Here is a 43,953-nt window from a genome sequence, read left to right on the forward strand (position 1 = left end):
ACCTCGTAAATCAGCGGGCTATTGCCGGCAGCACCCGTAAATCTGCCACCGATAATATAGCCGATCTCATCTCGCAAATGCGCGAACAGCTCGATTTGCTAGACGACATGCTCGAAGCCTTCGTAACCGATCAGGAATTTCTGAGTGTTTACAGCAACCTCCGAAAGATCGTTGACCGCACCGGAAGGGGCGGGCAGCAACCGAAGGTAGCCGTGAATTAGAAGGATTAATTCTAAATATGTAGTTCGTGTTGCCGGTGCATTTATATGCACCGGCTTTTTTGCTTACCGGCGTTTGATTTATGAGAGGTTTTTGATATCATTGTAGCGTAGAAAAGGAAGGTATTTTAATATTGATTACAGATCGTATATTGTCATTATAAGCCTATGAAATTTAATAGGAGATCGATAGAAATACTTGATATTATCGCTTGTTTAGTAACACCAATTATTATGTATTTCGAGGTATGTGTCGATCAAAATCATCCGTTATTAATTGTTTTATACTTCTCGATAGCATCCTATGGACTGGCAAAATCTATTGAGATGTTTAAAAATAGGGATTTCCTCCCCCTGAACGATATCGTGTTTTTGTAAGATTTTTTTATAAAGCTTAGTATCACTGCTTTTGCCGGTGGAGTTTGGATCTTCAAGTGGACTAACTGGTCGGAGATCTCAATCGGAATAATAATTGCAAAAACATTGTTCTTTATCATGTTATTCCTTATTCCAATAGCCTATATGTCTAGCTTATGGATGTCCCCCAATAAGGAAGAACCGGGTGGGGAGGATTGAAATGTTTTTTGTGTTCTGGAAAAAGAAAGCCTGGTCCTGTAAATGCCGGGATAGCTTTAATTACAGGAATTGCATCCTTATCCATAAGTAATATATTGATAGCCATGTTCAAAAGGAAGAATATTCCTGTAATGCTACTTTTTCTTATAAGTATTTTCTTATTCGCACTTGGTTATGGTAAGGCATACATACGGCGGGATACTTTCAAAAATGGAATTGAATTAAGGAGCGCTGTATTGGATGTAGATTGTAGTACCGGGACGTCCAATAGTATGATCGTTATTAATCACAACAACGGTAATCATATCGTAAATATGAGCTATCGGTCTTGCGCTACTTTAAAAATAGAAGATACTGTAAATATCAAATTCAGCCCGAAGCACGAATGGTATTTCTACGAATTCGATGGACGGGATGAGTCGTCAGCAGAAGATGTCATTGGGAGCGCGTTGTTCTTTGGTGCCGTACTTATCTATTGGATCTGGATTTCGTTTCGTACGAAGGGTGGTTGATTCGGGCATTTTTACATAAGTTTATCAGACTGTAGGTATTTCGATAAAAATATAAACCCGTTAGTGTCTTTGTGTCCGCAGTTAGGCGTTGCCCCGTTCCCGCACATTGTGCTCAACCAACGGATGCCAGGTTCTATTGTGTGCCCGCGTTAGCGGGCATCACTCTGTTCGTCATTGCGAGGCACGAAGCAATCCTCGTGTGTAGTCTTCGCATCAGTAAAGCCGTGCAAGCAAGTGTTTATTCGTAGGTACACTGCATCCAAAAATATGTCAGACATAGGAAACCGGCTATGCAGGAAAGGCCTTAATGTGGCTGTTCTCACAAGCTGCTGAGTGGCTACGAAGGCTTCCCCATACTTATTAAGTGACTACTTACCATAGCTAATAGCCCACATCACTACGCCCGCAAACGTGAACACGATTAGAATTGGAGCCAGTACATTGCTTATTTTCATCAAACGCACGGTGGATCTACTTTCATATTCCTGGTAGGATTTTGACCATCTGAAGGTAAAAATCGCAATCAGGAATGCCGGACTGTCCGGATGGTGCGGACGTAAAGCGTTCAGAACTTCTTCTTTACCGATGGCTTCGTAAATGATAAAGTTGATGACCAGGTGGACAACGAACATGATCAGCCAGGTAATTCCTAATATTGCCAGCAAAGACTATGTATTGGTGATGAGGAAGAAAAGTACAATTTTTTTCAAAAAATTTATTAAACTCGTGCTGTTATATTACCAATGGAAATAAAAAGTTCGTTCAGGTATGAAATAAACTGCTGACGTACATGGTGAAAAAGCGCTTCCCGGCAATACGCCGTTCAAAAGAAATGACTTTCCAATCTTCCGTGAGGCGATGGCTTAAAATATTCGTATGGGTGCTGGCTGGCATAGTTGCTTATAGCACGGGGAAAGAAACGTTCATAAATTACCAGCTGGCGAAGTATGGGAAGATAGTGACAGGATATGTTACTTCGAAAAAGCGGGTCGGCGGTAAAGGCGCTGTCTAGAGAAGCTACGACCACAATGTAGGTGGCGTTGCCTATTCCGGAAAAACTTTAAATGAAGGAGGTTATGCACCAGGAGATACCCTTCTGATTATCTATAACGAAGACGATCCGGGAGTTAGCAGGTCTTCACGTTTCTTAAATCTACTTATAATGTACGGGCAATCGATAACCTTGGCCGCTAATAAGATTAAATTCGATTAATAATGATGCCTGTTTTAAATAAAATTCTTATTCTCCTGCTGTTTGCCGGTCCCGTCTTTTCCCAAGAAGAGCGAGATACTTCGCGCAAAGGAAGCCCCGTTTTTATTGAAGGACATTCATCTGAAGAAACGAAGGCTGATCAGATGGTTGACCGTTATGCAGATTCTACTAATAACATCCGGAATGGATCAGTACCCGGCTTTTTGTTTAATCCTTGTTTTGATGCGCCTTTTCCTCGATTGATAGCGTTTCATAGCACCGATAGGAGGTGGGACGTTATCAGAAAGATTAATAACAAGCGTATTTTGCAAAAACTGGTGAAACGAGATGATAAACGAATGAGGCTTGTTTGTAGCGAAAGGGCAAGCCGGGAAACGGATATCTACAGTAAGATGTCGGTTTATGATATGTTGTTGAAGCGATTGAAAGAGTTGGAACCTTTGTAGTGCCAGTCTAAATCCGGCTTCCAGGATTTTTCATGTAAAAGAGGAGAAGTAAAAAAGCAATTGCATGTATTTTAATATCTACTACAGGTTGTTTGTCCTTATCCGTGATTACGGTGATAATTCCGAGCCCCGGTATGGTGCAGTTCTGCTATTTTCAATATTGCAAATGCTTAACTTCCCTACTTTGTTAGGAGTATTAGGTATTTTACTGAAACGAATAGTAATAGTTGATCAGCCTTACGTATCAGGTGCTATTGGGATTTTAATTGTGGCTGCCAACTTGATCGCTGTTTTCGGGAAGAAAAGATATATTAAAATAGAAAATAAATTCGGGAGTGAAGATGAAAATGGTAGGAAAAGGGGGCGAATTATTTTAGCAACGTATGTGCTGTTAACTTTGGGTACACTTGCAGCCGTTATTATTTATCTGAATTACAATCCGATTACACATACAGGGATAGGGGATAGCTGGAATTGATAGCCTGCTGCTATTTATGCAGGCATGTCGGTGTTGAGTCTGGTATTAGCCTATTTAAGTTTATAAATGTATCATGAATAATAGAACAGTGAAAAGCTTTAACGAACCGGGAAATGTGGCCGTTTTTACAACACGGTATGTTATTCGTCAGGGGCACCCGATATTGAACATCTTTCATCATGAGGATGATGGCGCGTGGGTATTTGTCGGTGATGATGTTTGCCACGATGATAGCGATTACCTGCTTTTGGCACTTGAAGAAATCATCGAACATGATCCTTCGGTGCTCGATGTGGCCGATTTGCCGTTAGGATGGTGTGCAATACGGGATAAGCCTGGCCGGCCCTGGCTCATCCAGAAGATGTGACATATTATAATTAAATGAAAACAACACTCATTAGCATCCCCGATCATAACCGCAGCTTTCTCACGCGCTTCTGGCGCGAAGTCAGATGGTTCGTACTCTTATTCATCGCGATCGGGCTTTATGAACTAATCACTTATGGCATGGGAATTGAAGTGTCTATCGTGTCAGCTTTCTTCTCGTTGTTTATCATATCATTGGGGCTCGCCCGCTCAGTACAAGTTCTCTATAGAATCGTTGATGATGGCAACGGTAACCTCGAAATACAAATACTACATTTAAACCAGGTTAAAACAACTGTATAGCCCAGGGAACATGTTAAGGTAAATGTTATACTTGATTTCTGGGCGAGGGGCTTCAAAGATATGATACGCATCGACGTTAACAGTAAAACTTATTTTACGCAGCGCGCCGGTGCTGTTTGGACACATCAACTAATTGCGGAAGTGAAGGAGAAAGTAGCAGCTAAATTGTTCATCCATGAGAAAAAATAGCAAACGCATCTCATTTTTCTTCAGCCTCCTATACGTACTCCTCGGCACCCTGGTGGTACTGGTATCCATTCCACGATACGAGCTATTAGGCTTTGATCACAATCATCCGTTATGGCTGCCGGCCCTGATCATTACGCTACCGGCCAACCTGCCGTTATTTATGTTGGCATGGGTTGGGCTCTCATGGCTATCGATTCTGATATTGCAAAACGTCGTGTTCCTGGCAATATGGTGGGTGTGTTACGCCGCGCTTAGCTCAGTCTGGCCAGTTACCACGCAAAAAAAAGGCAGCCGGAGCCGCCTCTAAATCATTTTACGCCAACACATCCCCCCACTCCGGCATCTTCTTAAACATCGCATTCGCAAACGGACATAACGGCAACACCTTAATATTATGCTCCCGAACATACTTCACTAATTCTGTCTGCAGTTTTTTACCCACTCCCTGTCCGCCTAAACTATCATCTACCTCGGTGTGTTCGATGATCAGTTTGTGTTCACCGGCCATTACGTAAGCCATCTCGCCCAGCTTTACTCCATCTACTAAAAAGTCGAATGAACCGCGTTTGCCGTGTTCTCCCTGGATGATCTTGTGTTTGATCTCTGTATTAGCCATTGTTTATTTTTTTAGAAATTTACTGTCTTCGGGTAATGGAATAAAACCGGTTTCGCCGGGTACTTTGTCGAACGATTGTTCGCGCCACTTTGTTTTCGCAGCTTCTATGAGTTCGCGGCTGGTGGCTACGAAGTTCCAGTCGATGAAACGCTGTTCGGGAAATGGTTCGCCGCCTACGATATAAATAGTGGTGTTGGGATGCATTTTGAAAGAGCAGAATACTTCAGGTTTGGCGACCAGTAATTGTTTGGTGCCGAATGTGTTGCCTTCGCTTTCTATGCTGCCCTGCAAAATGTACATGCCCCATTCGCCGTACAGGTGTTCGCCGATGTTTACTACCTGTTCTGTTTCGCTTTTCAGTTCCAGGAAAAACAAATTGCTGTAAACAGGTACAGGCGATTTTTTGCCAAAGGCTTCCCCGGCTATTAATTTGATAGCAATGCCGTCCTGCTCCCAATGCGGTAGTTCGTGTTCTTCCACATGCGCGAAACTGGGGTCAATTTGTTCCAGTTCCTTCGGAAGGGCTACCCATATCTGCAGGCCGTGCATATGTTTGTCGCTGTGGCGGAGATAGTCGGGCGTACGTTCAGAATGAACAATGCCTTTGCCGGCCGTCATCCAGTTTACCTGGCCGGGTTTAATTTCCATTTCCGTACCCAGACTGTCTTTGTGCATAATATTGCCTTCGAACAGGTAGGTGAGGGTAGAAAGGCCGATGTGAGGGTGCGGACCGATATCCACGTTCTGGTGGTCGTTCATGTTAACGGGGCCCATGTGATCGATGAACACGAAAGGGCCTACCATTTTCTTTTCCCGGAAAGGAAGCAGCCTGCCCACCATGAAGTTGCCGATGTCACGCGCTCTTTCCTCTATGATTAATTGAATGTTCGACATTGTTGTATGGTTTCAGTGCCGAATATACAATATTTGCCCTTTTTGGTTAAGCGCGGGTGGGGGTATGAACATGTAAAAGCGGAGAATCGACCATTAGCTGGCCAGTATGGCATCGGATAATTCCTGCTCGAGTGCAGTGAACGAAGCAGGTATCCTGTTTTTATCGGTAATGCGGAAAACGCCTTCTTTATTGAGCTGCATATGAAAACGCAGTTTCTTTTCGCCATGAGTGGCATAAACCTGGTAAAGCTCGCGGATGCGGATGTTCATAGGGAGAAAGTCGAACTGTACCGCCGCTTCGCCGACCATGAAAGTTTTACTGAATTTTACAATGTTGATGATGTTACCCATAAGTTGCGCTGTGTCCTGTCTGCAAAAAATTCAAGCGCAAAAGTGGTGAAAAAAAGCGGGCATTCGTACATTTAAATAAAAAACATGGAAACCATTACCCCGGAAGTTTGGCAAAGAGGCCCGGTAGCAGGCGTTCCCGCGTTACTACAACCCGTAGCGCACGCTTTACTGCAGGCCAGGGAGGAAATAGAAAGACTGATGGCTGATTTTCATGACGCCTGGCTCTGGGAGCGCCCCGCAGGAGTGGCATCCCCGGCCTTCCACCTCCAGCACCTCTGTGGGGTACTCGACCGCCTCTTCACTTACGCCCGTGCCGAAGCCTTATCTGCAGAGCAACTCGAATACCTGGAAATGGAAGCCATCGTACACAAAGACCTCACCGGCGCCATTCTGCTGGAGCGCTTCTCCTGGCAGGTAGATCGTTGCCTGGAACAGCTAAAAGCCACGGAAGAGGCCCGTCTTACCGAAATACGCGGCGTTGGCCGCAAACAGGTGCCCTCCACGGTTATCGGACTGCTGTTTCATGCGGCAGAACACACAATGCGGCACACCGGACAGTTGCTGGTAACGGTGAGCGTGCTTAAAGCCAAAGAATAGCGCTACCTTTGCGGTTCAATTTTTTTTATTCGTAATATGACTTTTGAAGATTTAAACCTGAACAAACCCCTGTTAAACGCTTTAACAGACCTGGGTTACACCACGCCTACCACCATCCAGCAGAAAGTGTTTTCGGTGGTAATGTCGGGGCAGGATGTGTGCGGCATTGCGCAGACGGGTACCGGTAAAACGCTGGCTTACCTGCTGCCTGCACTGCGGCAACTGGAGTTTTCGAAGGAAAAGCTCCCAAGGGTGCTGATAATTGTGCCTACCAGGGAACTGGTGGCGCAGGTGGTGGAAGAGATCAAAAAGCTCAGCACTTACATGAGCGTTGAAACCCTCGGTATTTACGGCGGTACCAATATGAACCCGCAAATGGCGGCCGCCCAGCAAAAACAGGATATCATCGTAGCCACCCCGGGCCGACTGGTAGATGTAGCCCTCAGCGGTGCGCTGAAACTGAAATCGATCAAAAAACTCATTATTGATGAAGTGGACGAAATGCTGAACCTCGGCTTCCGTACACAGCTCAAAAATATATTCGACTTACTGCCGGCGAAACGGCAGAACCTGATGTTCTCGGCCACTATTACCGACGAGGTACAGGCGCTGATCAACAGCTACTTCAATCATCCTGTAACGGTAGAAGCTGCCCCGGCAGGTACGCCGCTGAAAAACATCGCACAACGTGGTTACGAAGTGCCTAACTTCAACACCAAAGTAAACCTGCTCGAACTGCTCATCACCAGCGACCCCGACATGACGAAGGTGCTGGTGTTCGTGGCCACCAAACAACTGGCAGACCAGTTGTACGAACAGGTGGAAACGAGGTTTCCCGGACAGGTGGGCGTTATCCACTCCAACAAAGAACAAAACCACCGTTTTAATACCGTTAAGCAGTTTAAAAACGGCACTTACCGCTTCATCATTGCTACCGATATCATCGCCCGCGGCCTGGATATTGCGGAAGTGAGCCACGTAATCAACTTCGATACGCCTGAAGAACGCGAAAGTTATATTCACCGCATTGGCCGTACCGGCCGCGCGGATAAGGAAGGTATCGCCATCCTGCTCGTTACGCCCCGCGAAAAAGAACAGCAGGACCAGATCGAAGCATTGATGAATTACCAGATACCCATGCTCCCGCTGCCCGAAAACCTGGTGATTTCTGATGTACTTACCGAGGATGAAATGCCAAAGGTAATTGTGAAAGAAATCAAACTGAAGCCGGTTAAACGCGAAGGCGCCGGTGCCGCTTTCCACGCGAAAGCAGCGCATAACCAGAAGACGAACAAGAAGGTGAGTCACGCCGACAAAATGATGAAGAAGTACGGTAAACCTAAAACAAGGGGTGCCAAAAAGAAGAAATAATAATATTACATGATAGTAAAAACGCCTGTGCCGGATTTTGGTGCAGGCGTTTTTCTTTTTTAAACCACTATGAGAAAATCTGGATTTTAATTATATTTAGTAACCATTACCCCCTTTATTGAAAACTTCCGTCATCCTGAATTAACTGTTATGAAAAACACACAACTTTCGGCACAGCAAACCTCGACTGTCAGGAGAACAACCGCATTATACAACATGGTGCCCAATCTAAGCTGGACTATTCTCCACCTGGCCCCCGCTACTTTTTTTTCTTTTAATAAGATGTTGCCGCTATGGGTGTACATCCTGTTGGGTGCAAGCCTGCTGGCTGCGTTGCTTCCAGCGTCGTTTTACAAACGAATACAGTTGGGCGGCGGCGTTCAGGTATACAAACGTATCGGCATTCTCTGGATCCGGCGTTTCAGCCAGGATGGCGACGTGATTAACCGCCTTTTACGCAAACGTTTCCCGGGTTATAAGGTCATCAGCGAACCTTCGGGCGTACGCCATTACATCCTGCGCGCCAATATGAACGAACGGTTTCACTGCGGCCTGTTTGTATATATGCTGGGCGCGATGGTGTACGCTATCATACAGGAACAGTACATGTGGGCCATTATTATGGCGGTCAACAATGTATTGTATAATTTGTACCCGATGTTCCTGCAGCAGTATAACCGCATTCGCCTGCAGCAGATCAGCAACAGGAGAGCGGGTTTTGATTTTTTTGCGAAGAAGGGAAGGGTAGGTGTGTACTAGCAGTTATCTTTAATCCCACAGTTTTCCATTCGGATTAATATTCCGGTGATATTTCTGCGCCGCCCCGAAACTTGAGAAGTCCTGTTTTTCTCCCAGTTCTATTTCCTGGAATGCACAATACATTTGCCGCGCAGCAATGATCGGGTCCATTTTTCCAACACCCGTACAAAGCCCTGGTATGGCTACGCTATGAACGTCCTGGTGCTGCCTTGCCTGTATGAGTATTGCTTTCATGGCGAGGTAGGCGTTTACCGAAGTATCGATATTAAAATTAGTAGGTACCCGCATGGTAGGCGCGGAAATAAGGAAGGGAATGGAATCATCGCCCGTTTCTAATATCATGGCGGTGCCAATCAGTAATTCACCTTCGGGAAGCGCTTTAATGCGCCGCTGCAATTCCTTCTCCATATCCCATCCCAGGCGCTCGGAAATGCTGTAATCAAGCCCGCCGTCCATAAAACCGAACGAGTTGGCAGGACTCACGATCGCATCGCAGGTAATGCGGGTAATATCACCATTCACGATTTTCACATTCTTCTCATTCTGGAAATAACTGTGCCAGGCATTTGTCATTTCCGGCTTGGTATCAATCAGGATGTATTGCATGGGCTATAGTAATGAAATGATGTAGGAAGATACTGCAAAAATACGACAGCTAAAACTGTTGTTTCAATTCATACAGGGCCAGTTCTTCATCATCAGGTGGCGTGATCATTTTTAAAAACCGGAACCCACTCCGCTCCAGCAGTTTTACCGAACGGTTATTATGAGTCAGCGTGATAGCCAGCAGGCTGTTGAAGGCGAGCGTTTTCCTTGCATAATCAAGGCAGGCCGTTACTGCTTCCAGTCCATACCCTTGCCCTTCATGTGCAGCTAAAAAGGCAAAACCCAAATCAGGCCGGTCGAGGTACGCACGTTTAAATAATCCGCACATGCCCACCGGTTGAAAGTTGCTCTTCAACATCACTACCCATGCCCCGAAACCATTCTCTTCGTAACTGCGTAGCGGCCCGGTTTTAATATACTGCCGGGCATCCGGTACGGTCTTAATATTGCGGTCGCCGATATACTTTATCCACGATGGCATGTTCAATAATTTCAAAATGAACAGGTCATCATCTAAAGTGATCTTCCGAATGATCAGGCGTTGTGTGATAAGCGGTTTTTCCATATGGCGTATTGGCTATTCCCAGCTTAAATTAATAATTGTTTCCGAAAAATCCTTCTTTGATAAACGTCTAAAATACATTTCTTATCAAGCTCTTTTTTTAGAGAATTATCATCGTAAGATCATTTTTAATAAAAAATATTTGACAGAATGCTGTAACAATCGATTGTTTTTATATAAATTTGTTACATCACGTATAAACCAAAATCCCACGTCCAAAAATCCACGTATGGTCATTTTCATCACCTTAAAAAACAATTTTTCACGTAGCTGCATGCAAACGTTTGCATCGATTAAGATGGCGTTCGCATAAATGCCAATTGCACTGGCCCGGATAATTATTGCTTTCGCTGAATTGGCGCTGAATGAGTACTGATCGTTTACAACGGTCCTGGCAGTGTAATGTCTTGTATTTAATGTATTGCTTGTAAAACGGGCCGTCCGAAATACGGCCCCGGCCACATATTGCCTTTCACTCAAATTTTACGTTATGTCTAAACATTTACCGCGGTCTTTCGCACCTCGCTGGCTAAATGCCCGGCGACTTTTATTCCCCTCACTTGTGCTAACTGCCCTTTCTGCTAATGTAATGGCAGCACCGGTGGCAATTCTTTACCAGGATCAGCAATCACAGACAGACGACACGAAAGTGATTGCAGGCAAGGTAACAGATGAAACTAATCAGCCTTTACCAGGCGTTACAGTAAGCGTAAAAGGCGTAAACGCCGGCACGGTTACGGACGCAAAAGGCGCGTTCACACTTCGTACGCGTTTACAGGACGTTACACTGGTGTTCACTTTTATGGGATATCTTACCCAGGAAGTAAAGTACGCCGGCCAGTCGTCTTTAAGTATCACACTTAAGTCCGACCAAAAAGCATTGGGAGAAGTGATAGTGGTTGGATATGGTACGCAGAAGAAAGTGAACATGGTGGGCGCTGTGTCGGCCATCAACGTCGATCAGAAAATGACCAGCCGTTCGCTGCCAAACGCCTCTTCGGCTTTGTCCGGAATGGTGCCTGGTTTGGCCGTAACACAATCCAGCGGTATGGCCGGCAGAAACTCTGCCAGCCTGCTGATCCGCGGTATGGGTACGGTAAACAATGCAAACCCGCTGGTGGTGGTAGATGGTATGCCCGACGTAGACATCAACCGCCTCGACATGAATGATATCGAAAGTATTTCGGTATTAAAGGACGCAACCTCCGCATCTATTTATGGATCACGCGCGGCCAATGGCGTTATCCTTATCACGACCAAATCTGGTAAGGGCCAGAAGAAAACGGCGCTGAACTTTACAGGCAACTACGCGGTGGAATCGCCGGTAAAGTCGTACGACTTTATGAACGATTACGCCCGTGCGCTCACCGTGCATCAGCGTGCGGCAATGAGCAATACGGCCCGTGCGCAGCTGTTGTTTAAAAATGGCACGATCGACCAGTGGATGGCGCTGTCGATGATCGATCCGTTACGGTATCCGTCTACCGACTGGTGGGATGTGATTATCCGCGACGGCACGATGCAGAACTACAACCTGTCTGCTTCCGGCGGCAGTGATAACTCGAACTTCTTTTTCTCCATCGGTACCATGGACCAGAAGGGGATTCAGATCAATAACGACTTCCAACGTTACAATGCACGTTTCAACTTTGACTATAAACTGAAAAAGAATGTCAATACCGGCGTACGTTTCTTCGGTAACTGGTCCAAATTCGTATACGCTTTGGAAGACGGTTTTACCGATGACGATGCTACGAACACCGCTGGTTTCGATATGCAGTACGCTGTTGCGGGTATTACTCCTTACGACCCTGTATCGGGTTACTATGGCGGTGTAATGGCTTATAACGAAGATCCGCAGGCATATAATCCTTATACGGTTTACCAGAATACGCTGAACAGGCAAAACCGTCAGGAAGCCAATACCACTGCTTACATCGACTGGACGCCGATTAAAGGCCTCACCGCCCGTATGGACTACACCTTAAACTATTATAACCAATTCCGGTACCGTGCCGATCAGCCTAACCGCTCGTTCAACTTCCAGCAGAACATTTTCGGCAGCCGTGTATATGTGGGTGATAACGCGGGCGTGCAGAATTTTACCAACACTGGTTATAAAACGATGTTTAACGGCAGGATAAATTATAATACCACGATCGCGAAAAACCACGAAGTGTCAGGCCTGTTCGTATACAGCGAGGAATATTGGTACGATCGCTGGCAGAACGGTTCACGTAACGACCGGTTGTATCCCAGTTTGCATGAACTCGATGCTGCTTTGCCTGATATCCAGTCGGCTACCGGTAACACGGCCACAGAGGGCCTGCGCTCTTATATTGGTCGCGTTACTTACACCGGTTACGAAAAGTATTTGTTTGAAGCTAACTTCCGCGTAGATGGTTCTTCGCGCTTCCTGCCCGGCAGCCAGTATGGCCTGTTTTCTTCAGTAGCTGCCGGCTGGCGCTTCTCGCAGGAAAATTTCATGAAAGATCAGACGTTTTTAAGCAACGGTAAGTTACGTGTGTCGTACGGCGGACTGGGTAACAACAGTGGTGTGGGCCGCTTCGAGCAGTTAAATACGCTTAATCCCAGTTCTTACATGATTAACGGTACCAGCGTAAAAGGTTTTGTGAATACCAAAATGGTGAACAGAGATCTTACCTGGGAATCAACAGAAGTGCTGAACCTTGGTCTGGACCTCGGCTTTTTCAACCAACGACTGACTACGGAACTTGATTACTACGATCGTTTAACGAAAGGTATGAACCGTCCTTCGGATTTTTCCATTCACCTTTCAGGCGCTTACAATCCGGCCCCGCGTAAAAACATCGGTAACCTCCGTAACCGCGGCGTGGAAGCAAACATTACCTGGAACGATAAGGCCGGCGATTTTAACTACATGCTCAATTTCAACACGTCTTATAACTGGACTAAACTGGAAACCTGGAACGAGTTCCTGAACAGGGGGTATACTTTCCTGGACATGCCTTACCACTTCCTGTATGTTTACGAAGATCAGGGTATTGCGCAAACCTGGCAGGACGTGTACGACGCCACGCCACAGGGCGCGCAGCCGGGCGATGTGATCAGGAAAGATCTGAACGGCGATGGTAAGATAGATGGCAACGACCAGAAAGCGTACCCTAAATACCAGCGCGATCGTCCAACTACCTACCTGTCGTTCCGCAGTGCGTTGGGTTGGAAAGGTATCGACCTGTCGTTCCTCATTACCGGGGCTATGGGTAGAAAAGACTTTGTGACCAATAACTACAACAATACCAATCCGGGTACACAACGTTATGCCTCGCAGTGGGCGCATTTCTACGACACCTGGAACCTCGATAACAGGGATGCTAACTGGCCACGCCTGGGCGGTTCCGGTAACAACCGTGCTGATACACAGTTCTGGCTCGATAATATGAACTTCGTTCGCCTCAAGAACATCCAGTTGGGTTACACCATGCCGTCGAAATGGACGCAGCGTTTAAGGATCAACAGTTTCAGGGTATTCGGTTCTACCGAAAACCTGGCTACCATTACATCTTATCGCGGCCTCGATCCGGAAATGCTGGGTAACAGGAGTAATGCTTATCCGCTTACCAAATCTTATTCTTTTGGCGTAAACCTGGGGCTCTAAACTGCAACAATCATGAAAAGACTTAACACATTTATACGGTCTATGGCGGTGCTTACGGCACTGACCACCTTTGCGGCGGGCTGCCGTAAAGACCTGCTCAACCAGGTGCCTACGGGCGCGCTGGATGCGGGCGCCTTCTGGAAAACAGAGGCCGATGCCACAATTGCCCTGCAGGGTGCTTATGCAGATATCCGCCCTGTATTTGATCGTGATTATTATTACGATGGTATGGGCGATTTTATAAGAACCCGCGGTACCAGCGCTACTGCCGGTAACCTTCAGAAAGGGGATGCTTACCAGGGCGCCACGTATTCGCCTGTAGGCAGTGCATCCGGACAAACGTTCGATAAAATGTACCGTTACCTGTACGGCGGCGTTAACCGCGCCAACTACGTGATCGATAACGTAAACCGCATGCTGCTCACTGCAGCACCTGCCTCTGTACCTGGTTTGGAAAGGGTAGTGGGAGAAGCGCGGCTGCTCCGTGGTATGTTATACTTCCGCCTGATCACGCTTTGGGGTGATGTGCCTTACATCGGCCATACCGTGTTCTCTGATGCGGAAGTAAGTACGCTGTCCCGGCTTCCTATTGCGCAGGTGAAAGACTCCATCCTGGCAGACTTTACCTACGCGTTCGAGAAATTGCCGGTAAAGGCAACGGAGTTTGGGCGTGCGAGCAAACCTGCAGCATTGGCCTTCAGGGGTAAATTACAGCTGTTCTGGGCTTCCTGGAACAACTATGGCTGGCCTGAGTTGCAGGGTTTTACTGCCAGTCCGGCCGCCGCTACAGCTGCCTACACAGCAGCAGCAGAAGACTTTAAAAAAGTGATCAACGACTATGGGCTTACGCTCTGGCGCAATGGCGATCCGGGCGAATGTGATCCGCCGGGCAAAGCGGAGAAATTGCCTAACTATTATTACCTGTTTACGCCTATTGCCAACCAGGGTAATACAGAAATGATCATGGTGTTTACACACGGCGGTACGGGCACTAATCAGGGTGAAGAACTGATGCGTGATGTGTCTGGCCGTTCGCACGAAGGCTCGCAGTGCTGGGTGTCACCCAGGTACGAGATTGCCGACAGGTACCAGCTGATTTCCACTGGCGACTTTGCCCCTAAACTGGTGCCTACCGATCCTGGTGTGGCGGGGGCGCGTACTGCGCCTAATTCGGCCATCAACCCGCAGAGTTATGCAGGCCGCGATTACAGGATGAAGTCTTCTATTATGTGGGATTACGAAATGAGCATTGGTTTCAACTCTCTTAAATCTACCGGCTGGGTACCTTTCCTGTATAAAACATGGACACAACCTATCACTATTGATGGCGTTGTATACAATCCTTATAATACCGATGGTACTAACTCCGGTTACGTACTGCGTAAATTCCTGCGTAACACCGCGGGTCAGGGCCGTAGTGATGGCGATTATGCATACCCGGTAATGCGCCTGGCAGATGTGTTCCTGATGTACGCGGAAGCTACCAACGCCGTTTCGGGTCCGCAGGCCGATGCAATAAACCTGCTGAACAGTATTCGCAGGCGCGGTAACCTGCCGGCTTTATCTGGCGCCAGAACTGCCAACAAAGAAGTGTTTTTCGATGCTATTGAGCAGGAACGTATTGTTGAACTGTTTGCAGAAGGTCATCGTTACTTTGATATCAAACGCTGGAGAAAGCTCACCGCTATCTGGGGGCAGCCAAATTCACTGGGCGTTTGGATGAAGGATACACACAACGGGGACGTACAACAGTTTTACCAAAACACGCCGGAAAGAGCTTACCAGCAGTTTTACATCTGGCGTATTCCACCCGGCGAACGTGACCGTAACCCTAACCTCACGCAAAACCCGGCCTGGCTGTAAACACTAATCAGGAACTTAAATTATTGAATGATGAAAAAGATTTTATCAATATCCACGCTGCTTATTATCGCTGTGTTTGCGTTTAACAGCTGTAAAAAGGAATATCCGGTAGACGAAGACGGTTTGCTGATTACCAGGCGTACCGAATGTTTTGTAACCGACTTCGACCTGCTTTCGTCCGACCAGCAAACGGTGAGGGTAGGCAATACCATAGTAGATACCGCCGCCCGTATCGTAAACATCCAGGTATTGTTCGGTACTGATCTTAAAAACGTGTACCCTGTATTTAGCCTGGCTTCCGATTGTAAGCTGGACCCTAAGATAGTGGGCAAAACCGACTTTTCGGATCTGACTAATCCACGTAAATACACCGTGGTATCGGGTAACCGTAAAGTGCGCAATACCTACACGATTAACGTTACGGTAAAGCAATAGAGAACCTTTTAAATTTTGAAACATGTTAAACAGAACATCCAGATATATAGCCATCGCATGTTCGTTAATGCTGGTTTTCGAAGGTTGTAAGGAAGACGATTATGCCTTACCTACACCCAAGGACGCACTGCAGAACGATGTGATAAAACGGTCGATGGGGCCAAACATCGTTGGAACGAACATTGAATTTACCTATGCCATGGCATTGCCGGCAGCAAAAGGTAAACTGAGTTCCGCACAGGTAGAAGCCACCATTCCGGGCGCAGCGGCCACTTACCTTGAGTACAGGTCGTTTTACACCAATGGCAGCGGTGTAGACGTGGGGGTGCCTGTTGGTAACCCTTCTGTAAATACAGGTAGTGTTACTAAAGTAGATTTTACAAAAGATACATCCGCATCTACCCTCCGTTACTTTTATACTGTGCCCGAAGATGCACGCGGTAAACCGGTGAGCTTCACTTTCAGCGCGTTAAGCAGCGATGGTAGTAAAGTGACGTACAAAATGGGGCCGTACAACGTATCTAAAATGGATATGAAATTAGACCTGGTGGTAACAGATGCCAACAGGTGTTTCATTTCGATTGCAGATATGGCTGTTTATACCGCCGCCGAAGCTGGCCCTAAAGCCACCAATATCGACCTGGTATATATTTACAGGGTCTTAACCAATGCCACGTACAACCACTCGCTGGTGGCGCCTGTAACAGAAGCGCAATACCTGCAGGGGGCCGTAATTCCTGCCGGTATCACCAATAACAGTAAACTGGTAAAAGCCTGGAACCTCCGTGACTTCCAGCTTTCCCGCGCTGCGTACAATGTGTATGTAGATGATGTCGACTTCCAGAAAAAGGATTTTAAGGATGCGCCAAACTTCGCTATCAATATGAAAGCGGAAGCTGGCCTGTGGGTGGAAACGGCAGACGGTAAATACAGGGCTTATATCTACATAAATAAGGTGGATAATGCAGCAAAAAGCGCGACGATCAGCATTAAGCGCTATGCAATGTAAATGAGTGAAAGGATGCATGAACAGGGGCTGTTTTATAATAGCTCCTGTTATTTTTTATATTTAGACACATCATGGGTGCCTGTTAAGTGAAACGAAAACCATTTTGATGCCATAAAATAAGCAGGATGAAACGACTTTTTATATTGATATGTTTAACTGCAGCCATGCAGGCGCACGCACAGGAAACCTTTTTATTGCAACGGAACGTATTGCAGGAAAGTAAAAGGAAACTGGCTGCCAACGATGCCGCCGCAAAAAAAGCACTTGCGCAACTGGTAACAGAAAGCGATACGCTGCTCACCCGTGGCCCTTATTCGGTGACGTACAAAAGCAAAACGCCGCCCAGTGGAAGTAAACACGATTACATGAGTGTGGGCCCTTACTGGTGGCCCGACTCTACTAAGCCCAACGGTCTGCCTTATAAACGTAAGGACGGGCAGGTAAACCCGGAACGTTACTCCATCCGTGATGCCGATTACCAGAACGCGCTGAACCACGATGTATACACCCTCGCCATTACCTGGTACTTTACAGGCAACGAGGCCTATGCCCGCCATGCCGTTAAACTGCTCCGTACCTGGTACATCGATACCGCCACCCGTATGAACCCGAACCTGAATTATGGTCAGGCCATACCGGGAATTACTGATGGCAGGGGTATTGGATTGATAGATACGCGCAACCTGGATAAACTGATCGATGGCATGCAGTTGCTGAAAGCTTCGAAATCGTTCCCTGAAAGGGATTATGCGGCTATACAGGATTGGTTTAAAGCCTATCTGAACTGGATGCGTACAAGCCCCATTGGTCTCGACGAGGCTGATGAGCATAACAACCACGGCACGTGGTACGATGTGCAAACGGTATCTATTGCATTGTTTACCGGGCAAAAACAACTGGCGAAACAGATAATCGAGGAACAAACAAAAGCGCGTATCGAGAGCCAGTTAAAGGAAGATGGGAGTCAGCCGCACGAACTGGCCCGCACGCTTTCCTGGAACTATTCGCAAATGAACCTGAAGGCCTTTTTCGAACTGGCGCTGCTGGCAGAGCAGGTGAAAACGGATCTCTGGAAGTATAAAACCAGTTCTGGTAAATCGATTGAGAAAGCTTTTACCTGGTTGCTGCCTTTCGCCACAGGGAAGGAAGAATGGAAGCACGAACAGATTAAACATATGGACAGTAACGGTTACCTGGAACTGGCCATGATGGCGAAAAGGAAGTATCCGCAGCTGGACCTGTCGCCGCTCTGGAACAAGTACAATGATTTCTATAATCCGATGCTGGAACTGGTGGGCTGGGTGTATTAGCATTTGATGAACGGGGTAAATGAATCACGGGATACGGATATATTTGTCCGGATCTATTAAAAGCAGATTATGCGCAGTTTTTTATTATTGATAGGGTTTATTGTATGCGGAGTGGCCGCATCTGCCCAACAAAATTTATTGAGTGGCAGGTACTCCGAAGCAGCTTTGGGGAAACTACTGGTGCCACAAGCCCAATGGACGCCCTTTCCCCATACTGCAGATAAAGCAGGTTGGGCAAAGGCCGATGCAGCTACCAAAGCCGCCATCATTAAAAAGGCGGAGAGCTTCCTGAACTTCACCTGGCCTGGCATACCAGCCACGAAGTCGCTGCTGATCGTACGTAATGGTAACCGCACCGAATACCAGGACATTGCCAACATTAAACGCGAAGCGCTGGGTTACCTGCTGATGGCCGAAGTGTTCGAAGATAAAGGACGTTTTACGGACGATATCATCAACGGCGTTTGGGCTATTTGCGAGGAATCGTTCTGGGGCGCTTCTGCACATCTTTCCCGCAACAAACCTTACTCGGGTTTACCGGATGTGGCGCAGCCGTTCGTAGAACTGTTTTCCGCCGAAACGGCCACGCTGCTCGCCTGGACCGACTACTTCGTGGGCGATAAGCTCGATGCTGTTTCGCTACAGGTGCGCAAACGTATTTACCATGAAGTAAACACACGCATCTTTCAACCGGTGATGACCAAACCCCAGGGCTGGATGGCCGCTAACGCACAGGGTCGCCCGCCCAATAACTGGAACCCCTGGATTTGTTCCAACTGGCTGAACGCGGTGCTGTTACTGGAAAAGGATGATGCAAAACGTACGGCTTCTGTATACAAACTCCTGCAAACGCTGGATAACTTCCTGAATCCTTATCCGCAGGATGGTGGTTGCGATGAAGGCCCGAGTTACTGGGGCGCTGCCGCCGCTTCGCTGTATGATAACATCGCTATGTTAAACCTGGCTTCGAATAATGCGTTTAATTACGTTTTTGAAGATGAAAAGGTGAAAAACATGGGCCGGTTTATTTACCGCGCACAAATCAGTCAGCGGTACTTCCTGAACTTTGCCGATGCCGATCCGCAACCAGGTATGGCGGCCAGTATGATTTACCGTTATGGTAAGGATATTAAGGATGCAGATATGATGCGTTTCGGCGCTTTTTATCTCGATAAAAAAGATAATGGTAAGCTAAGCCGCTACCACTTTTTCCGCAACCTGTTCGAAATGTTTATGCAGGATGAGTTTAACAAAGCTGCCAAAGGCCTGCCCTTACCAGCCGACACCTGGCTGCCGGACTTACAGGTAATGGCGGCGCGCGATAAAGCGGGTACTACCGACGGCTATTTTGTAGCCGCTAAGGGTGGGCACAACGATGAAAGTCATAACCACAACGATATAGGCAGCTACGTCGTATACTACAACGGCCTGCCCTTACTGATCGACGTGGGCCGTGGTACCTACACCGCCAAAACCTTTTCCGACAAACGTTACGATATCTGGTATAATCGCTCGGACTATCACAACCTGCCAACCGTAAACGGTGTTACACAATCACCGGGCGCGAAGTTTAAGGCCGGCAACGTGACTTATAACAAAGGAAATGGTTACAGCCAGCTATCGCTGGACATTAGCGCCGCTTATCCCACTGCCGCCAATATTGAAAAATGGCAACGTACCGTACGTTTTAATAAAGGCAAAAATGTACAGGTAACCGATGATGTGCAATTGAAAAGCGGCGGCGCTGTAATTGAACACCTGATGACCTGTTACCCGGCCGTGCTGGTATCGCCGGGCAAAGTGCTGATCAAATGGAAGTCTGATAAAGGGGAGGAGAAAAACTTCTATGTGCATTACGCTGAAAAACAATTCGGCGCCAATGTGGAGAAGATAGCTTTAACTGCTATGGAAGACGAAGGTATTAAGCAGAAATGGGGCGACAATATCTACCGAATCAACTTCACTGCTATCAATCCAAATACGAAAGCGAAGTTCAACTTCGTGATCAGCGATAAATAGTACAACGTTTATGAGCATATCCCGTTGCGGTTAGCCGTAGCGGGATATGCTTTTTTATGTACATTCGGTTTTCAATTAAAACACAATACATGCCGGTAGATTTAGTTTCGGAAAAGAGAATAGCCGCCGAGGCCGCGGTAAAACTGGTGAAAGACGGTGATGTCGTTGGACTGGGTACCGGTTCTACGGCGGAATTTGCGGTAAAAGCCATTGCGGCGCTGGTGAAGCAGGGGCTGGCTGTTAAAGGTATTCCTACTTCGGACAGTACAGCTGCGATGGCGGAGGAGCTGGGCATCCCGCTGATTGATATTAATTCCGTTGACCAGATAGATGTTACGATCGACGGGGCAGATGAGTTTACGGAGCAGCTGTACCTGATCAAAGGTGGTGGCGGCGCGTTGCTGAAGGAAAAGATCGTAGCGTCTAAAACGATCACACAGATCATTATTGCAGATTCGTCCAAAAAGGTGGAGTTCCTGGGTAAGTTTAAATTACCGGTAGAAGTTATTCCCTTCGCTTCGCGTTATGTGATGAGCGAAATAGCCAAACTCAATGGCGCCGGGGCGATCCGCCAAATGAACGGCACACCTTTTATTACAGACGAAGGTAACCTGATCATTGATGTGGATTTTAAGAAGATAGAAGATCCTGTTGCTTTATCCAACGCCCTTAACGGCATTGTAGGGGTGGTGGAGCATGGTTTGTTCATCGGTCTGGCTCACCAGGTAATCGTGGGTATTGGCACGGAAGTAAAAGTGTTCGGCTAAACATTTACGGACAGCCATTGTACCGAAAGCGGACAATTGAAGGAAAAATCAAGCCGTAACTCGTTAATTATCAGTGACAGGTAATACGGCATTGCCTTTGGTGCCTGAGGGAAGATATTATTTAAAATACCTTTCTGTATGCTGCGGAATTACATAAAGATCGCCTGGAGAAACATTCTTAAAAGCCGTTTTTATTCCCTGTTGAACGTGCTGGGCTTATCGTCCGGACTCGCCTTTACGATGCTGATTATGGCATATGTATGGAACGAGTTGCAGGTCAACAACCGGCTCAATAATGCCAGCCAGCAATACATACTGCACAGCAAATGGAAAGATCCGAATATGGGGTATGAATTTGCCACAGTAGGTAATCTTGCCAAAGCTTTGAAAGATAATTATCCAACACTGGTAAAGAACTACTATCGTTGGGATGGAGTGAGTACCAACGTGTCCAAAGGTGAAAAGAGTTTCCGCGAGAGCCTGCAGATTGGCGATAGCACGTTTCTTAATATGTACGGTTTTAAACTGTTGCATGGTAATGCCGCCACCGCGCTGAACGAACCTTTTACCATCGTGATTACGGAAGATGTAGCGAATAAATACTTCGGTAAAACCGATGTGACCGGCCAAACCTTAAATCTCGAAAACTTCGCCGGACAGCATTACGATTACATGATCACCGGCGTAATGCGTAGTCCCGATGAAAATACGATCACGCACCTGAACGGACTTAAACATACCGGGCTTTATCTACCTGCTTCTTCCATCCCCATTTTCGGGAGGGCGTTCGAAACCTGGAACAGTCCTTACATAGCCAGTTTTATAGAACTGCAACCCGGCGTTACCGCAGCCAGCCTGGAAAACCCCATCAGGGAGATTATCAAAACCAATGCCCCTCCGCAGATAGCTGATAACATGACCGTGGTACCGGTGCAATTGAAAACGCACTACATGGAACGTAATAATGCGCTGGTGAAAAGAATGTTGTACACCTTATCCGCCGTTGCATTGTTCATCCTGTTAATGGCGATGGTGAATTTCGTGAACATGTCTGTAGCGCGTTCGTCTTCCCGGTTAAAAGAAATAGGAGTGCGTAAGGTGATGGGAGGTCTGAAACGCCAGCTCATCCTGCAGTTCCTGGTGGAATCGACTATACTGGTGGCTTTTTCGGCATTGATCGCTATCTGTTTATACCCGGCTTTGCGGCCGTTGTTCAGCAAGGTGCTTAACAATCCCTTGCCCGCCCTTACCAGCTTCCCGCTCTACTTCATACTGTATCCACTGTTGCTCGTGATCGTTACCGGCTTTATAGCAGGTGTCTACCCCGCATTTATTCTCTCTTCTCTTAAATCGGTAGACTCTTTAAAAGGAAAGATGAAAACAGTGAAGGAGAACCTCTGGCTTCGCAGGTCGTTGGTGGGTTTCCAGTTTTTTACAGCAGCAGTGGTGCTGATCGGTGCGTTCATTATTACCAGGCAGGTGCAGTTGTTTTTCTCCAGCAATTTAGGGTACGATAAATCATACGTCATTTCCGCCCAGGCGCCCCGTAACTGGACGCCCGAAGGTGTATCGAAAATGGAAACACTACGTGCGCAATTCGCGATGGTGCCTGCAGTGAAGAGTGTAAGCTTCTCGTTCGAAGTACCCGACGGTAATAACGGTAATAGTGTAAACATCGCCAAACCGGGCGGCGATGCGGGTAGCGACATTAGTTCCCTGTTGCTGGTGGCCGATGAGCAATATGCAAAAACATATAGCATTCCCATGGCGGGCGGCAGCTTCTTTTCGGAATCGGCGGTGGGTGATAGTACACGCGTTGTGATCAATGAAACACTGGCCAAAGCCCTTGGTTATAAGGTGCCCACTGATGCGGTGGGCCGGCAGGTACAATTGAGAACGGTGCCCAACCCGCTTACAGTGGCGGGTGTTACGAAAGACTTCCACTTCAGCTCTATGCAGCAGGCCATTCAGCCTATGGTATTCATACATGTAAGAAATTTTCCGATTTATCGTTTCTTCTCTTTCAAACTAAATGGCGGTAATACCCACGCTGCTTTGGCCGCCGTGCAGCAAAAATGGAACGAGTTAATGCCAGGTACGCCTTTCGAATATAAGTTTATGGACGAAACGCTGGCCGGCGTTTATCAAACGGAGTTGCAACTGAAACAGGCCGCCTACATCGCTACTGCATTGGCCATGGCGATTGTGTTACTGGGTGTTTTAGGGGTGATTTCCCTGAACGTACATAAACGCTCGAAGGAGATAGGCATCCGTAAAGTACTGGGTGCTTCTGTAAGCGGCATTGTGTCACTTTTTGTAAAAGAGATGATGGGGATTGTTGCTATAGCAGGTTTAATTGCCTGCCCGGTAGCTTACCTGCTCATGCAAAAGTGGCTCGAAGATTATGTATACCGCATCGATATTAATGCTACGCCCTTTATACTTACGCTTGTTTGCCTGGCGCTGATAACCGTTGTACTCGTCATTACGCAAACCATTCGTACCGCACTTACCAACCCGGTTAGGAGTTTGCGGACGGAGTAAAAAGGCCCGCTTTTGAACGATATCAACAACCTTTTCTGCTGTTTGTACAGCTAATCCTTTCGCCTGTCCGTAAGTTTTTGTGTATCTTTTCGCCCTAATTCCCTGGAAGAGGGGTCATGTTTAATGCTTAAACAGCTATGAGGAAGATAACAGATTACAAGTATTTACCCGGTGTGGTGCATTGGAGAGTGGGGAGGAAAATCGTGAGTACGTTGAATGACGGGTATTTCCAGGCGAACAAGAATTTCCTGCAGGGCGTTAGCCATTACGAAACGGCCAACCTTCAGCGCAAAGCCCTCCGTCCGGAGGAGCCGCTGCTTACCATCAACGCTTTTGTTATTCAAAGTGAGTTCCATAAACCGATACTGGTGGATTCGGGTTACGGTTGCCATGGAGTAGGCAGCCTGGGCCATGTGAAAGATGCACTGGCAATGGCCGGCGTTACACCAGAAGAGATTGAAGTGATACTGATTACCCATATGCACAGCGACCATATCGGCGGACTTACCGACGATGAGGGTAATAAGCTGTATCCTAACGCTAAGATATGGATCAATCGCATTGAGTACGATTACTGGATAGGTAACCATCACCTGCCGGGGTCGGCGCAAAAAACAGCAGAAACCGCAGAGAAACTGTTAGCACCTTATAAACACGATATCCGTCTTTTTGAAGGTGATGCGAAACTCCTGCCCGGTATTACCGCTGTTCCCCTCTATGGTCATACGCCCGGCCACACAGGCTTCCGTATTACCGAAGGCGGCGACGAGCTGCTGATATGGGGCGATGTGGTGCAGTTACAGGCGGTACAGGGAGTGGAACCAATGGCGGGCAGCATCACCGACAGCGACTCTGTAGGTGCGGCCTTAACCCGCAGGAACATGCTGGAAGAAGCGGCCGACAACCGTTGGCTGGTCGCCGGTATGCACATTGAATTTCCGGGAGTGGCGTATGTAGAGCGGTTTGAAAAAGGCTTCAGACTGGTGCCTGAGTTATGGGTGAACAGGATTTAAAACAGAAGAGATGAGTGAAAAAGTGGTGACGATACGTACGGAATTACAACACGGCGACTTAGGTTACGTGGCGTACCTGCACGGTATCATTTACAGCAAAGAAAATGGTTACGGCTTTAATTTTGAAAGATATGTGCTGGAAGGTTTAGGTGAGTTCGCGGCACAATACGCCTCCGGCAAACACCGTGTTTGGATATGCGAACACAATGGTAAAATGGTAGGCTTCCTGATGGCCTTTCACCGCGGCGACCATGCACAACTACGATACTTTATCCTGCTGCCGGACTACCGGAGCATGGGGCTCGGTAAAAAGCTCATGCAGGGCTTTATGGATTACCTGCAGGAGTCTGGCCTTAAATCTGCTTACCTGTGGACCACAAAAGAGCAGGAAGCCGCATCGGGCCTGTACCGTCGGTTCGGGTTTGAGCTTACCGAAGAAAAGGAGACAGAGAGTTTCGATAAAACCCTCACCGAGCAACGATTTGATTTGCGTTTAAGTTAACATACTAAAAGGCACAGCCGGTTTCCCCGGTTGTGCCTTTTATACTTCCAGTACCGAAAGAATGTTCCCCGCCGGATCTTCAAACCAGGCGATCAACGGTCCATCGTTATGTGAAATCCCTTTTTCATCTGTTTTAATATCCCCTTCGTACTGCAGGAATTTAACGCCTTTGGCAGTTAACTCATCTACCGCTTTCTCAATATTATCTACCGGGAAATTAAGTACCGTGTAAGTGGCAGGTTCATGGTTGGGCTTTTCGTATAATAGTACATTATTGCTGCCTTCTATCTGCAACTCCAATACGGGCATGCCATCATCGCCGTCTTTTACGTTCAGGCCAAGGGTATCTTCATAAAAGGTTTTGGCCGCTTTGAGGTCGCTTACCGAAAATCCGCTGAATGCTTTGGTGTTTTTAAACATGGCTTTTTGTTTTGTTGATGAATTACGTTGTACCCCAAATTTACGGCCATTCTACAGCGGGCGAGGGGGGCGGCTGCGCCAATTAAAGGGGGAAATAAGACAAAGGGGGATATATTATCAGTTTAAAAAATTAATTTAATGTTCCCACAAAACGTCATGTATGAAAAAAATTCCGTTCGCACTGCTGCTTTGCTGCCTTGCGGTACAAGCATTTGCCCAGCGCGCAGGCAGTTTTAATGGCCTTGATATGAACCTTGGTAACCTTTACCGTTTGTCCAATGCTCAAACGCGCTCTATTAGTCCCGAGAACTTTACCGGGGAAAAAGGTAAGGGCGGAATGGCCATCCCGAAAAAGGATGCGCCTGCCAACACTGCTAACGCTACCAATGCTGCCCGCGATCTGGGCCAGGGTTGGAAAGTAAACCCATTCGTCATCATTAAACCCGGCGAAACCTTCACTATGGCCGAAATAACAGGCCCCGGCGCCATACAGCATATATGGATGACGCCCACCGGTGTATGGCGTTATTCCATATTACGCGTGTATTGGGACGATGAAAAGGAACCATCGGTGGAGTGCCCCGTGGGCGATTTTTTCGGGATGGGCTTTAATGAATATGCGCCGCTCAACTCGCTGCCTGTAACCGTAAATCCGGGCAGCGCTTTCAATTGTTACTGGATGATGCCGTTCCGTAAAAAATGCCGCATTACAATGGAGAACATCAACACAGAGCAAATGACCCTGTATTACCAGGTAGACTATACGCTCACAGAGGTTCCCGACGATGCCGCCTACTTTCATGCACAGTTCCGCCAGGCAAAGCCGGATACTTCATCTGATTACGTGCTGGTAGATAATATTCGTGGTAAAGGTCAATATGTAGGCACTTACATGGCAATGGGCGTAAATAACAATGGCTGGTGGGGCGAAGGGGAGATTAAGTTCTTCATGGATGGCGATAAACAGTTTCCGACCATTTGCGGTACTGGCACAGAAGATTACTTCTGTGGTTCTTACAACTTTGACCGGGCAGGCAAATACACAGAGTTTTGTACACCTTATGCCGGTTTGCACCAGGTAATTCGTCCTGACGGTACTTATAAAGCACGCCAGCGTTTTGGTATGTACCGCTGGCATATCATGGACCCTATACGGTTCGATAAAGATCTGAAAGTAACCATCCAGGATTTGGGCTGGCGCTCCGGCGGCCGTTACCTGAAGCAACAGTCTGATATCTCTTCTGTTGTATTCTGGTACCAGTCGGAACCGCATCAGCCTTTCCCTAAATTACCCACCCGCGATCAACTGGAAGTGCTTTAGCGTAAGTTTTTGGCATTGGGATGGAAGGGTATGTACCCGGAATTGGCCGGGCGCGTTACTTCGTGTACAATAATGGCTGTAAGAACGCTGTCGGCATTGACTTCAAAGGAAATACCCTTAGCGGAAAAAATGGTATAGCGGTGCCCGTGCGCAGTATATGTTGCCTGCGGCATAATGTTATATTGCTGCCTTACACCGGCAATATTGCGGCCGGTATGTATACCTTCTGCGGTAGTAAAACCAGGTGAAGTTACACGTATCATTTTAACACGGCTGGTATCATCTATACCCATATTACGCTCCGTATAAACAGCGATGAGGTCGTCGCCCTCAGTGTGGCCTGCATACCAGATAGAAATCGCTTTGCCCATAGCAGCATCGCCGCTGTCCGGACGGCCCAGCCGTTCGTTTACCCTTGCTGCGTTTTCACCGATATTGGTAAGTCCTGCCGATTTACCGGGAATGATCATCGATTCGGCGGTTACTTGCGGACGGTTTAAGACGAGGGTATCGGTAGCGTACAGCTCACTATACGTACGATAGTTTTTAGTACGGTTATGACAACCAGCCAGCATTACTGCCGGCATAAAAAAATGTAACAGGTACTTCATCGCTTAAACGGTCAAATGTTTATTAAAAATAACAAATACTCTGCCATAAGGTTGCAATAAAAAAGGGCCGCCGTTATGAATGGCAGCCCTCTTCTTAAGTATTTGTTTGATTTTAACGTCTGAATTCTGTGTAAAGCTGTTCGCCATCCACCGTTACCTTAAAGCGGAACATGGTGTCGTTCAATACAATGATTTCGCTGGTGTCGTTGGCATAAAATACTTTTTTGCCGTCCCTGGTCAGGCACCAGTTAAAAGGGCCGCCATCGCTACCGCAGCCGTTGGTTTCGCCAAGGGCTTTGATGTACATGGTGCTGTCGGCCTTAAAAATATAGTGATCGTCAATCATGCAATCAGCCATCGAGTTCTCGTTCCCAAAATGGAAATCGTAATCGAGAATACCGTCGTTGTTTGCATCGAAGCCGTTAAAGGTAATCTTCCAGTTTTTGTCAACAATCAGTTGGAGATTCTTTTGGTAAGCAGTCTGTGTTTTTTTGTCTTTTTTACAAGCTGTCGTCAGCGTAATGGTTGCAACTAGCAGGATGCTAATGCAAACGAGCATGTTTTTCATGGGTAATAGGGTTTATTTTCGGATGCAAAGCACGTACTTTTTCAGGACAATGGGTTACAACGTTAGTTGTATGATAATTATAATATGAAAAGGCATTGATTTCCACAGTACTGTTGTTGCATCACCCCAATATCAGGAAGTTAAAAAGCGGCTTCTTCTGCTGAATTGTACGACAATCGGGCACATTCATTTTGGCCCGGTTTTTATTATTTATTAAATAAATAAAACACATTCACCTTATTAAAAGGTTTAGGGGTATAAATACAGAGGTAGAAATTGGCTGTTTCTTTAAAAGGAGCAGCCATTTTTCTTTTTTTTCAGATTCCCGTCACGTTTTTATTTCCAGCCTTGTCATTATTCCGTAACACATCTTCTACACATTTAAAACGGACATACAATGACACCAAGAATTTCTTTTCAGGACACCAACAAAGGTTTTGCAGACGGCTTAATGAAAAGCGGCATGTACGTAAAAAGTTCAGGCCTCGATCCATTGTTACTGGAACTGCTGCACTACAGGATATCACAAATTAACGGTTGCGCTTTTTGCCTTGATATGGGACATAAAGAAGCCATTGCCAAAGGCGAAACCGAATCCCGTTTACACGGCCTCGCCGCCTGGCGCGAGTTTCCTTACTACACAGAAAAGGAAAGGATAGCCCTGGAGTTCGCAGAAACGCTAACCCACGCCAGCAGCCGGGATATAGACGATCAACTGTTTACATCGCTGAATGCCTTTTTCTCCCTCGCAGAAATTGCAGATCTTGCATTGGCGATAACATTAACCAATACCTGGAACCGCATCAACAAAACATTCCGTACCCCCGCGGGTAATTACAAGGCAGGTGCCTATTAGTAGTACTGACGGTAGTTGCCGGTAAACCCGGCAACTGCTTTTAATCAAGCTGACATGAGAAATTATCAACAGGAGTTGTTCCCGTATGCATATAACATACTTGGCTCCGCCGAAGATGCTAAAGATGCGATCCAGGATGTTCTCGGCAATTACGTAGCAGCAGCGCGTAGTGATATAGAAAATGAGAAAGGTTACCTGGTAAAAGCCGTGATCAACCAATCCATCAATCTAAAAAATAAAAGAAAAGCAGTGAGTACGGAAGAAGTATGGTTGCCCGAACCGGTGGCTACCGAACAAGCAGATAGTGGCCTTCATTCCCGCGATATCGTTTCGTACTCTATGCTCGTGCTGCTCGAACAGTTGAACGCGAAGGAACGGGCTGTATTTATCCTGAAAGAAGCCTTTTCTTACAGGCATGAAGAAATAGGGGAGGTGTTGGCCATTAGTACCGATAACTCCCGCAAACTGCTGAACCGTGCCAAAGCCAAACTGGAACAAAGCAGGCAGCCCCGTGTACTGCCCCGTAAAGACGACGGTTTCCAGTTGATCGAAAAGTATATTGCCGCCATCCAGAGCGGCGATGCGGCCCGCCTCGAGCAACTGCTCACCGCCGATGTATCGTTCTACGCCGATGGCGGCCCGAACCTGAAACTGGTAATGCGCCATTGTGAGGGCGCAGGCAAAGTGGCCGGACTGCTGCAATACGTGTACAAAACCTTCCAGACCAACTATACCACCCAGATGGCCGTTATTAATCATCAACCCGCTATCCTTTATTATGAAAACGGGCAGTTAAAGGTTTGCCAGGTCTTGGAAATGGAGGGCAACATGATCCGCCAAGTGCTGACGGTGTTGGATCCGGAGAAGTTGAAGTTGGTGGTAAGATAATAGTAATGATATGATTATTAATATTTTAAAGGACGGATACTACCTCGATTAGCCCTAATAAATATTACGATTTTAACTAACAAAGAAACTTGCTGTGCAGGTTTCTTTGTTTATTTTTGAATACTTCTACAATGGGATTAAATTTTATAAGTCGAAATGTTGTTATAGATGGAAAAAATCCAGGTTCTCCTTTATTCTACACCAGAAGGCAGCGGTAAAATGGAAGTGTTTTTTGAAGATGAGACCTTTTGGTTATCGCAGCGTAAAATGGCAGACCTGTTTGGGGTAGATGTGCGTACCGTAAACGAACACATAAAAAATATATTTCATAGTAATGAATTGGAGCAGGAAGCAACTATCCGGAATTTCCGGATAGTTCAAACTGAAGGTAGTCGCGAGGTAAGCCGGGATGTTGAGTTTTACAACCTGGATGGAATTATCGCGGTGGGTTACCGTGTGAATAGTAAGGAGGCTACCCGTTTCCGTATTTGGGCTACCAGGACGCTACGTGAGTATATTATCAAGGGTTTTGTGCTGGACGATCAGCGGATGAAGTAGGGCAGACAGTTTGGCCACGATTATTTTGAAGAACTACTGGAGCGCATTCGAGAGATAAGAGCAAGTGAACGCCGTTTTTACCAGAAGATCACCGACATCTACGCACAATGTAGTATTGATTATGATAAAGATGCGGAAACCACACAGGTGTTCTATAAAACCGTTCAAAATAAGTTGCATTGGGCCATAACCGGGCAGACGGCTGCCGAAATCATTAGTAACCGCATAAGTGCCGGAAAGCCTAACCTGGGACTTACCACATGGAAAAACGCGCCAGGCGGAAAAATTCTTAAATCTGATGTAACGATAGCCAAAAACTATCTTGCCGAGCAGGAAATCGACGAATTGAACCGGGTAGTAACTATGTATCTCGATTATGCCGAAAACCAGGCAAAGCGCCAGGTGCCTATGAGTATGAACGACTGGGTGTCTAAGTTAGATGGCTTCCTACAGTTCAACGATTACAACGTGTTGAAAGATGCAGGTACAGTTCGTCATGAAATAGCGAAGAAGTTAGCAGAAGATGAATTTGAGAAATTTCGTATTGGGCAGGATCATTACTTCGAGAGCGATTTTGACAAGCTGGCAAAAAGGCTACCGGATTTAAATAGTAAGAAAAGCAAATAGCTTTGTTAAACGCACGAGTAATGGTCGCCCTGTGCTAAAAACTGGTAACCACGTTTTTAGGAGGTGTCTATAATGGTATTTTATCCTAATCTACTTAATGCAATCGAACGCCTAAGTAATTATAGTTGAATAAATCCCGGAAATTCACCATCTTACAAATCGTCCGGTGGCGCCGGGATGATTCCACGTTCCATAACAGCGCTATGTGATCCGTTCATAATATTAAACTTAAGAAATATGTCGTCAAGAAGAAGTTTCCTGTTGCAGTCTGCACTGGGAGTTGCTGCCACCGCTGTGGCTCCTTTGGCCGCTGTGGCTTCCGTTAAGGCAAAGGGTGATAAGAAAACCGCCCTCAACGTTGGGATGGCTGGTTATACATTTGCCAAGTTCGACCTGGACCAGGCGATAGCCATGATGAAGAGAGTAGGCATAAAGTATATCTCCGTTAAAGATATCCACCTGCCACTGAACGCTTCAGACGAAAAGATAGCCGAAGTGAAAGGTAAGTTCGCTGCAGCAGGCATTACCGTGTATGCAGTAGGTGTTATCTATATGAAGTCGGAAAAGTCGGTAGACGAAGCTTTTGCTTATGCAAAAAGAGTGGGTGTTCCGATGATCGTAGGCGTACCTAACCCCGAGCTGTTGGACTATACCGAGAAAAAAGTAAAAGAGTACGATATCAAACTCGCCATACATAATCACGGTCCGGAAGATAAGCTGTATCCCGGTCCCGCAAACGTAATAGGTCTTTTAAGGAACAGGGACGCGCGTTTGGGCCTGTGTATCGATATCGGGCATGCCATGAGGGCAGGAGAGGAGCCAGGTAAGGCCATCCGCGAATACAAAGACAAAATCTTCGATCTGCATATTAAAGACGTAACCGTAGGTTCTAAAGACGGCAAAGCCACTGAAATCGGCCGTGGTGTAATCGACTTCGCCGGCCTGATCAAGTCGTTGGAAAAGATTAAATACCAGGGTATCTGTGCTATTGAATATGAAAAAGACATGAGTGATCCGCTGCCAGGCATTGCAGAGTCGGCGGGCTTCTTCAGGGGAGTTATTAAAACAGTAACGGCTTAAATATTGGAAAGGCTCTGCTAACCGGCAGGGCCTTTTTTTTACTTTATGATATTATGAACTTTACCAGTCTTCTTTTTATAGCGACCACCCTGTTAGCTGTATATTTGTTTTATCGCGCCGCTAACTTTCACCGTCCTGTAGTCATATTACTCATCGCCTGGCTTTTGTTGCAGGCAGGTGTAGCCTTTACGGGTTTTTATGAAAATACAGCGGTGATGCCCCCACGTTTCCTGTTACTGGTATTGCCTCCGCTGGCCGCTGTAATTTACCTTTTAGTGAGTAGTTACAAATCTCGTTTCAGCCTGGCAGCGTTAACCTTGTTGCACATTGTTCGTATACCCGTGGAGCTTGTATTACATCAGCTTTATTTGCAAGGTAAAGTGCCTGCGAATATGACATTCGAGGGGAACAATTTCGATATTATTTCGGGTGTTACCGCTCCATTTATATGGTATTATGGATTTGTAAAACCCCGCTTGCATCGGGGCGTAGTAGTGGCCTGGAATGTTGTTTGCCTGGCATTGCTGGCGAACATTGTGGTAAGGGCGGTGTTGTCTGCGCCTACACCATTTCAGCGTCTCGGTTTTGAGCAGCCGAATGTGGCGGTGTTACAATTTCCTTATGTCTGGTTGCCGGGCTGTGTGGTGCCGTTAGTATTGCTGGCGCATTTGGTGGTATTGGTCCGTTTATTTCATCAGAAAAAATAGAATTTTTATTGATGAGAAAGAAAAATTTGGAATTTATTTTCAACTTCTTACCTTTGCACTCCCTGACACAAAATCAGTTGCTGCCCAGATGGCGAAATTGGTAGACGCACTGTGTTCAGGTCGCAGCGCTCGCAAGGGTGTGCTGGTTCGAATCCAGTTCTGGGCACCAAAGACAAAACCCGCTCTATGAGCGGGTTTTTTTATTTCACGCAATTCAACCCCACTTTACTAACGCTTTATTCCCATGCAATTACAAGTTCGATTCCGCTTCTCGTAATCCCGGAGAAGAATTAAATAAAACGATTACTTGGCCCCGCTACTTTAATCGTCTTCATCCAAATGAGTATATTTGAATTACAACAGACATCACATGGGGGATCGAGCCAACTACGTCATCAAGACCGGAAGAAAACTAGATATCTATTACAACAAATGGAGTGCTACCAGAATAGAGTCGGATCTTTATCTCGGGGAACATATTTTTTTAGATTTCGTACGCACCTGTGATGTTCACGAACATTTGCTAGATCCTATATTCCTGGAGGCTTTCGTCATTGCCGATATAGAAAAGAAAATATTAGGTTACTGGTCATGGCACATGGAGATGGAGACCTCTGTTATGCGCTATTACCAATCTGCGCTGCAGGAGAAATGGCCTGACTGGCAAATAATCCATCTGGCCAATAACATGTATGACGCCGAGCCTTTACTGGAAATTGGCTGCGTGGCGCAGCAACAACCTGTCGAGCCGGACGTGCTGGATGTCAACATGATCACATACGATCCAATTGACGACGAGTGGGTGAATGGACTGTTTGTAATTAAAGACGAGGGGGAAATCCATGTAGTAGCGTCCCATAATGCCACTGTCGAATCTGTAATTTGTTATGGCCAAGCTGCCGTGTCAGTATTGAAGACCAGACCAGACATGTCACTACCCAAAGAAGGAGAAACGCCTTCTTCAGATCACCTACTGATCGATGTTGATAATAAAGTTTTGATTTTGAACGCCAGCCAATTTGGGCTACACGAATATGCAGCACGACAATGGCCTGATTATACATTCAAAATGGGAAAGATAGGATATCTGGCAATGTTAGAAACAGGCGGTATTAACACTGCAGGACTCGAAATGCCGCAGCAAAAAGTAATAGACATTTTTAACCATATCATCAAACCCAAAGAAGCAGACGAGCCTTCCGAAATGTGGGATATCGGCCAACGGGCTACATATGGTCCGTTTTACGATGTGGAACCCGGCATTAAAACATTTCCACCTCAAAAGATCATGGGCAAACCAGCCGCTCTTTCGCCTGAAATATCCTTGGCAAAAACCGCTAAGCCGAAGCCGATATCTGGAAAGACATCACTTATTCAAAAATTAGGCAATGGTGGGAGCGCCTTACCTGATTCTTTTAAGGCTTCGCAGTAAGGCACAGTAATACTATTCGGACATGGAGATAACCCACTGATTATCTGCATGAACTGGTTCGAAAATATTCCGCTACTGGGCACAAGAAAAGTGGAACCCGCTCTAAGAGCGGGTTTTGTCGTTTTAGACGAATAAATCCATTTTACAGATCTTTCGTTATCAAGAAATTGAAGGTTCGATTCCGACAATCTAAACCTAACCGAAAAGGTTGGGATTTTAGAGTCCATTCCTTCGGGCCATAGAACTATCTGCTCGATATTCATATAGCGTTTCGTGACCAGAGACCAAGGTTGCATCCGTGTTAAATTCTCGCTCCTTGCCCTCACTCTACTCATTTTAATGAATTTAGGGTGAATGACTGAGTCGGATTTTTATGCACAATGGTTAGTAACTAAGCGTTTCTAAAAAATCAACTTTCTCTACCTTCACTGTCATTTGAAACTGTCCCCGGTACCTGAGAGCCCTAATAATCATGAATTTATTAAGTATAGCAAGCGGCGCATACAACGCGTCTCTAATAGTGTTAGACACCCTTGCATCCTTTTGAAAGTAAACTCTTATGCTAGACTCAAAATTATCAGGTTATGAGAAAATTATCTGTTAAAAAGCTTGTAGATTTCAGACGAAAGTCAGCACGCGGTAAAAAGACATTCGTCGAGAATATTAAATCCACGAAAATCGAAACCCCAACTGAGGGCGGGGGTGATTATTGGATTAGCAGTATAAGCGCTATCGCAAACTCGTTTAAAGAGGATGACCTTAGATTTATAGATAGCAAGATTGAGGACCTTTACGGAAGAATAGGCGATACTAGTCGATCTATTACTAAAAACATGTACAGAAAAAATGTGACAATTCTCGAACAATACAAAAAGATTGACCAAAAAACACTGAGACCGGGAGTAAAACTGTCATTTCTTAAACAAACAGGCATCGATTCAGTTCTAGCAGTTAAGGGTATTGAAGTGCAGGTAAAACCCACTCATGTTTATACCTTCAAAACAAAAACAGAACAAAATGCTGGGGCAGTTTGGTTTCTCGCGAAAATTGGGGGCTACCGCATTGAAGAAGTTGGTATGTTTTGTGAGATGCTTCACAGATTTCTAATCCATAACTATTCAAAATCCTATAAAATAGATGCCCGGTACTGCATTGTTGTAGAAGCTTTAACAGGCAATTGGGTATCCTACGCTAATCTTATTGACGGTAGCGTACCAAGGGTGCTAAACTCAACATTGAGCGAAATCAGCAAGATGATGTAAAGCATGTGTCTAATTGATTCACAGTAGTACGACATCCGTTTCTTAACGACGATTCAATTCTTTACGCACTATGTTACAACAACTAGCAGAGCTTTCGATAATTTATCCCGAGTGTAAGCCAGAAACGCTAGAGCACTATTTGACTGGCATTAGCCAAACTACCTTGATGCGTATAGTGACGCATCTGATCGGGAAAGATCTATTTCGTGAAACAGAAAGCACCCACGACACCATTTCAAACTGGTTTCAAGTTGGCAATGAACAGTTTGCACAGGATTTGGTTGACCGTATTGCAAAATACGAGCTAGATAATAATAGAAAATTAAAAATCGTGAATCCGATTAGCTGCTTGCAAATTTTGCAGAAAGGCTTGCAGTTAGCCGCAACGGAAAAGATAGATACAAAGTCTCAATTAGATTCTGAACAGAATCTAATGATAGCTATGCTAATGTTGAACGGGAACCTGGATTACAATCAGACGAAGGATACTGTTAAGATCAAAGAACTGTTTCCTGGCGACACTTACCTATCAGCATTATTGCTAAATCATCAATTTCCAACTTTTGATTTGGTTAACTTTCATTTTGAAACCTACACCGCATGCCAAGTAATCAAGTCGTTAATACTTTTCCGCTTCCTAGAAAGCACGGCCGAAGGTAAAGCGCTATTGCAAAGGTTTTGTGAACACTATTCTGTGGCAAACTGGAAAGAGTACTATGAAAGGTTTGTACCTGTAATAATGGCCTGGTCTGAGAGAAAAAATGCATCTTCGGTTGATATTATCTTAGAAAGAAATTCTGATTTAGATAGAAATGAATCGTTTCTTACCAAATTTGCTTTGACTGATTACAGTCAAGAAGTCGATCAAGATTATAAAGAATTAAGAGGAAAACCGCTAATCCCTCTGAGTGAAACTGAATATAGGATAATTCACCCTCTATTTATTTCCGATAAGCTTTATAAAGGGCTATACTTCTTATTTAATGAACTGAATAAAAAGGATGGAAAAATCATATTCTCCGAATTTAGAAGTTGGTACACAACCAATTTTTCAGAGGCTGCTTGCTTTACGTGGCTACTTGAATATTCTTTCCCTGCAAGTAAGATTTTAAAGTTCGACAGAGATTTTGGTATAGACGGTGCCCCGGATGCATATTTAAGGTTGGGAAACGATATATTTCTATTTGAAAGCAAAGACGTTCTCCTGAATGCTAGTATAAAACAATCTTACGATTTCCAGAAGCTTATAAACGAATTGAAGGTAAAATTTTTAGTTAAGTCTTCTCGGGCAGTGGGGATAGGACAATTAATCAATAATATCCGAAGAACTCTAACATTGGCGCATCCAGTAGACCAAGAGTATCACTCCAAAGAAGTTAAAATTTACCCGATTTTGGTTACCCATGACAGGATGTTTGATACTCCCGGGCTAAACGAGGTGTTGAACTTTTACTATCTGAGAGAGCTATCAAAGCTAAAAGAAGAAGGGTTAGACACTGCGAATGTGGCACCTTTAATTGTAATAAATGTAGATGCGTTAATTGAAATTGCTCCGCTATTGAGAGCTGGAAAGGTTACATTAAAGGAACTAATTACCGAATACTTCATGAACTACAACATTCCACCATTATCGTACTTCCCAAATATAGCAGCGTATGAAAAGGCAATGATGGAATCAAAAATTTCATTCTTGGACTTCATTTATGGTTATCTGAGTTGGAAACTGGGCGACAAATGGCGCTCAGAGGAGCTAATTCATCAATTACTGACGCAAGGAAATTGAGGGTCTGAATAATCGGCTGTCCTGTCGCATTTCGGACAAATTTTTGATTATAGGCATGAATTGGTTCGAAAACATTCCGCTAGTGAGCACTGATATTACCAATTCCTTAGAAGGCTTGCATTTATGTAAGCCTTTTTTCGTTTGCACAAAAGCAGATAGCTAAAGAAGATATCCTGTCACCGTTTCAATTCTGCGGTATATTAATTTTAGTTCCCTAAACCCGTGAGCTGTACTTAAATTGCATTTAAGGGTGGCACCTCGCCGTAAATTGTCAAATATTCTCGCAACAGGCGTTTTTCAACTTTTTCCGGTGTATCTGTTTCAATAAGTTCGGTATACAATATATCATAAGGGAAGAGCTTCGCAATACTAGGGTTGGATTTATATCTCCTTCCGCATATGTGTCCAGTACCATTATAATTAGGAGAAATTGACTTTTTAAGGTTAACCACCCGATCAATAAATGAAGTTGCTTTTCCAATATAAAGTATCCCTTCGTTATCTGTTCCTAGGAACCGATTAATAGGAACACGCCTTCCGTCTCGGACCGCGATAATTTTATAAACGCCGCCCTTTTGCACGTAACGAGCGGAAATTAAATCATAAAAATCACCATCATTAAATGATATCAAGTTTTCAGTCATAAGAATTGCGCATTTGCGTTTCGAACTTGTGGTTTAGGTAATACCTATTTTATAAAACAATTTACTAGCTTTCAATTTACTCCAGCCATCTTTTACGCAAATACTCGTCATTGTTAATATAGGCTTCTTTTATCTTCACCTTCATGACGTGTATCTTCAGATAATTGTCTTATCACTTTTACTTGTTTCGTAGGTGTGGTTAACATACCAGAATAGAGGGTCAACGTGGCCAGGATATACATTTAATACTTTATACATTACACAATTACCCATTGGTTATCAGTTCCGCAGATGTATCAAGAAGGGTGATGTAATTCGAAAAAAGGGATACTGGTATGGGAGGGACAGGGTCGGCCCATAGTAGTAACATTGCAGCTTTTATTCCCACTTGTGGACTTCCCATGATATTGGATGCTAAAACATCCAATTTGCCACCTGTTGCTGCAGTCATATGTGCTGCAGCATTTCTTATAGTTTTTAAGGCAAGGAAATCGGTATGAATTGAGCTTATCACAGTGTTTATAATGTTAACGTTTCCAAAGTAAATGATTGATAGTTTTCTTATCGTGTCTGGAGTTGACCAATCAACAAATTGTTTTCCACTTAGTCCAATTAAAAAACTTTTGGCATGATTTATATCAATAGGTGTTGCATATCTATTTACAATTGGTGTAAAGACAGGTTGTTCGCCCATCATATATTTAACGAAAATATTTTCCAGAAAAGTTTCCCAAGCAATAAAGATTCTTAGAAAAGCAGATTCTACTACGAAATTTCTTAGTAGTACAGGGAATTTATAATTACCAGAAGCATATCTCTGTAAAATGGTGGTCGTAAAATTGTTTGCTTCAGCAACTGAAGTTCTAAATTGAATTAGAGAATCTATGGCTGGCATTACTGCAGAATTAAATCGATTAGGTATTCGGTTCTTCTTTTCCTAACAGATCTGTCCGTAGTCGCCCTTTGGCTGTCTTCTAAAAACTGAAGTTGTTCTGCATTTAATCCAAATTTATTATCTGATGCGAATATTGAATTAACGGAATCTAACCGACTTGCAACTCTTGCAAAGTCATTTGCTGTAATGTCTAATCTTGGTTTATCTAACTCTTGCAGGCCAAACCTCAGATGGAATAAAGTCGTAAACAAAGTATAGAATATATGTATCCTTTTAAACTCTGTATCTTTTAACCCGTCAGGAAAAATGTTTTGAATATCTGAGATCACCTGAGCAAAGTTTGATGCTAATAAACCAGGATCGGCAGTAAAGTTGCTTTCGTAGGATGTGTAAAACTTTGACACATCTTTTTTGCTTTTTATCCCTTCAATCATCGCTATCAATAAGTCTGCAGTCATCGTAACATCTGCCATTCTTAAAATTTCTGCATCCTTTAGTACTTTATTATTAGTCCAGAAGCTATTAAAAGAATGAGCAACTTCATCCGCCAGCGTCTTAAAAGGCCCAAAATGATTAGCATTCAGCTTTTCCTGCTCATTTAGGGTTACTGAGTAAGAATTTAATCTGCTGAAGATATCAAGAACTTCACTATCTGGAAGGTTAACAAGTAAGTCTGTAGAAATTTCAAATTTCAAAATATTCTCTTGGATAAAGTCGTCTATTTCTGAAAGCTCAGAAAAAAATCTACCTCCATATGTAGGATTATGTTTGGGGTTTATAACGAATCCGTCTTTTACAAAAGATAGAATTGTTCTCAGCCGTTGCTGCCCATCAACCACATCTCTAATTGACTGCTTTGTCTGTACGTTTATCTTTTGTCGTAGGAAAACCTTTGGAATGGGCTTTCCTCGAACTATGGTATCCATCAGAAAGGATCGAGCTGTCGGCGTCCAAACATTACGCCTTTGAAACTTAGGATTCAAGATCAGTTGACCTTTCTCATCCCACTCTAAAAAATCGCTTATACTATAAACCCGACTTTCGAAATTCGTCATATCTGCAGAATTAGGTTTAAATATAGATAATATTGGTGGATAACCCTCGGGGCTTTTTACAACAAACAAACATATTTTGTTAAGACTTGATTCCACCATCTATTCACTAAAAAATCGCTCAGACTTAACATAACTGACTGATTATCTTAATAAACTGGTTCGAAAACATTCCGCTACTGGGCACTTAGAAGTGAAACCCGCTCGTAGAGCGGGTTTTCTATTTTAGGTGGAACGCATCAATTCTTCAACGCCCTTTATACTCAGTCATAGCAGGTTCGATTTCGCTATTGTATCAGGCTAAAATATCGTAAGCTACGCGACAATCTTAGAATAGAATGGGGAGAAAGGATTGCTTACCTTTTCTCCCCATTTAGCGTAGTAAGAGCGCTACGACATAGCGCTGATAACTAGTCGGCAGTTCGTTATGATTCCTGTTTAAAGATGAAGTTTATCTTTCTTCGCCAGCAGTTCTTCTGTCAACTCTTCATACATTTCGTCTGGCACACAACAGTCCACAGGACACGCGACTGCACATTGAGGGTCCTCGTGAAATCCTTGACACTCTGTACATTTATCGGCAACAATATAATACAGATCAGGAGCCAGGGGAGCGTTGCGTTGGCTGGCATCAATAACAGATTCGTCCATCAATACAAAATTACCTTTAGCTGTTGTTCCATCAGAAATTGCCCATTCTACGCCGCCCTCATAGATTGCGTTATTCGGGCATTCTGATTCGCAAGCTCCACAGAAAATACATTCATCCGTAATTTTTAAAGCCATAATTAATTTGATTTAGGAAGCTGTCTATGCTTCATTAAATAATAACAAGAAGGCAAATTACCCAAAAAAACCTTGGAAAACAGTTGCTATTTAGCTATCGGCAAACGATTACCAGTTAATCTCTTATCGTATGTATTCAATAGAGAAAGCACAACCTCACATTCGCATGCCCTCAATCATATTCAAAGACCTTTTATTGCGATAAGTTATTGATAATCTGAATAAACTGGTTCGATTTTGATCCGCTACTGGGCACTTAATAGCTCTGTAAGTCATTGATTTACAGAGCTATTTTTTTATTCCCTGAATGTCATAAAATCACGCTTTTTAGCCCTTTCTCCCACTATTTACGACACTCAAATGACACTCACTTTTGCAGGAACCCAACCGGCCGTTTTGTTATTTTCGCCCATTGATGTATTTTATTGTGAAATCCAAAATTTCATCGGTTCCCGTAAAAATATTATCGCTAACAATTTCATCTGGAGTCACGCCTTTAAGGGCTCTTTTTCCATTTGGTCTTACAATAAATGCCTTTGGATAAGAAACATATAGCTGTGAATTAGGCAATTTGAACTCATGAGTAGCCCCATAACTTGAAGCAACATCAGCTGTTGGCTCGCCAATCACAACTCCGAAGTTATAATCCTGAATTATTGCCGCAATTGATACAGTATTTGAATAACTATACCTATCTACCAAAACATATACGTTGCCATCAAAATGCAAAGAATCTGTTCTTGGAGAGTAGTTTTGAAATGAAACCTTAAATATCTCTCCATCTTTTTTTGTAAGTATCTGGTTTTTCAAATCTTGAAGTGAAGAATCTTTTACATCCTTCCAGAACTGCTTTGTGATACTGCTTGTCTTAACGCTAAATTCTGAGCAGAACCAAAAAGGTTTTGTAGCAAAATATGCAATCATAGGGTCACTGAAGGCATTATCACCCCCGGGGTTTCCTCGTAAATCAATGATGAGGCAACGAGATTTGGCTTTATGGATTTCTTTGAACGACGAGTCAATAAATGATAGAAACTCATTTGTTTCAAAAGTTTTATGTTCAGAAGTATTTCCACTAGATTGATTGTTTATAAATATACCTGGATGTAAATATGCAATAGCCCCTATAAATTTAAATTCTCTGTTTAAATTAAATACTGATTTCTGTTTGCTTGCTCTTTGTTCATAATCTGAGGCTTTCATGCTTTTGATTATTACGCTTTTAATACTTCCTTCTTTATTCTTTATTTGGATTAAATATTGATTACTGTTGCCATGTATCCACCAATATACCCTGGGAAAATTGAATAAATCTAACAATGTATTTTTTATATCAGTCCCCTCTCCCGATAAAAAATCATACACTTCTTTTAATTTAACATTTATGGGTACACTATCAATTGATAAAACTTCATCACCTTTTTGAATGGAAAGATCGCTTGAATAATTGTCAATAATAAAAACCCGATTGTTTGTGATAGTAACATTAAATGGAAATAAAGTGGCACTACTTTGATTGTTTTTGTCAAAGTAAAGATTCCAGGGAAAACTCATATTACAATGAGCAAGCTTAGAAAGTGCTGCAAATGGCTGAAACAGTCGTGTTATTTGAAGTAGTGTTAAACTATCGTTTATAGAATTATAAGTTTTTTCATACTGCCTTTCAAATACCTCTTTTTTTGTATTCACATAAAGGTTATAATGAGTTTGTTCAAGCGTTTTATAAAAATGCTCAAAATCTTCTTTTACCTCTGAGGCAGAAAATTTTGTTCTTTGTTCAGATTGGTCGCTTTGAGCTGAACATATTGATAAACTTGACAAAGTAATCAAACAGGTTAAAATAATAAGTCGAGTCATTGGATTAATATTTTGTACGAAAGTATTCGTATATTATTGAAAAAAATACTTTTGCTTAATTAAACTTTTCTTTGGGTCATAATTGTAACGGAGTAATGTTGGATAGATAATAGAAAGTTGTGTCAAATGGCCTACAACGAACAGGGCGTGCTGCTGTGCTAATATTCCGTGGTTCTTCAGCCCGGACTGTTGCTGAGTAAGTTAATGCAGTTGATGTGTAAGGAAACAAGGACACCTTACTTTTATTAAAAATCATTGATTATTTATTCTGTGTAAGCTATTAATAATCAATATAGACTGGTTCGTTTCTGGTTTCTATTAAGTCTTTTAGTTTTCATTATAATTATTAAGAATAAGAGATGTACTTTATTGTATTCAAGGTAATGCTCACAATGTTCTTTTTCTCGTATACTTGCGTAGCGGAGATGTGAGCCTTTTGAGGGTCTAAGTCAGTTAATAACTTAACTTACTAACAATCAATACCATTTGGTTCGAGAACCTACCGCTACTGGGCACTTAAAAATGTTGGAGATTTCTCCAACCCTTTCCTTTTTATATCTCTCCAAATCCTTTTCATATCCCTAACATTACAACCACGTAAACGGATCATCAGAAGAAATATGCGTAACCTTGATTCCCGGCAGTTTAGGCCTCAGCCACTCTGCAAAATATTCCATGCCGGGTTCTTCACTCACGCTATGCCCCAAAACGATCAGCCCTTTCTTTTGTCCCAATAGGTTAGCGTCGCGGATATACTCAGCGGTTTCCCATTCAGACAATTCTCCGACTATCAATACATCCGGCTTTTCGGTTTCAACTGCATTTACCTGCCGCTGTCCACCCCAGGCGCCGGGTAACAAAGCAACGCGTGTGCAGGACTGGTGCAGGTCGCCAATAACCCGGATATGCGCAATACCCAATGAAGTTTTGAGGTGCTGCGCCAGTTGCTTTAAGGATATAGCTGGTATCTTGAACGACAGTTCTCCTGTTTTATAGTAAGGCGCCCAGCCCGCTTTTTTGGCTACGCCATAGATCACTGCATCGGGTTTTAAAGAGTGACAGTAGTCGTGAAAACGCCAGATGGCTATCTTGTGTTTGTCGAGCAATTCCAGCTTTTGCCGCAGTACATCATTGTCCTTCACCCATTCTTTTTCGTCTTTGTGGTTGTAGAAAGAAGGTTCGTGCGCGATGATGAAATTGGCATTACGTTTAATCGCTTCTTGTATGATCGCGATCGTGGGAAACATAGTCGTGATGATACCGGTGACCACCTGCGTGGGTTGCCCGCTTTTCAGGGTGTCGACGGTGTCTTTGATCGGCGACAGGTTGCCTTCTTTTAATACCAGGTCCATCACCTCCTGCACTGTCAGTTGTACACTGGCCGCGGCATGCACCGGCTGCCAGCCTAGTAAAGCTAAACCTGCCGCAGCTTTACTGAGATTACCAA

42 protein-coding genes, 1 tRNA gene and 1 pseudogene are annotated in these 43,953 nt (G+C 44.7%); 29 read left to right on the forward strand and 15 right to left on the reverse strand.

Annotated features, from left to right (window positions below; genetic code table 11):
- Window positions 1-221: hypothetical protein (locus QZT80_RS25590; RefSeq protein ID WP_295129033.1), on the forward strand; the 221-nt coding region annotated here is incomplete at its 5' end.
- Window positions 222-1,674: 1,453 nt separating this feature from the next.
- Here QZT80_RS25590 and QZT80_RS25595 read toward each other — a convergent pair.
- On the reverse strand, window positions 1,675-1,971 hold the full coding sequence (locus QZT80_RS25595; protein ID WP_295129035.1) for a hypothetical protein: 297 nt from the start codon (window positions 1,969-1,971) through the stop codon (window positions 1,675-1,677).
- A 550-nt stretch (window positions 1,972-2,521) separates the two neighbouring features.
- Here QZT80_RS25595 and QZT80_RS25600 point away from each other — a divergent pair.
- The 5 genes from QZT80_RS25600 to QZT80_RS25620 all read left to right on the forward strand — a co-directional run bounded on the left by QZT80_RS25600 (window position 2,522) and on the right by QZT80_RS25620 (window position 4,608).
- On the forward strand, window positions 2,522-2,965 hold the full coding sequence (locus QZT80_RS25600) for a hypothetical protein (RefSeq protein ID WP_295129037.1): 444 nt from the start codon (window positions 2,522-2,524) through the stop codon (window positions 2,963-2,965).
- 64 nt (window positions 2,966-3,029) lie between these two features.
- Entirely contained in the window at window positions 3,030-3,443 is a 414-nt protein-coding gene (locus QZT80_RS25605; RefSeq protein WP_295129039.1) for a hypothetical protein, read from the forward strand.
- A 73-nt stretch (window positions 3,444-3,516) separates the two neighbouring features.
- Complete coding sequence (locus tag QZT80_RS25610; RefSeq protein ID WP_295129040.1) at window positions 3,517-3,810, forward strand: hypothetical protein; 294 nt, start codon at window positions 3,517-3,519, stop codon at window positions 3,808-3,810.
- A gap of 362 nt (window positions 3,811-4,172) precedes the next feature.
- A complete protein-coding gene (locus QZT80_RS25615) occupies window positions 4,173-4,301 on the forward strand; it encodes a hypothetical protein (RefSeq protein WP_295129042.1) in 129 nt (42 codons plus the stop codon).
- On the forward strand, window positions 4,288-4,608 hold the full coding sequence (locus QZT80_RS25620; protein ID WP_295129044.1) for a hypothetical protein: 321 nt from the start codon (window positions 4,288-4,290) through the stop codon (window positions 4,606-4,608). The genes QZT80_RS25615 and QZT80_RS25620 overlap by 14 nt, the downstream gene beginning before the upstream one ends.
- 6 nt (window positions 4,609-4,614) lie before the next feature.
- Here the strand turns inward: QZT80_RS25620 and QZT80_RS25625 are convergent, their stop codons facing one another.
- The 3 genes from QZT80_RS25625 to QZT80_RS25635 all read right to left on the reverse strand — a co-directional run bounded on the left by QZT80_RS25625 (window position 4,615) and on the right by QZT80_RS25635 (window position 6,162).
- Entirely contained in the window at window positions 4,615-4,917 is a 303-nt protein-coding gene (locus QZT80_RS25625; RefSeq protein WP_295129046.1) for a GNAT family N-acetyltransferase, read from the reverse strand.
- A 3-nt stretch (window positions 4,918-4,920) separates the two neighbouring features.
- On the reverse strand, window positions 4,921-5,811 hold the full coding sequence (locus QZT80_RS25630) for a pirin family protein (protein ID WP_295129047.1): 891 nt from the start codon (window positions 5,809-5,811) through the stop codon (window positions 4,921-4,923).
- Window positions 5,812-5,904: 93 nt separating this feature from the next.
- Complete coding sequence (locus QZT80_RS25635; RefSeq protein ID WP_295129049.1) at window positions 5,905-6,162, reverse strand: hypothetical protein; 258 nt, start codon at window positions 6,160-6,162, stop codon at window positions 5,905-5,907.
- An 84-nt stretch (window positions 6,163-6,246) separates the two neighbouring features.
- Here QZT80_RS25635 and QZT80_RS25640 point away from each other — a divergent pair, with 84 nt between their 5' ends.
- From QZT80_RS25640 to QZT80_RS25650, 3 genes are all read left to right on the forward strand, one after another.
- A complete protein-coding gene (locus QZT80_RS25640) occupies window positions 6,247-6,759 on the forward strand; it encodes a DinB family protein (RefSeq protein ID WP_295129051.1) in 513 nt (170 codons plus the stop codon).
- Window positions 6,760-6,795: 36 nt separating this feature from the next.
- Window positions 6,796-8,130, forward strand: a complete 1,335-nt coding sequence (locus tag QZT80_RS25645; RefSeq protein ID WP_295129053.1) for a DEAD/DEAH box helicase — start codon at window positions 6,796-6,798, stop codon at window positions 8,128-8,130.
- 150 nt (window positions 8,131-8,280) lie between these two features.
- Window positions 8,281-8,889 (forward strand): hypothetical protein, encoded by a 609-nt coding sequence (locus QZT80_RS25650; RefSeq protein WP_295129055.1) that lies wholly within the window; start codon window positions 8,281-8,283, stop codon window positions 8,887-8,889.
- Window positions 8,890-8,898: 9 nt separating this feature from the next.
- On the opposite strand, the gene QZT80_RS25655 is transcribed toward QZT80_RS25650, so the two are convergent.
- Window positions 8,899-9,495 carry a macro domain-containing protein gene (locus QZT80_RS25655; RefSeq protein ID WP_295129057.1) on the reverse strand — a complete coding sequence of 199 codons (597 nt, stop codon included), beginning with the start codon at window positions 9,493-9,495 and terminating at the stop codon, window positions 8,899-8,901.
- 49 nt (window positions 9,496-9,544) lie between these two features.
- Complete coding sequence (locus QZT80_RS25660; RefSeq protein ID WP_295129059.1) at window positions 9,545-10,060, reverse strand: GNAT family N-acetyltransferase; 516 nt, start codon at window positions 10,058-10,060, stop codon at window positions 9,545-9,547.
- Window positions 10,061-10,547: 487 nt separating this feature from the next.
- Between QZT80_RS25660 and QZT80_RS25665 the strand changes: the two genes are divergently transcribed.
- The 10 genes from QZT80_RS25665 (at window position 10,548) to QZT80_RS25710 (ending at window position 25,159) form a co-directional block, all read left to right on the forward strand.
- Complete coding sequence (locus tag QZT80_RS25665) at window positions 10,548-13,697, forward strand: TonB-dependent receptor (protein ID WP_295129061.1); 3,150 nt, start codon at window positions 10,548-10,550, stop codon at window positions 13,695-13,697.
- A 12-nt stretch (window positions 13,698-13,709) separates the two neighbouring features.
- On the forward strand, window positions 13,710-15,560 hold the full coding sequence (locus QZT80_RS25670) for a RagB/SusD family nutrient uptake outer membrane protein (RefSeq protein ID WP_295129063.1): 1,851 nt from the start codon (window positions 13,710-13,712) through the stop codon (window positions 15,558-15,560).
- Between the two features lie 27 nt (window positions 15,561-15,587).
- Window positions 15,588-15,995 (forward strand): hypothetical protein, encoded by a 408-nt coding sequence (locus QZT80_RS25675; RefSeq protein WP_295129065.1) that lies wholly within the window; start codon window positions 15,588-15,590, stop codon window positions 15,993-15,995.
- Between the two features lie 22 nt (window positions 15,996-16,017).
- Window positions 16,018-17,004 carry a DUF4466 family protein gene (locus QZT80_RS25680; protein ID WP_295129067.1) on the forward strand — a complete coding sequence of 329 codons (987 nt, stop codon included), beginning with the start codon at window positions 16,018-16,020 and terminating at the stop codon, window positions 17,002-17,004.
- Window positions 17,005-17,129: 125 nt separating this feature from the next.
- A complete protein-coding gene (locus tag QZT80_RS25685; RefSeq protein ID WP_295129069.1) occupies window positions 17,130-18,314 on the forward strand; it encodes an alginate lyase family protein in 1,185 nt (394 codons plus the stop codon).
- 69 nt (window positions 18,315-18,383) lie between these two features.
- Entirely contained in the window at window positions 18,384-20,333 is a 1,950-nt protein-coding gene (locus QZT80_RS25690) for a heparinase II/III family protein (RefSeq protein ID WP_295129071.1), read from the forward strand.
- Between the two features lie 89 nt (window positions 20,334-20,422).
- A complete protein-coding gene (gene rpiA, locus QZT80_RS25695; RefSeq protein WP_295129073.1) occupies window positions 20,423-21,100 on the forward strand; it encodes a ribose-5-phosphate isomerase RpiA in 678 nt (225 codons plus the stop codon).
- A gap of 138 nt (window positions 21,101-21,238) precedes the next feature.
- Complete coding sequence (locus tag QZT80_RS25700; RefSeq protein WP_295129075.1) at window positions 21,239-23,644, forward strand: ABC transporter permease; 2,406 nt, start codon at window positions 21,239-21,241, stop codon at window positions 23,642-23,644.
- 137 nt (window positions 23,645-23,781) lie between these two features.
- Complete coding sequence (locus QZT80_RS25705) at window positions 23,782-24,657, forward strand: MBL fold metallo-hydrolase (RefSeq protein ID WP_295129077.1); 876 nt, start codon at window positions 23,782-23,784, stop codon at window positions 24,655-24,657.
- A 10-nt stretch (window positions 24,658-24,667) separates the two neighbouring features.
- Entirely contained in the window at window positions 24,668-25,159 is a 492-nt protein-coding gene (locus QZT80_RS25710) for a GNAT family N-acetyltransferase (RefSeq protein WP_295129079.1), read from the forward strand.
- Window positions 25,160-25,198: 39 nt separating this feature from the next.
- Here the strand turns inward: QZT80_RS25710 and QZT80_RS25715 are convergent, their stop codons facing one another.
- Window positions 25,199-25,579, reverse strand: coding sequence for a VOC family protein (locus tag QZT80_RS25715; protein ID WP_295129081.1), 381 nt, complete (start codon window positions 25,577-25,579; stop codon window positions 25,199-25,201).
- Window positions 25,580-25,739: 160 nt separating this feature from the next.
- On the opposite strand from QZT80_RS25715, the gene QZT80_RS25720 reads away from it, so the two are divergent.
- A complete protein-coding gene (locus QZT80_RS25720; protein ID WP_295129083.1) occupies window positions 25,740-26,900 on the forward strand; it encodes a glycoside hydrolase family 172 protein in 1,161 nt (386 codons plus the stop codon).
- Here the strand turns inward: QZT80_RS25720 and QZT80_RS25725 are convergent.
- Complete coding sequence (locus tag QZT80_RS25725; RefSeq protein WP_295129085.1) at window positions 26,897-27,511, reverse strand: hypothetical protein; 615 nt, start codon at window positions 27,509-27,511, stop codon at window positions 26,897-26,899. The two genes, QZT80_RS25720 and QZT80_RS25725, sit on opposite strands and share 4 nt — an antisense overlap.
- A 112-nt stretch (window positions 27,512-27,623) precedes the next feature.
- Entirely contained in the window at window positions 27,624-28,079 is a 456-nt protein-coding gene (locus QZT80_RS25730) for a hypothetical protein (RefSeq protein ID WP_295129087.1), read from the reverse strand.
- Window positions 28,080-28,476: 397 nt separating this feature from the next.
- Between QZT80_RS25730 and QZT80_RS25735 the strand changes: the two genes are divergently transcribed.
- The 9 genes and pseudogenes from QZT80_RS25735 to QZT80_RS25775 all read left to right on the forward strand — a co-directional run bounded on the left by QZT80_RS25735 (window position 28,477) and on the right by QZT80_RS25775 (window position 37,272).
- Window positions 28,477-28,935: a carboxymuconolactone decarboxylase family protein gene (locus QZT80_RS25735; RefSeq protein WP_295129089.1), complete on the forward strand. Its 459-nt coding sequence runs from the start codon at window positions 28,477-28,479 to the stop codon at window positions 28,933-28,935.
- Between the two features lie 54 nt (window positions 28,936-28,989).
- The gene (locus QZT80_RS25740; RefSeq protein WP_295129091.1) at window positions 28,990-29,823 is read left to right on the forward strand and encodes a sigma-70 family RNA polymerase sigma factor; all 834 of its coding nucleotides are present in this window, start codon (window positions 28,990-28,992) and stop codon (window positions 29,821-29,823) included.
- Window positions 29,824-30,090: 267 nt separating this feature from the next.
- Window positions 30,091-31,008, forward strand: a pseudogene (locus QZT80_RS25745) (virulence RhuM family protein).
- A gap of 237 nt (window positions 31,009-31,245) precedes the next feature.
- Window positions 31,246-32,088: a sugar phosphate isomerase/epimerase gene (locus tag QZT80_RS25750; RefSeq protein WP_295129093.1), complete on the forward strand. Its 843-nt coding sequence runs from the start codon at window positions 31,246-31,248 to the stop codon at window positions 32,086-32,088.
- 53 nt (window positions 32,089-32,141) lie between these two features.
- Complete coding sequence (locus QZT80_RS25755) at window positions 32,142-32,795, forward strand: hypothetical protein (protein WP_295129095.1); 654 nt, start codon at window positions 32,142-32,144, stop codon at window positions 32,793-32,795.
- Window positions 32,796-32,877: 82 nt separating this feature from the next.
- Window positions 32,878-32,964, forward strand: a tRNA-Leu gene (locus tag QZT80_RS25760).
- 180 nt (window positions 32,965-33,144) lie between these two features.
- Window positions 33,145-34,227, forward strand: coding sequence for a hypothetical protein (locus QZT80_RS25765; RefSeq protein ID WP_295129097.1), 1,083 nt, complete (start codon window positions 33,145-33,147; stop codon window positions 34,225-34,227).
- Window positions 34,228-34,811: 584 nt separating this feature from the next.
- Window positions 34,812-35,489 (forward strand): hypothetical protein, encoded by a 678-nt coding sequence (locus tag QZT80_RS25770; protein WP_295129099.1) that lies wholly within the window; start codon window positions 34,812-34,814, stop codon window positions 35,487-35,489.
- Window positions 35,490-35,559: 70 nt separating this feature from the next.
- Window positions 35,560-37,272 carry a hypothetical protein gene (locus QZT80_RS25775; RefSeq protein WP_295129101.1) on the forward strand — a complete coding sequence of 571 codons (1,713 nt, stop codon included), beginning with the start codon at window positions 35,560-35,562 and terminating at the stop codon, window positions 37,270-37,272.
- A gap of 233 nt (window positions 37,273-37,505) precedes the next feature.
- On the opposite strand, the gene QZT80_RS25780 is transcribed toward QZT80_RS25775, so the two are convergent.
- The 6 genes from QZT80_RS25780 to QZT80_RS25805 all read right to left on the reverse strand — a co-directional run.
- Window positions 37,506-37,916, reverse strand: a complete 411-nt coding sequence (locus QZT80_RS25780; RefSeq protein WP_295129102.1) for a hypothetical protein — start codon at window positions 37,914-37,916, stop codon at window positions 37,506-37,508.
- A gap of 265 nt (window positions 37,917-38,181) precedes the next feature.
- Window positions 38,182-38,811, reverse strand: a complete 630-nt coding sequence (locus QZT80_RS25785) for a hypothetical protein (protein WP_295129104.1) — start codon at window positions 38,809-38,811, stop codon at window positions 38,182-38,184.
- The gene (locus QZT80_RS25790) at window positions 38,811-39,866 is read right to left on the reverse strand and encodes a DUF262 domain-containing protein (protein WP_295129106.1); all 1,056 of its coding nucleotides are present in this window, start codon (window positions 39,864-39,866) and stop codon (window positions 38,811-38,813) included. Before QZT80_RS25790 ends, QZT80_RS25785 begins: the two co-directional genes overlap by 1 nt.
- A gap of 435 nt (window positions 39,867-40,301) precedes the next feature.
- A complete protein-coding gene (locus tag QZT80_RS25795; RefSeq protein ID WP_295129108.1) occupies window positions 40,302-40,649 on the reverse strand; it encodes a 4Fe-4S binding protein in 348 nt (115 codons plus the stop codon).
- Between the two features lie 399 nt (window positions 40,650-41,048).
- Window positions 41,049-42,506 carry a S41 family peptidase gene (locus tag QZT80_RS25800; protein ID WP_295129111.1) on the reverse strand — a complete coding sequence of 486 codons (1,458 nt, stop codon included), beginning with the start codon at window positions 42,504-42,506 and terminating at the stop codon, window positions 41,049-41,051.
- 587 nt (window positions 42,507-43,093) lie between these two features.
- Window positions 43,094-43,953: Nif3-like dinuclear metal center hexameric protein (locus QZT80_RS25805; RefSeq protein ID WP_295129113.1), on the reverse strand; the 860-nt coding region annotated here is incomplete at its 5' end.

This window comes from uncultured Chitinophaga sp., from assembly GCF_902168175.1.
Lineage (GTDB): Bacteria > Bacteroidota > Bacteroidia > Chitinophagales > Chitinophagaceae > Chitinophaga.

What these genes read in the sequence shown, in the direction of transcription:
- QZT80_RS25645 (WP_295129053.1), top strand. Translation starts at nt 6,796, where the DNA reads ATGACTTTTGAAGATTTAAACCTGAACAAACCCCTGTTAAACGCTTTA.
- QZT80_RS25625 (WP_295129046.1), bottom strand. Translation starts at nt 4,917, where the DNA reads ATGGCTAATACAGAGATCAAACACAAGATCATCCAGGGAGAACACGGC.
- QZT80_RS25615 (WP_295129042.1), top strand. Translation starts at nt 4,173, where the DNA reads ATGATACGCATCGACGTTAACAGTAAAACTTATTTTACGCAGCGCGCC.
- QZT80_RS25800 (WP_295129111.1), bottom strand. Translation starts at nt 42,506, where the DNA reads ATGACTCGACTTATTATTTTAACCTGTTTGATTACTTTGTCAAGTTTA.
- QZT80_RS25780 (WP_295129102.1), bottom strand. Translation starts at nt 37,916, where the DNA reads ATGACTGAAAACTTGATATCATTTAATGATGGTGATTTTTATGATTTA.
- QZT80_RS25680 (WP_295129067.1), top strand. Translation starts at nt 16,018, where the DNA reads ATGTTAAACAGAACATCCAGATATATAGCCATCGCATGTTCGTTAATG.
- QZT80_RS25785 (WP_295129104.1), bottom strand. Translation starts at nt 38,811, where the DNA reads ATGCCAGCCATAGATTCTCTAATTCAATTTAGAACTTCAGTTGCTGAA.
- QZT80_RS25675 (WP_295129065.1), top strand. Translation starts at nt 15,588, where the DNA reads ATGATGAAAAAGATTTTATCAATATCCACGCTGCTTATTATCGCTGTG.
- QZT80_RS25665 (WP_295129061.1), top strand. Translation starts at nt 10,548, where the DNA reads ATGTCTAAACATTTACCGCGGTCTTTCGCACCTCGCTGGCTAAATGCC.
- QZT80_RS25735 (WP_295129089.1), top strand. Translation starts at nt 28,477, where the DNA reads ATGACACCAAGAATTTCTTTTCAGGACACCAACAAAGGTTTTGCAGAC.
- QZT80_RS25650 (WP_295129055.1), top strand. Translation starts at nt 8,281, where the DNA reads ATGAAAAACACACAACTTTCGGCACAGCAAACCTCGACTGTCAGGAGA.
- QZT80_RS25750 (WP_295129093.1), top strand. Translation starts at nt 31,246, where the DNA reads ATGTCGTCAAGAAGAAGTTTCCTGTTGCAGTCTGCACTGGGAGTTGCT.
- QZT80_RS25775 (WP_295129101.1), top strand. Translation starts at nt 35,560, where the DNA reads ATGTTACAACAACTAGCAGAGCTTTCGATAATTTATCCCGAGTGTAAG.
- QZT80_RS25795 (WP_295129108.1), bottom strand. Translation starts at nt 40,649, where the DNA reads ATGGCTTTAAAAATTACGGATGAATGTATTTTCTGTGGAGCTTGCGAA.
- QZT80_RS25725 (WP_295129085.1), bottom strand. Translation starts at nt 27,511, where the DNA reads ATGAAGTACCTGTTACATTTTTTTATGCCGGCAGTAATGCTGGCTGGT.
- QZT80_RS25690 (WP_295129071.1), top strand. Translation starts at nt 18,384, where the DNA reads ATGCGCAGTTTTTTATTATTGATAGGGTTTATTGTATGCGGAGTGGCC.
- QZT80_RS25670 (WP_295129063.1), top strand. Translation starts at nt 13,710, where the DNA reads ATGAAAAGACTTAACACATTTATACGGTCTATGGCGGTGCTTACGGCA.
- QZT80_RS25640 (WP_295129051.1), top strand. Translation starts at nt 6,247, where the DNA reads ATGGAAACCATTACCCCGGAAGTTTGGCAAAGAGGCCCGGTAGCAGGC.
- QZT80_RS25740 (WP_295129091.1), top strand. Translation starts at nt 28,990, where the DNA reads ATGAGAAATTATCAACAGGAGTTGTTCCCGTATGCATATAACATACTT.
- QZT80_RS25660 (WP_295129059.1), bottom strand. Translation starts at nt 10,060, where the DNA reads ATGGAAAAACCGCTTATCACACAACGCCTGATCATTCGGAAGATCACT.
- QZT80_RS25710 (WP_295129079.1), top strand. Translation starts at nt 24,668, where the DNA reads ATGAGTGAAAAAGTGGTGACGATACGTACGGAATTACAACACGGCGAC.
- QZT80_RS25605 (WP_295129039.1), top strand. Translation starts at nt 3,030, where the DNA reads ATGTATTTTAATATCTACTACAGGTTGTTTGTCCTTATCCGTGATTAC.
- QZT80_RS25630 (WP_295129047.1), bottom strand. Translation starts at nt 5,811, where the DNA reads ATGTCGAACATTCAATTAATCATAGAGGAAAGAGCGCGTGACATCGGC.
- rpiA (WP_295129073.1), top strand. Translation starts at nt 20,423, where the DNA reads ATGCCGGTAGATTTAGTTTCGGAAAAGAGAATAGCCGCCGAGGCCGCG.
- QZT80_RS25755 (WP_295129095.1), top strand. Translation starts at nt 32,142, where the DNA reads ATGAACTTTACCAGTCTTCTTTTTATAGCGACCACCCTGTTAGCTGTA.
- QZT80_RS25620 (WP_295129044.1), top strand. Translation starts at nt 4,288, where the DNA reads ATGAGAAAAAATAGCAAACGCATCTCATTTTTCTTCAGCCTCCTATAC.
- QZT80_RS25700 (WP_295129075.1), top strand. Translation starts at nt 21,239, where the DNA reads ATGCTGCGGAATTACATAAAGATCGCCTGGAGAAACATTCTTAAAAGC.
- QZT80_RS25770 (WP_295129099.1), top strand. Translation starts at nt 34,812, where the DNA reads ATGAGAAAATTATCTGTTAAAAAGCTTGTAGATTTCAGACGAAAGTCA.
- QZT80_RS25655 (WP_295129057.1), bottom strand. Translation starts at nt 9,495, where the DNA reads ATGCAATACATCCTGATTGATACCAAGCCGGAAATGACAAATGCCTGG.
- QZT80_RS25720 (WP_295129083.1), top strand. Translation starts at nt 25,740, where the DNA reads ATGAAAAAAATTCCGTTCGCACTGCTGCTTTGCTGCCTTGCGGTACAA.
- QZT80_RS25685 (WP_295129069.1), top strand. Translation starts at nt 17,130, where the DNA reads ATGAAACGACTTTTTATATTGATATGTTTAACTGCAGCCATGCAGGCG.
- QZT80_RS25790 (WP_295129106.1), bottom strand. Translation starts at nt 39,866, where the DNA reads ATGACGAATTTCGAAAGTCGGGTTTATAGTATAAGCGATTTTTTAGAG.
- QZT80_RS25715 (WP_295129081.1), bottom strand. Translation starts at nt 25,579, where the DNA reads ATGTTTAAAAACACCAAAGCATTCAGCGGATTTTCGGTAAGCGACCTC.
- QZT80_RS25705 (WP_295129077.1), top strand. Translation starts at nt 23,782, where the DNA reads ATGAGGAAGATAACAGATTACAAGTATTTACCCGGTGTGGTGCATTGG.
- QZT80_RS25635 (WP_295129049.1), bottom strand. Translation starts at nt 6,162, where the DNA reads ATGGGTAACATCATCAACATTGTAAAATTCAGTAAAACTTTCATGGTC.
- QZT80_RS25730 (WP_295129087.1), bottom strand. Translation starts at nt 28,079, where the DNA reads ATGAAAAACATGCTCGTTTGCATTAGCATCCTGCTAGTTGCAACCATT.
- QZT80_RS25600 (WP_295129037.1), top strand. Translation starts at nt 2,522, where the DNA reads ATGATGCCTGTTTTAAATAAAATTCTTATTCTCCTGCTGTTTGCCGGT.
- QZT80_RS25610 (WP_295129040.1), top strand. Translation starts at nt 3,517, where the DNA reads ATGAATAATAGAACAGTGAAAAGCTTTAACGAACCGGGAAATGTGGCC.